Origin of the sequence: Actinoplanes utahensis, from assembly GCF_016862455.1 — a bacterium.
GTDB lineage: Bacteria > Actinomycetota > Actinomycetes > Mycobacteriales > Micromonosporaceae > Actinoplanes > Actinoplanes utahensis.
In genome coordinates, this window is the sequence record NZ_BOMZ01000086.1 from 55,779 (window position 1) to 111,506 (window position 55,728).

53 protein-coding genes and 1 pseudogene (2 of these 54 running past the window's edge) are annotated in these 55,728 nt (G+C 71.2%); 14 read left to right on the plus strand and 40 right to left on the minus strand.

Going from position 1 to position 55,728, the window contains the following annotated elements; translation table 11 throughout:
* A protein-coding gene (locus Aut01nite_RS30275) for a hypothetical protein (protein ID WP_043524655.1) crosses the window boundary here: on the minus strand, positions 1-182 show its 5' end (the start). Its footprint begins 193 nt before the window's first position; 182 of the gene's 375 nt are visible here — the first part of the coding sequence; the start codon lies at positions 180-182; the stop codon falls past the left edge of the window.
* Between the two features lie 52 nt (positions 183-234).
* On the opposite strand from Aut01nite_RS30275, the gene Aut01nite_RS30280 reads away from it, so the two are divergent.
* Positions 235-1,185 carry a diacylglycerol/lipid kinase family protein gene (locus tag Aut01nite_RS30280; protein WP_043524654.1) on the plus strand — a complete coding sequence of 317 codons (951 nt, stop codon included), beginning with the start codon at positions 235-237 and terminating at the stop codon, positions 1,183-1,185.
* A 411-nt stretch (positions 1,186-1,596) separates the two neighbouring features.
* Positions 1,597-1,851, plus strand: a complete 255-nt coding sequence (locus Aut01nite_RS30285) for a WhiB family transcriptional regulator (RefSeq protein WP_043524653.1) — start codon at positions 1,597-1,599, stop codon at positions 1,849-1,851.
* 419 nt (positions 1,852-2,270) lie between these two features.
* Here Aut01nite_RS30285 and Aut01nite_RS30290 read toward each other — a convergent pair whose 3' ends face one another.
* The 5 genes from Aut01nite_RS30290 to Aut01nite_RS30310 all read right to left on the minus strand — a co-directional run bounded on the left by Aut01nite_RS30290 (position 2,271) and on the right by Aut01nite_RS30310 (position 8,663).
* Positions 2,271-3,014 carry a sirohydrochlorin chelatase gene (locus Aut01nite_RS30290; protein WP_043524652.1) on the minus strand — a complete coding sequence of 248 codons (744 nt, stop codon included), beginning with the start codon at positions 3,012-3,014 and terminating at the stop codon, positions 2,271-2,273.
* On the minus strand, positions 2,996-3,754 hold the full coding sequence (locus tag Aut01nite_RS30295) for a phosphoadenylyl-sulfate reductase (protein WP_043524651.1): 759 nt from the start codon (positions 3,752-3,754) through the stop codon (positions 2,996-2,998). Before Aut01nite_RS30295 ends, Aut01nite_RS30290 begins: the two co-directional genes overlap by 19 nt.
* A gap of 151 nt (positions 3,755-3,905) precedes the next feature.
* Positions 3,906-5,600, minus strand: a complete 1,695-nt coding sequence (locus Aut01nite_RS30300; RefSeq protein WP_043524650.1) for a nitrite/sulfite reductase — start codon at positions 5,598-5,600, stop codon at positions 3,906-3,908.
* A gap of 465 nt (positions 5,601-6,065) precedes the next feature.
* Positions 6,066-7,616, minus strand: coding sequence for a sensor histidine kinase (locus Aut01nite_RS30305; protein ID WP_043524649.1), 1,551 nt, complete (start codon positions 7,614-7,616; stop codon positions 6,066-6,068).
* A 15-nt stretch (positions 7,617-7,631) separates the two neighbouring features.
* Positions 7,632-8,663: an SIS domain-containing protein gene (locus Aut01nite_RS30310; RefSeq protein ID WP_043524648.1), complete on the minus strand. Its 1,032-nt coding sequence runs from the start codon at positions 8,661-8,663 to the stop codon at positions 7,632-7,634.
* A 190-nt stretch (positions 8,664-8,853) separates the two neighbouring features.
* Here Aut01nite_RS30310 and Aut01nite_RS30315 point away from each other — a divergent pair, with 190 nt between their 5' ends.
* Positions 8,854-10,362 (plus strand): tetratricopeptide repeat protein, encoded by a 1,509-nt coding sequence (locus Aut01nite_RS30315; protein ID WP_236642670.1) that lies wholly within the window; start codon positions 8,854-8,856, stop codon positions 10,360-10,362.
* Between the two features lie 61 nt (positions 10,363-10,423).
* Here Aut01nite_RS30315 and Aut01nite_RS30320 read toward each other — a convergent pair whose 3' ends face one another.
* Positions 10,424-10,642, minus strand: a complete 219-nt coding sequence (locus tag Aut01nite_RS30320) for a biotin/lipoyl-binding carrier protein (protein ID WP_043524646.1) — start codon at positions 10,640-10,642, stop codon at positions 10,424-10,426.
* 135 nt (positions 10,643-10,777) lie between these two features.
* On the opposite strand from Aut01nite_RS30320, the gene Aut01nite_RS44930 reads away from it, so the two are divergent.
* Complete coding sequence (locus Aut01nite_RS44930) at positions 10,778-10,852, plus strand: 50S ribosomal protein bL37 (RefSeq protein WP_369700219.1); 75 nt, start codon at positions 10,778-10,780, stop codon at positions 10,850-10,852.
* A 42-nt stretch (positions 10,853-10,894) separates the two neighbouring features.
* Here the strand turns inward: Aut01nite_RS44930 and rsrA are convergent, their stop codons facing one another.
* The 5 genes from rsrA to Aut01nite_RS30350 all read right to left on the minus strand — a co-directional run bounded on the left by rsrA (position 10,895) and on the right by Aut01nite_RS30350 (position 14,012).
* Positions 10,895-11,164 (minus strand): mycothiol system anti-sigma-R factor, encoded by a 270-nt coding sequence (gene rsrA / locus Aut01nite_RS30330; RefSeq protein ID WP_043524645.1) that lies wholly within the window; start codon positions 11,162-11,164, stop codon positions 10,895-10,897.
* Between the two features lie 4 nt (positions 11,165-11,168).
* Complete coding sequence (locus Aut01nite_RS30335) at positions 11,169-11,972, minus strand: sigma-70 family RNA polymerase sigma factor (RefSeq protein ID WP_063958759.1); 804 nt, start codon at positions 11,970-11,972, stop codon at positions 11,169-11,171.
* 85 nt (positions 11,973-12,057) lie between these two features.
* Positions 12,058-12,666 carry an alpha/beta hydrolase family protein gene (locus tag Aut01nite_RS30340; protein ID WP_043524642.1) on the minus strand — a complete coding sequence of 203 codons (609 nt, stop codon included), beginning with the start codon at positions 12,664-12,666 and terminating at the stop codon, positions 12,058-12,060.
* Between the two features lie 81 nt (positions 12,667-12,747).
* Positions 12,748-13,143, minus strand: a complete 396-nt coding sequence (locus tag Aut01nite_RS30345; protein ID WP_043524640.1) for a WhiB family transcriptional regulator — start codon at positions 13,141-13,143, stop codon at positions 12,748-12,750.
* Positions 13,144-13,334: 191 nt separating this feature from the next.
* Positions 13,335-14,012, minus strand: a complete 678-nt coding sequence (locus tag Aut01nite_RS30350; RefSeq protein ID WP_043524638.1) for an SOS response-associated peptidase — start codon at positions 14,010-14,012, stop codon at positions 13,335-13,337.
* A 1,160-nt stretch (positions 14,013-15,172) separates the two neighbouring features.
* On the opposite strand from Aut01nite_RS30350, the gene aroA reads away from it, so the two are divergent.
* The 6 genes from aroA (at position 15,173) to Aut01nite_RS30380 (ending at position 20,765) form a co-directional block, all read left to right on the plus strand.
* A complete protein-coding gene (gene aroA / locus Aut01nite_RS30355; RefSeq protein ID WP_043524637.1) occupies positions 15,173-16,465 on the plus strand; it encodes a 3-phosphoshikimate 1-carboxyvinyltransferase in 1,293 nt (430 codons plus the stop codon).
* Between the two features lie 2 nt (positions 16,466-16,467).
* Complete coding sequence (gene rsgA, locus Aut01nite_RS30360) at positions 16,468-17,538, plus strand: ribosome small subunit-dependent GTPase A (RefSeq protein ID WP_173476672.1); 1,071 nt, start codon at positions 16,468-16,470, stop codon at positions 17,536-17,538.
* A 121-nt stretch (positions 17,539-17,659) separates the two neighbouring features.
* A complete protein-coding gene (hisN, locus tag Aut01nite_RS30365) occupies positions 17,660-18,460 on the plus strand; it encodes a histidinol-phosphatase (protein ID WP_043524633.1) in 801 nt (266 codons plus the stop codon).
* A 102-nt stretch (positions 18,461-18,562) separates the two neighbouring features.
* The gene (locus Aut01nite_RS30370) at positions 18,563-19,330 is read left to right on the plus strand and encodes an ATP-binding protein (RefSeq protein ID WP_052163644.1); all 768 of its coding nucleotides are present in this window, start codon (positions 18,563-18,565) and stop codon (positions 19,328-19,330) included.
* Between the two features lie 9 nt (positions 19,331-19,339).
* Complete coding sequence (locus Aut01nite_RS30375) at positions 19,340-19,894, plus strand: DUF5709 domain-containing protein (RefSeq protein ID WP_043524632.1); 555 nt, start codon at positions 19,340-19,342, stop codon at positions 19,892-19,894.
* Positions 19,895-20,012: 118 nt separating this feature from the next.
* Positions 20,013-20,765 carry a carbohydrate-binding protein gene (locus tag Aut01nite_RS30380; RefSeq protein WP_152628663.1) on the plus strand — a complete coding sequence of 251 codons (753 nt, stop codon included), beginning with the start codon at positions 20,013-20,015 and terminating at the stop codon, positions 20,763-20,765.
* A 13-nt stretch (positions 20,766-20,778) separates the two neighbouring features.
* Here the strand turns inward: Aut01nite_RS30380 and Aut01nite_RS30385 are convergent, their stop codons facing one another.
* Entirely contained in the window at positions 20,779-22,008 is a 1,230-nt protein-coding gene (locus tag Aut01nite_RS30385; protein WP_043524630.1) for a chitosanase, read from the minus strand.
* A 23-nt stretch (positions 22,009-22,031) separates the two neighbouring features.
* Positions 22,032-22,268: a hypothetical protein gene (locus Aut01nite_RS30390; RefSeq protein WP_173476667.1), complete on the minus strand. Its 237-nt coding sequence runs from the start codon at positions 22,266-22,268 to the stop codon at positions 22,032-22,034.
* Between the two features lie 64 nt (positions 22,269-22,332).
* Between Aut01nite_RS30390 and malQ the strand changes: the two genes are divergently transcribed.
* Positions 22,333-24,288 carry a 4-alpha-glucanotransferase gene (gene malQ / locus Aut01nite_RS30395; RefSeq protein ID WP_052163643.1) on the plus strand — a complete coding sequence of 652 codons (1,956 nt, stop codon included), beginning with the start codon at positions 22,333-22,335 and terminating at the stop codon, positions 24,286-24,288.
* On the opposite strand, the gene Aut01nite_RS30400 is transcribed toward malQ, so the two are convergent.
* Genes Aut01nite_RS30400 through Aut01nite_RS30410 form a run of 3 tightly spaced genes read right to left on the minus strand, consistent with a single transcriptional unit; the run spans position 24,243 to position 27,445 of the window.
* Positions 24,243-24,581, minus strand: a complete 339-nt coding sequence (locus tag Aut01nite_RS30400) for a hypothetical protein (RefSeq protein ID WP_043524629.1) — start codon at positions 24,579-24,581, stop codon at positions 24,243-24,245. The two genes, malQ and Aut01nite_RS30400, sit on opposite strands and share 46 nt — an antisense overlap.
* Positions 24,582-24,632: 51 nt before the next feature.
* Positions 24,633-25,889, minus strand: coding sequence for a DUF1501 domain-containing protein (locus Aut01nite_RS30405; RefSeq protein WP_043524628.1), 1,257 nt, complete (start codon positions 25,887-25,889; stop codon positions 24,633-24,635).
* Positions 25,890-25,891: 2 nt separating this feature from the next.
* The gene (locus Aut01nite_RS30410) at positions 25,892-27,445 is read right to left on the minus strand and encodes a DUF1800 domain-containing protein (protein WP_236642669.1); all 1,554 of its coding nucleotides are present in this window, start codon (positions 27,443-27,445) and stop codon (positions 25,892-25,894) included.
* An 83-nt stretch (positions 27,446-27,528) separates the two neighbouring features.
* Here Aut01nite_RS30410 and Aut01nite_RS30415 point away from each other — a divergent pair, with 83 nt between their 5' ends.
* On the plus strand, positions 27,529-28,380 hold the full coding sequence (locus Aut01nite_RS30415) for a spermidine synthase (protein WP_204037740.1): 852 nt from the start codon (positions 27,529-27,531) through the stop codon (positions 28,378-28,380).
* Between the two features lie 159 nt (positions 28,381-28,539).
* Positions 28,540-29,511 carry a translation initiation factor 2 gene (locus Aut01nite_RS30420; protein WP_043524627.1) on the plus strand — a complete coding sequence of 324 codons (972 nt, stop codon included), beginning with the start codon at positions 28,540-28,542 and terminating at the stop codon, positions 29,509-29,511.
* 251 nt (positions 29,512-29,762) lie between these two features.
* Here Aut01nite_RS30420 and Aut01nite_RS30425 read toward each other — a convergent pair.
* Both Aut01nite_RS30425 and Aut01nite_RS30430 read right to left on the minus strand, forming a co-directional pair.
* Positions 29,763-30,749: pseudogene (locus Aut01nite_RS30425) on the minus strand (TerC family protein); the annotation flags it as partial.
* A 9-nt stretch (positions 30,750-30,758) separates the two neighbouring features.
* Positions 30,759-31,508, minus strand: coding sequence for a pentapeptide repeat-containing protein (locus Aut01nite_RS30430; protein WP_043524625.1), 750 nt, complete (start codon positions 31,506-31,508; stop codon positions 30,759-30,761).
* Between the two features lie 321 nt (positions 31,509-31,829).
* Here Aut01nite_RS30430 and Aut01nite_RS30435 point away from each other — a divergent pair, with 321 nt between their 5' ends.
* On the plus strand, positions 31,830-33,113 hold the full coding sequence (locus Aut01nite_RS30435; RefSeq protein ID WP_173476666.1) for a lamin tail domain-containing protein: 1,284 nt from the start codon (positions 31,830-31,832) through the stop codon (positions 33,111-33,113).
* 55 nt (positions 33,114-33,168) lie between these two features.
* Here the strand turns inward: Aut01nite_RS30435 and Aut01nite_RS30440 are convergent, their stop codons facing one another.
* From Aut01nite_RS30440 to Aut01nite_RS30540, 21 genes are all read right to left on the minus strand, one after another.
* Positions 33,169-33,699 carry an NUDIX domain-containing protein gene (locus Aut01nite_RS30440; protein ID WP_043524623.1) on the minus strand — a complete coding sequence of 177 codons (531 nt, stop codon included), beginning with the start codon at positions 33,697-33,699 and terminating at the stop codon, positions 33,169-33,171.
* Positions 33,699-34,547, minus strand: coding sequence for an HAD family hydrolase (locus Aut01nite_RS30445; RefSeq protein ID WP_043524622.1), 849 nt, complete (start codon positions 34,545-34,547; stop codon positions 33,699-33,701). The genes Aut01nite_RS30440 and Aut01nite_RS30445 overlap by 1 nt, the downstream gene beginning before the upstream one ends.
* Positions 34,548-34,576: 29 nt before the next feature.
* Positions 34,577-35,803: an NAD(P)/FAD-dependent oxidoreductase gene (locus Aut01nite_RS30450; RefSeq protein WP_083998887.1), complete on the minus strand. Its 1,227-nt coding sequence runs from the start codon at positions 35,801-35,803 to the stop codon at positions 34,577-34,579.
* The gene (locus Aut01nite_RS30455) at positions 35,785-36,105 is read right to left on the minus strand and encodes a hypothetical protein (protein WP_043524620.1); all 321 of its coding nucleotides are present in this window, start codon (positions 36,103-36,105) and stop codon (positions 35,785-35,787) included. The genes Aut01nite_RS30450 and Aut01nite_RS30455 overlap by 19 nt, the downstream gene beginning before the upstream one ends.
* A gap of 26 nt (positions 36,106-36,131) precedes the next feature.
* Entirely contained in the window at positions 36,132-37,028 is an 897-nt protein-coding gene (locus Aut01nite_RS30460; RefSeq protein WP_083998885.1) for an aminotransferase class IV, read from the minus strand.
* Complete coding sequence (locus Aut01nite_RS30465; RefSeq protein ID WP_043524618.1) at positions 37,021-38,883, minus strand: condensation domain-containing protein; 1,863 nt, start codon at positions 38,881-38,883, stop codon at positions 37,021-37,023. Before Aut01nite_RS30465 ends, Aut01nite_RS30460 begins: the two co-directional genes overlap by 8 nt.
* A gap of 99 nt (positions 38,884-38,982) precedes the next feature.
* Positions 38,983-40,755, minus strand: coding sequence for an ABC transporter ATP-binding protein (locus Aut01nite_RS30470; protein ID WP_043524617.1), 1,773 nt, complete (start codon positions 40,753-40,755; stop codon positions 38,983-38,985).
* A complete protein-coding gene (locus Aut01nite_RS30475; protein ID WP_043524616.1) occupies positions 40,752-42,587 on the minus strand; it encodes an ABC transporter ATP-binding protein in 1,836 nt (611 codons plus the stop codon). Before Aut01nite_RS30475 ends, Aut01nite_RS30470 begins: the two co-directional genes overlap by 4 nt.
* Before the next feature lie 109 nt (positions 42,588-42,696).
* Positions 42,697-44,337 (minus strand): class I adenylate-forming enzyme family protein, encoded by a 1,641-nt coding sequence (locus Aut01nite_RS30480; RefSeq protein WP_161790626.1) that lies wholly within the window; start codon positions 44,335-44,337, stop codon positions 42,697-42,699.
* 10 nt (positions 44,338-44,347) lie between these two features.
* Positions 44,348-45,127, minus strand: coding sequence for a methyltransferase (locus tag Aut01nite_RS30485; RefSeq protein WP_083998878.1), 780 nt, complete (start codon positions 45,125-45,127; stop codon positions 44,348-44,350).
* Positions 45,127-45,657, minus strand: coding sequence for a hypothetical protein (locus Aut01nite_RS30490; RefSeq protein WP_052163640.1), 531 nt, complete (start codon positions 45,655-45,657; stop codon positions 45,127-45,129). Before Aut01nite_RS30490 ends, Aut01nite_RS30485 begins: the two co-directional genes overlap by 1 nt.
* A complete protein-coding gene (locus Aut01nite_RS30495; protein WP_043524615.1) occupies positions 45,654-46,775 on the minus strand; it encodes a beta-ketoacyl-[acyl-carrier-protein] synthase family protein in 1,122 nt (373 codons plus the stop codon). The genes Aut01nite_RS30490 and Aut01nite_RS30495 overlap by 4 nt, the downstream gene beginning before the upstream one ends.
* Positions 46,772-47,014, minus strand: coding sequence for a hypothetical protein (locus Aut01nite_RS30500; RefSeq protein ID WP_043524614.1), 243 nt, complete (start codon positions 47,012-47,014; stop codon positions 46,772-46,774). The genes Aut01nite_RS30495 and Aut01nite_RS30500 overlap by 4 nt, the downstream gene beginning before the upstream one ends.
* Complete coding sequence (locus Aut01nite_RS30505; RefSeq protein WP_083998876.1) at positions 47,001-48,434, minus strand: class I adenylate-forming enzyme family protein; 1,434 nt, start codon at positions 48,432-48,434, stop codon at positions 47,001-47,003. Before Aut01nite_RS30505 ends, Aut01nite_RS30500 begins: the two co-directional genes overlap by 14 nt.
* Entirely contained in the window at positions 48,434-49,960 is a 1,527-nt protein-coding gene (locus Aut01nite_RS30510; protein WP_043524613.1) for an amino acid adenylation domain-containing protein, read from the minus strand. The genes Aut01nite_RS30505 and Aut01nite_RS30510 overlap by 1 nt, the downstream gene beginning before the upstream one ends.
* Positions 49,961-50,014: 54 nt before the next feature.
* Positions 50,015-52,144 carry an aminodeoxychorismate synthase component I gene (pabB, locus tag Aut01nite_RS30515; protein ID WP_043524612.1) on the minus strand — a complete coding sequence of 710 codons (2,130 nt, stop codon included), beginning with the start codon at positions 52,142-52,144 and terminating at the stop codon, positions 50,015-50,017.
* Positions 52,141-53,148 (minus strand): LLM class flavin-dependent oxidoreductase, encoded by a 1,008-nt coding sequence (locus Aut01nite_RS30520; RefSeq protein WP_043524611.1) that lies wholly within the window; start codon positions 53,146-53,148, stop codon positions 52,141-52,143. The genes pabB and Aut01nite_RS30520 overlap by 4 nt, the downstream gene beginning before the upstream one ends.
* Complete coding sequence (locus Aut01nite_RS30525; protein WP_043524610.1) at positions 53,145-54,071, minus strand: hypothetical protein; 927 nt, start codon at positions 54,069-54,071, stop codon at positions 53,145-53,147. The genes Aut01nite_RS30520 and Aut01nite_RS30525 overlap by 4 nt, the downstream gene beginning before the upstream one ends.
* Entirely contained in the window at positions 54,061-54,381 is a 321-nt protein-coding gene (locus Aut01nite_RS30530) for a phosphopantetheine-binding protein (RefSeq protein ID WP_083998874.1), read from the minus strand. Before Aut01nite_RS30530 ends, Aut01nite_RS30525 begins: the two co-directional genes overlap by 11 nt.
* 40 nt (positions 54,382-54,421) lie before the next feature.
* Positions 54,422-54,679, minus strand: coding sequence for a hypothetical protein (locus tag Aut01nite_RS30535; protein ID WP_043524609.1), 258 nt, complete (start codon positions 54,677-54,679; stop codon positions 54,422-54,424).
* Between the two features lie 41 nt (positions 54,680-54,720).
* On the minus strand, positions 54,721-55,728 hold the 3' portion of the coding sequence (locus Aut01nite_RS30540; protein ID WP_161790625.1) for a glycosyltransferase family 2 protein. The gene runs 30 nt beyond the window's last position; the window shows 1,008 of its 1,038 coding nt (coding positions 31-1,038); its start codon lies beyond the right edge, outside the window; its stop codon occupies positions 54,721-54,723.

The window sequence follows — 55,728 nt, forward strand, 5'->3', positions numbered from 1 at the left end:
GCGACCGCGAAGACCGCGAGCGCGGCGAGGGCGGCCATCACGGTCAGCGAGGCGGCGATCGCGATGACGACGTCGTCGCGGGTCAGATCGAGGACGATGAGGTACGCCGTGAGCGCGGCGAGCCCGGCGCTCTGGAGGTAGAGCAGCCGGACCCCCCATTCGAGAGTCGGAGTGCGGGGCACTGGTGCACCATACCGACAGCTTTCCGGGCCGTTGCCGGGTACAGTGCCGCGCATGCGTGCGTTGCTGGTGGTCAACCCCCGGGCGACGACCACCAGTGAGCGCGGCCGCGACGTTCTGGTGCGGGCGTTGCGCACCGCCGCGGATCTGAGCGTGGCCTACACCGAGCGGCGCGGCCATGCCACCAGGCTGGCTCGCGACGCGGCGGAGAGCGGCGTCGACGTGGTGGTCACGCTCGGCGGCGACGGCACCGTGAACGAGGCGGTGAACGGACTGCTGACCGCGTCGGCCGCGCTCGGCGGGCTGCCCGGCGCCCTCGCCGACCGGTTGCCGGCGCTGGCGGTGGTCCCCGGCGGCTCCACCAACGTGTTCGCCCGCGCGCTCGGTCTGCCACGGGATTGGGCCGACGGGACGAGCGTGATCCTGGACGGCCTGCGCGACGGCCGGCACCGGGTGATCGGGCTGGGCCGGGCGGACGACCGCTGGTTCACCTTCACCGCCGGGCTCGGCTGGGACGCCGCGACGATCCGCCGGGTGGAGCAGGCCCGCCTGCGTGGGCGCACGTCGACGCCGGGTCTCTACGCGCGGGCGACGTTCGGCCAGTTCTTCACCGGCCTGGACCGGCGGGACCCGCCGCTGACCCTGGAACGACCGGGTGAGACCCCGGACACGGACCTGGGCACGGTGATCGTGCAGAACACCGCCCCGTGGACGTACGTGGGCGACCGTCCTGTCCATTTGAATTCGGACGCCTCGTTCGATCTCGGGCTGGATGTGCTGGCCCTGCGCCGCCTCACCGTCGCCCGCAGCGCGCGCACCGTGACACAACTCGCGTGGCGAGCCGGTGATCCGCAAGGTAAACAGGTGTTACGTCTGCATGACGTCGCGGAGTTCACCGTGGTCGCGTCCCGGCCGCAACCGTTCCAGCTGGACGGCGATTACCTAGGGGAGCGGCAGAAGGTGCACTTCGTGTCCGTCCCCTCGGCTCTGCGTGTGATCTGCTGACGTCGGGGTACGTGTTCGGACACGTGCTCACGATCCGTTACAGAAACACGGGCAAAAGGTCAGCGAAGTGGCCGGGACCGTACTACATTGATGGGAGCGTTCGTCAACCGGCACCGGCTACAGCGGCGGAACCGGACATATGGGTACGTGAGCCAGCTCACCCGCCGGGAGAAACTTCCAGCGCTACCCTTGACATCGCGTGAGTTCGTGAAAGCATTCACAAGCGATAAGAAGTAACCGGTTGCCGCTTGTACGCGTTCCTAATCCAGAAGCGCCTAAGAGCAACCAAACACAAAAGCTTGCTGACGCACCGGTGAGCGTACGGGCACAAGCCGTCGCGAACCACTGCGCTCGCATATAGGTAAACAGCACTGTTTTCATTACCCCATCCGAAACAAGGAGTTTGCCGCCATGGACTGGCGTCACGATGCGATCTGCCGCGACGAGGACCCTGAGCTGTTCTTCCCGATCGGGACGTCCGGCCCGGCGCTCCTGCAGGTCGAGCAGGCCAAGGCCGTGTGCCGGCGGTGCCCGGTGACCGAGTCGTGCCTTCAGTGGGCACTCGAGTCGGGTCAGGACGCCGGCGTATGGGGCGGGATGAGCGAAGACGAACGGCGTGCCGTCAAGCGCCGTGGCGGCCTTCGGGTCGGCGCCCCCACTGCCTGAACCAATCCCCCACACAGCATTCGCGCCCCGGGCCTTACGGCACCGGGGCGTCTTGCTGTTTCGGGACACTCACGCTGCGTTCCATTCCACAGTGCGCTAATGCGATCACGGTACGTTTAGCCGTACCGCCGAAATGATCTCGAAATTCTGATCAAGACGCTTTGCGTCGCGACTCCGGCACACTCCGCATAGGACGGTCCCGATTCCGATCCGCTTATGCCCCAACGGTTGCCTAGCGCAGAGTGATCGTCGCCCAGAGTGACGTCCCGCTGGTTGTCAGGGCTGTCTCGCGGGCCGCGAGACAGCCCTGACAACCAGCCGGGGTCTCCGGCCACCAGCGGGACCGACACAGCCACGGCACCCAGCGGAGGTTCAGGCTGCGAGCGGGACCGGCACAGTCCCGGCGCCCAGCCGGGATCTCAGGCCGCGACGGGGAGCGGGGCCCGCAGCACCGTCTCGGCCCGGGCGCAGACCAGCCGGACCAACTCCGGCGCCGCACCGAGGGGCTCGGCGATCGCCACCGCCCCGGCTGCCCGCGCCGCATCGGCGGAGGCGTCATACAGGAGTCCGGGGGCCAGGAAGTAGGCCGCCATCCCGACCCGCCGGGCGCCGGCCGCACGCAGCCCGGTGACGGCCTCTCCGGCCCGCTGTCCGGGTCCGGAGGCGTAGGAGACGGCCGCGGGCATCCCCAGGCGCCGTCCGAGGGCCGCAGCGGCGTCAGCGACCGTCTGGCGGGCTTGATCATTGCGGGTGCCGGCGGCGGCGAGCACGACGGCGTCGAGGTCGTCCACCGGCAGCCGGCGGCTCACCGCGGCGAGCAGCAGCGGCGAGGCGGGGCCGAGCACGTCGGTGGCGGTGACGGCGATCGGCAGCAGCGCGGAGGCTTCGCGGATCACCGCGGGCAGATCGACCCGACCGTGGTAGGCCGCGGTCAGCAGGAGCGGGACGAGCACGGCGCGGGGGCCGGGCAGGGCCCCCAGCACGTCCAGTGGCCGGGGCCCGTCATGGTCCAGGTACGACGCCCGGACCGTCCATTCCGGCCGGGCCAGCCCGACGGCCCGGGCCAGCGCCTCGGTGGACATCGCGGCCCGGGGGTCACGGCTGCCGTGGGCCACCAGGACCACGGCCGGCCGTGCCGGGGGTTTCAGACGTGCAGACCGCATTCGGTCTTCTCGAACATGGCCCAGCGCCCGGCGCGGGGGTCCTCACCGGCCTTGGTGCGGCGGGTGCACGGCCAGCAGCCGATCGAACCGTAGCCCTTCTTGAACAGCTCGTTGACCGGCACGTCCCACCGGCTGATGTACGCGTCGACGTCCTCCTGGGTCCACGCGGCGATCGGGTTGACCTTCACCTTGCCCTTCTTGGCGTCGAACGCGACGACCGGCGTGTTGGCGCGGGTCGGCGACTCGTCGCGGCGCAGGCCGGTGGCCCACGAGTCGTACTCGGCGAGGGCGCGCTCGAGCGGCTCCACCTTGCGCAGGAAGCAGCACTCGTCGGGGCTGCGGGCGAAGAGGCGGGGCCCGTACTCGCCGTCCTGCTGGCCGACGGTCAGGCGGGGACGGATCGAGCGGACGTTCACGTTCATCGTGCGGACGACCGTGTCACGGACCTTCAGGGTCTCCGGGAAGTGCAGGCCGGTGTCCAGGAAGACCACGTCCACGCCGGGCGACACCCGGGAGAAGAGGTGCGCCACGACGGCGTCGGCCATCGAGCTGGTGACGCAGAACCGTTCGCCGAAGGTGTCGGTCGCCCACTTGGCGATCTCCTCGGCGGGCGCGCCCTCCAGTTCCTCCGCCGCGGCGAGGGCGAGAGCCTGGAGTTCCGCCGGCTTACGCCGTTCCGGACCGGCGGGGGACGAGGCCAGATCGATCAGGCCCAGACCCGCGGCATTGAGAAGACTCATTTGGAACCCACTCCCTTGGACAGAAGGCCGATGAACTTGATCGAGAAAACGCGGGCGCAGGAGCGGCACTCCCACGCGCCGTGCGAAGCCTCGTTGGGACGCAGGTCCTCATCGCCGCAGTAAGGGCAGTAGAGCGGGGCCTGTCTGTCGCTCATTTCAGGAGCTCCTCGTCCGCCCGGAGGACCCAGCGGGCGAACGTCTCACCCTCGGCCCGGCCGTCGAGGTAGTGGGTGGCGACGCGTTCCACGTACTCCGGGAGCTCTTCGGCGGTGGCCTTGAGGCCACGCACCTTGCGCCCGAAGCCCGCCGTCTCGCCCTTGGCCATGCCGAGAGCCCCGCCGAGGTGGATCTGGAAGCCCTCGACCTGCTCGCCGTGCGAGTTCATGACGAGCTGGCCCTTGAGGCCGATGTCGGCGACCTGGGTGCGGGCGCAGGCGTTGGGGCAGCCGTTGATGTGGATCGACAGGTCGCTGTCGAAGCCCTTGAGCCGCTCCTCGAGCCGGGCCACCAGCTCCTCGCCGCGCGCCTTGGTCTCGACGATCGCCAGCTTGCAGTACTCGATGCCGGTGCAGGCCATGGTGCCGCGGCGGAAGGCCGACGGGCGGGCCTCCAGGCCGATCGCCCGCAGCCCTTCGACCAGCGGTTCCACCTGGTCGTCGGCGACGTCCAGGACCAGGAGCTTCTGGTACGCCGTGAGCCGCACCCGCTCCGACCCGTGCTTCTCCACCAGATCCGCGAGCGCGGTGAGCTGGGCGCCGGAGGACCGCCCGACGACCGGCGCCGCGCCGATGTAGTTGAGCCCGTCCTTCTGCTTGTGCACGCCGATGTGGTCGATCGGCTTCTCCGGCAGGTCCGGCGCCGGGCCGTCGATCAGCGCGCGGCCCAGGTACTCCTTCTCCAGGACCTCGCGGAACTTCTCCACACCCCAGTCGGCGAGCAGGAACTTGAGTCGGGCGCGGTGCCGGAGACGGCGGTAACCGTAGTCCCGGAAGATCCCGACGACGCCCTCCCAGACGTCCGGGATCTCGGCGAGCGGCACCCAGACGCCGAGGCGCTCGGCGAGCATCGGGTTGGTGGAGAGTCCGCCGCCGACCCACAGGTCGAAACCGGGGCCGTGGTCGGGGTGCACGGCGCCGACGAACGAGATGTCGTTGGCCGTGTACGGCCCGTCGGCGAGCCAGGAGATCTGCGACTTGAACTTGCGGGGCAGGTTCGAGTAGGCCGGGTTGCCGACGTACCGCTTGACGATCTCGTCGATGGCCGGCGTCCCGTCGAGCACCTCGTCGGAGGAGATGCCGGCGACCGGGCTGCCCAGCACGACACGCGGGCAGTCGCCGCACGCCTCGGTGGTCTGCAGGCCGACGGCCTCCAGCCGGCGCCAGATCTCCGGCACGTCCTCGACCCGGATCCAGTGCAGCTGGATGTTCTGCCGGTCGGTGATGTCGGCGCTGTCCCGGGCGAACTCGGTGGCGATCCCGGCGATGACGCGCAGCTGCGCCAGGCTGAGGGCGCCGCCGTCACACCGGACGCGAAGCATGAAGTACTCGTCCTCGAGCTCCTCGGGCTCGAGGACGGCGGTGCGGCCGCCGTCGATCCCGGCCTTGCGCTGGGTGTAGAGACCCCACCAGCGGAACCGGCCCCGCAGGTCGGCCGGGTCGATCGAGGAGAAACCGCCGTGCGCGTAGATGTTCTCGATCCGGGCCCGCACGTTGAGCGGGTTGTCGTCCTTCTTGCTGCGCTCGTTGGGGTTGAGCGGCTCGCGGTGTCCGAGCGCCCACTGGCCCTCACCGCGCGCCTTACGGGGGCGGGCGGCGGGCCTTGCAGCGGGAGTGTTGCTGGGCGCCATCTCGGCGTTCCTCCGGGTTTCGTGGGCGCGCTGTGCCGCTCACGGCCCGTGGGAGGCTCGTGACATCTGTGTCAGGAGTGGGCCCGGCGGTCGAGCGCCCGGAACAGGAAATCGGGCGTCGTCAGGAAGCCGGACACATCGCGCTGCGGACACGGCCGTAGTCGACGTGGCGGCGGGCCACGAAGCGGCGGTCAACTGCAGCGGTCATGTCGGCAAGCCTCTCACGCCCCGCGATTCTCGGCCAGCACGGTCCAGATTTCGGGAGTGTGCGGAGTAGCACAACGCCAACATCTTGTAACACTTGCCCCCTACGCTGTACCGCCGCCCTCACGGTCGTCCCAGCTCAACCGGCTGTCCGCGCTGTCCGCGCCGCGTCCCCGGCTGGTTGAGAGGGCTGTCTCGCGGCCACGAGACAGCCCGGCCGGCCGGCCGAGAGGTCCCGGCCGGCCGGCCGGGAAAATCGGATCAGCGCTTCTCCAGGGGCACGACGGCGACCGCCTCGGTGCCACCGCCGGCCCGGTTGCGCAGTTCGATGCTGCCGCGCAGCTCGCCGGTGGCCAGCGCGCGGACGATCTGAAGCCCGAGCCGGTTGCTGCCCTCGAACTTGAAGCCCTCCGGCAGGCCCTGCCCGTTGTCGGCGACCGTGACGTGCAACTGCTTGCGGAACCGGTGCGCGGAGACGACCACCTCACCCTCGCCGCCCGGAGCCGTGCCGGCGCCGTCGCCGTCCTCGTCGGGCGCGGGGAAACCATGCTCGACCGCGTTGATCAGCAGCTCGTTCAGCACCATCACCAGCGAGGTGGCGATCTCCGCGGGCAGCACGCCGAAGGTGCCCTCCCGCCGGATCTTGACCGGGAAGCCGGTGTTGGCCACCTCGGCCGCGGCGGTGGCCACCCGGTCCACGATCCCGTCGAACTCGACCGCCTCGTCGCTGGACATCGAGAGCGTCTCGTGGACCAGGGCGATCGACGCGACCCGGCGCACCGACTCCTCCAGCGCCATCCGGGCCTCCGGCGCGTCCACCCGGCGGGCCTGCAGGCGCAGCAGCGCGGCCACGGTCTGCAGGTTGTTCTTCACCCGGTGGTGGATCTCCCGGATGGTGGCGTCCTTGGTCATCAGGGCGCGCTCCCGGCGGCGGACCTCGGTGACGTCCCGGACCAGGACCAGCGCGCCGATCGGCACCCCGGCCGGCAGCAGCGGCAGCGCCCGGGTGAGCACGGTGGCGCCGCGGGCCTCCACCTCCATCCGGGCCGGGAACTCGCCGCGCAGCGAGGACAGGATCCGCTCGGCGGCGTCGTTGCCCTCCAGCGGGTCGCCGGACAGCCGGCTGGACAGTTTCGCCAGCTCCTCGCCGACCAGGTGGGCGTTGAAGCCGAGCCGGCGGTAGGCGGACTGCGCGTTGGGGCTGGCGTACGTCACCTTGCCGGAGGCGTCCAGCCGGATCAGCCCGTCACCGACCCGCGGCGCCGAGGTGATCTCCCCGGGCAGACGGGGCGGCGGGAACGTCCCGTCCGCCACCATCTGCGCCAGGTCGTCGGCCGTGGTCAGATAGTTGAGCTCGAGCTGGCTGGGGGTGCGGGCGGTGCTCAGGTTGGTGTCGCGGCCGATCACCGCGATCACCTCGCTGAGCGCCTCCTCCAGGTCGGTGGCGTCGCGCAGCCGGACCGGGATGGCCTCGTGCCGGGCGGGGGTGTCGCCGTACCAGACCGGGTCGCCCTCGCGCCAGATCCGCTCCTGGGTGATGGCCACGTCCAGGTGCGCCACCTCCGGCCCGCCGACGATCTTGCCGACCTGGTCGTCCTGGTACGCCGTGGGCGCGGTGGTCGGCCGCACCTGCGCGACGCAGAGGAACTCCCGGGGCCGCCGCGGCTCCCCCTTGATCGGCACCCAGAGCAACAGGTCCGCGAAGGAGAGATCGGACAGCAGTTGCCAGTCACCGGCGATCCGGTGCAGGTGATCGATGTCGGCGGGGCTGAGGTCGGTGTGTTCTTCGACGAGGTCACGCAGGGTGGACACGAGCCCAGCTTATTTCTAAAGGGTGGTCGTGACCTTCTTCAGCCCGCGAGGCGCGTCGGGATCTTCGCCACGTGCCAGCGAGAGGGCGAGCGCCAGCTTCTGCAGTGGCAGGATGTCGAGCAGCGGGGAATACCGCTCGTCGACGGCCGGGACCGCGAGCCGGGCCGAGGCGCCGGGGATGTCCGCCGCGCCGATCGTGACCACGTCGGCGCGGCGCTCGCCGAGCCGGGTCACCACGTCGCGCATCGACCGGCCACCGGGTCCCTCGCCGACGACCGCGAGCACCGGCACGTCCGGGTCGGCCATGGCGAGCGGGCCGTGCAGCAGGTCGGCGCCGGAGAAGGCGAGCGCGGGCAGGTAGGAGGTCTCCATCAGCTTCAGGGCGGCCTCGCGGGCGGTCGGGTATGCGTACCCCCGGCCGGTGGTGACCAGGCTGGAGGCGAACCGGTAGCGCTGGGCCAGCTCCTCGGCCGACCGGTCGGCGAGCACCCCGGCGGCCAGCTCCGGCAGCTTCTCCAGGGCGGCCCGCTCGTCGGCGGGGAGGGCGCCGCCGGCCCGGATGCCCTCGACCAGCATCAGCAGCGCCAGCAGCTCGGCGGTGTAGGTCTTGGTGGCGGCGACGGCACGCTCGTGCCCGGCGGCCACGTCGATGGACAGCTCGGCGGCCTGCGCGAGCGGCGACGCGGGGTTGTTGGTGATCGCCAGGGTGAGCGCGCCGGTCTCTCGCGCCACGTTGAGCACCCCGGCCAGGTCGGGCGAGCCGCCGCTCTGGCTGACGCCGACGACGAGCGTGCCGGTGAGGTCGGGGCGGGCGCCGTAGAGGGTGATCGCGCTCGGTGAGGCGCTGGCGACCGGCAGGCCCAGCCGGATCTCGGCCAGATAGGCCCCGTAGAGCGCGGCGTGGTCGGACGTGCCGCGGCCGACGAAGAGGACGCTGCGCGGCGCCTTGCCGGCGACCTTCGCGGCGACCTCGGCGATCGCGGCGGACGGGCCGTCCTCCAGCAGCCGCGCGAAACCGGCGGGTTGTTCCGCGATGTCCGCCGACATCCCCAGGCCTCGCTGTGTCACGTGATTCTCCCCTTCGTACGTACCATGCTCATTCTGTGCGCAGTCTTGCAAGAAGGCGCTTACTAAGTCAATGTTTCGTGCATGAACGAGCAAACGTGAGGACTGACAAGACGCGGCGCTTCCCCTAGGGTCTTCAGTCGTGGATTCCCCCTCGGCCCGCCGTGATCTCGTGCGCGCACGCGAAGCCCTCGACAACGGCGCATTCGTGCCGGCCGCCGGACATCTCGCCACCGCCCTGACCCACGCACCCACCCTGCCCGAGATCCACGAGCTGCTCAGCCGATTGGCGGCCCGGGCCGGTGGCGCTCTGGAGCTCTTCCCCGCCGAACCGCACGCGCCCGCCGGCCGCCTCGCCGCCCGCGCCCACCTGCTCGCCGCCGCCGGCCGTCCCGAGGAGGCCCTGCCGCTGCTCGCCACGGCCAGCGGGCACGCGCCCGAGCTGGACTGGGCCGGGGTGCCCTGGGTCGGCGACCCGGCGCTCGGCGCCCGGATCGAGCCGGGGCTGCTCGCGCGTACCGTCATGCGGCTCTGCACCGCGGTCGGCGACCCGGCCCCCGCGGCCACCGTGACACCGCTGCGGCCCTATCTCACCGTCGTCCGGCACGCCCTCGCGGCGCACGGCGAGCACGGGATGCTGCTCGGTGCCGGCTCGGCGCTGGCGCGCCGGCTCGGCGAGGTCCGGCTGGCGGTGGAATGGGCCGGCCGGGGCGCCAAGGCGCAGCCGTCCAAGCTGGGCGAGATCTGGCTGGGGTACGCGTTCCGCAGCGCCGGCCGGATGCCCGAGGCCCTCGCCGCGCTCCGCCGGGCCGTCGCCTACGACCCCGAGGACCTCTCGGTCTACGCCGACGTCGCGGCCACGCTCGCCGACCTGGGCCGGCTCGACGAGGCGCTGCGCTGGACCGAGCTGGCCCTGGAACGCGACCCGGCCTTCGACTGCGTGGTGCACACCGCGCACCGCCTGCGGTACCGCGCCGACGGCGACGTCCGCCACCTGGTCGGCCTCGCCGACTTCCTCCGCGACCACCCGGACGACGCGCACGAGCACACCGACCTCGAGGAGTGCTGCCGCAACACGCCCTGGCTCGGCGGACTGCCGCCCGGAACGCCGCTGCCGGCCGGCCGCGCCCCGGTCAACGCGGAACCCTCCGCGGACGCCCTGCACCGGTTGCAGCGCGTCGCCGGCCCGGTCTGGCCGCACCCGCCCGGCGCCTACGACCGGGCGCTCGGCCTGGTCCTGGTCGAACCGTGGGAGCTACTGGCCCTGCTGGCGCACCCGGAGACGGCACGGGCCGACCAGCAGAATGGTCTGGAGGTGTGGGCCTGCCTCGGGCTGCTGCACCACGGCGCCGAGGAGCCCTGGCCGGAATCCAGCCGCCGCCGGCTGCTGCTCGGGCTGCTCGACGGCGAGGTCGACCGGGTGACCCAGGCCGCGTTGTTCGCGCTCGTCACGTACGCCTGGGTGGATCCGGCGGCCCGCGACGACATCGCCGCCGTGGTCACCGCGCGGCTCACCGAGACCGCCTCCGGCCCGAACGCCCGCGCGGTCGCCGAACTCGCCCTGGCCGCGCCCGGCCTGGACCGCCCCACCCGGGAACTGGCCGCGGCCACGATCCGGGTGCCGGCGACGCCACGTCAGCGCGGCCGGGGACGCTCCCTGCTGCGCTGGCGCCGCGACTGACCCGACCGTGTGTGACGTCCGGCCGCGATACGCGCCCGGACGTCACGCTCTCGGGTTTCGCCTAGCCGTCGATGACCGCGATGAGGTCGCCCTCCTGGACCACGTCGCCCTCGCTGACCGCGAGCCGGGAGACGGTGCCGTCGTGTTCGGCGATCACCGGGATCTCCATCTTCATCGACTCGAGGATCACCAGCGTGTCCCCCTCGGCGACGGTGGCGCCGGGCGCCGTCACGACTTTCCACACGTTGGCCACCATCTCGGCCCGGATCTCGTCCGCCATGGCTTCAGCCACCTCCCTGGTCACGGTGCACGGTGACGTCATCAAACCACGGATCGCCTCCGGGTGAGTCCCAGGCCACAGGACGCGACCATTACGATCGGCAGCGAGTTCACGCACCACGAACAGGAGTCCGGCATGGCGAAGAAGGCCCGTAAGAAGAAGGCCCGTAAGAAGAGCGGCGCGAACCACGGCAAGCGCCCCAACAGCTGAGAGACGCGAAAGGCCCGGCATCCGCCGGGCCTTTCCCATCAGTCAGGAGAATTCCCTGCTCTCCGCATGTGCGTCGAGCTGGCCGAGCTTGAGACGCAGCCGATCACGCAACTCCGACGGGGCGCGCTCGTCCCCGCAGCAGCGGCCGACCAGCGCCTTCACGTCTTTCGCGATGCCGAATTCCTGCAGGCAGTCCGAGCACTCGTCGAGGTGCTTCTGGATCAGGATCCGGCGCTCCTCGGAGCACTCCAGGTCCAGATAGAGGAAGACCTCGCTGAGGACGGCGGAGCAATCGGTGTCTTCGTGGTGCATCCCGTCACGCCCCCTGCGGCTCGGACGTGGCGGTGCGGGTGATGCCGCGGTCCGCCGCGTACCCCTCGAGCAGGTTCCGCAGGTTGCGCCGGCCACGGTGCAGCCGGGACATGACCGTGCCGATGGGCGTACCCATGATGTCGGCGATCTCCTTGTACGAGAAACCCTCGACATCGGCGAGGTAGACGGCGAGCCGGAAGTCCTCCGGCAGGGACTGCAGCGCTTCCTTGATGTCGCTGTCCGGCAGACGGTCCAGCGCCTCGGTCTCGGCCGACCGCAGGCCCTGCGACGTGTGCGACTCGCTCGACGCGAGCTGCCAGTCGGTGATCTCCTCGGTCGGCGCCTGCACCGGCTGCCGTTGCTTGCGCCGGTACGAGTTGATGTACGTGTTCGTGAGGATCCGGTACAGCCAAGCCTTGAGGTTCGTCCCCTGCTCGAACTGGTGGAACGCGGAGAACGCCTTGAGGAACGTCTCCTGCACCAGGTCCTCGGCATCCGCCGGGTTACGGGTCATCCGCAGGCCGGCCGCATACAGCTGGTCGACGAACGGCAACGCCTCACGCTCGAAGCGCTCCCGGCGCTCCTCGGTCCGTTCCTTCTGGGCCACCCTGGACTCTCCCCTCGACCGCCCCGCCGAGGATACGGGTAGTGCCCCTGTTACGCCTTTGAAAACCACGGGTGTGCTCACGCTCACCGTCGGCTGTACGGGCGCGGCCGTGGCCGTGGGCCATTCCGGGGAGCTCAGGAGACTCCGAACCCGGTTCGCCGCCCGGCCGTCACGCTTGGCGCATTCGGTACCGGCACGCACTAGAGAACCCCTTCCGCCGACAAGCTTGCAGCCGGGACAACGCCGGCGGCGAGATCGGAATTCCCCGGGTGACCTTCAGCCCCTTTCAGCGCGCCCAGGAATGGCGGCGCAGCCACGCCAACGCGATCTCCACGGTGCCCGGCAGGTCCTTTCGCAGGTCGTGCACCGCACCGGGCCGGACCGCCACCTCGACCGCGCCACCGGCCGCCGGGACCCCGAACGGATCACGGTCCCCGTTGATCACCAGCGTCGGAACACCGGGCGGCAGTTCGGCGGCCCGGCTCTTCTCCGGCTTGCCCGGCGGATGCAGCGGGAAGGCGAGCGCGAGGATCCCCGCGGCGCCCAGCGTGGTCGCGGTCCGGCACGCGACGCGCGCCCCGCTGGAGCGACCACCGACGATCAACGGCAGTCCGGGTACGCGTAACGCGCCCACCGCCGCGATCCAGGCCTCGTCGAGGTGCCCGGCCGGAGCGGGCGCGCGTCGGCCCGCCACCCGGTACGGCTGGGTCACCCGGGCGACGCGCACCCCGGCGGCCACCGCGGCGTCGTGCACCGCCACCAGGTCGGGAGCGTCCACCCCACCCCCGGCGCCGTGCCCCAGGACGAGCAGGCCGGTGACCGGCCCGGACGGTTCGGTGACGATCGCCGTGGCCACGCCACGCGGCGTTTCGAAGGTGCGGTCGGAACGGGACACCCGTCCGTTTCTACCAGCGCGCTCTCCCGCGGCGGGCGTGACTGCCCGGGGACACCCGGACGGCCACGCCCGCGCGGTGCGTCAGCGGCTCACGGGCGTCAGTGTGAGCAGACGGCGATCCTCGTCGTCCGGCGAGTCGTCGACCTCGTCGCCGTTGGCCTGGATGCGCTCGCGCCAGGCGACCAGCATGGCCCGTCTCTCGCGCGGCGTGGTGCCGCCCCAGACGCCGTGGCAGTCACCGACCTGGAGCGCCCAGGCCAGGCATGGCCCTTGCACGTCACAGGTGCCGCAGAGCGCGACCGCCCCGCCGGATGGCTCGTTCGGCGCAGGGAAGAACGTCTCCGGATCAACCGTCCGGCAGGCGCCCCGCGTGCGCCAGGCCTCGTCAGTGCTGCGTTGCGCGATCGCCTCGAGCAGTCGCGGGTCGCGTCGCGCGATAGCCACCTCGTGCGGACGCGGCATGCGTGCTCGTGTCATCAGCCCACCTCCCCCGTGGGACCGGAACTGCTGTGGCGGCCGGGCCGCACCTTACGGTCCGGCACCACTCCGGCGCTGGTTTCTACCGCACGCTACAAGATCAGAACAAGGGGGTTGTCGATCTGTAAGCAAACTTTTCAGTTCAGAATGCCCACATATCCCGACAAAGACTTTTGTTGATCTTAGAGAGTTCAAAAAAGCGTAATGTTGCGAGCGGGAGCAATCAGCTCCGGACCGTTGTTTCGCACATTGCCGACCTCCGGCCCGACCGGACGCACTTCGATGGCTTCCAGATCGTGCTCGGACAGGGGGCGCAGCAGCCGCTCCGAGTCGCCGCCACCGGCCAGCCAGTCGTCCCACCGGTCCGCCGGCAGGATCAGCGGCATCCGCTCGTGCACCTTCTTCAGGCCGCCCAGCGCCGCCGTGGTGATCACACTGCACGTCAGCACCGACTCCGGCCCCCACGCCGACCAGACCCCGGCGAACGCCAGCGGCGCCGCATCCGCCGGCGTCATGTAGTACGCCTGCTTCTGCTTGCCGTCCTTCACCCACTCGAACCAGCCGTCCGCCGGCACCAGACACCGCCGCTTCGCGAACGACGACGCGAACGACCGCAGCTCCGCCACCGTCTCCGCCCGCGCGTTGAACATCCGCGAACCGGCCTTCAGATCCTTCGCCCAGTGCGGCACCAGCCCCCACCGCGCGGTGTCCAGCACCCGACCCTCGTGCTCCTTCGACATCCGCACCAACGGCACCGGAGCGGTGGGCGCCACATTCCAGCTGGCCCGCAGCGGCTCAGCGACATCCACGGCCTCGAACAGCCTGCTGAGATCCGCATTGCTCCTGGTGGTCGCATATCGCCCGCACATGAGCAGCAGGCTACGCCGCATTCGAACACCCGTCCGCCCCACGACACGCCCCGAAACGCCGCGGCGAACCCGACACCACCGCGGGCTCCCGGCTTCCGGCCCGCTTATCACTTCCGGTCCGCGGCCCGCCTCTCACACCCTTCCGTGGTACGGGCCACGCAACGTCCCGTGACTCCCCGCAGCCACGGCAGGCGTCCCCTCACGACCGTCCCCCGGTGCCACTCATGCATGCCCCTTCCGCTCACCCCACCCCGGTCACCGGCCAACGGTCACCCCCTGCACCCGAATCGCACCGCACATCACCACCCACCACCACGACCGGCCACATGTGGACACCAGCGGTCCGCATCGAACCGCACGTCACCACGGCCAGCCGCCAAGCCGCCGGCAGTCGGCGGCCGGCCCGGTCTGCCGCGGTTCTCGATCAGCCAGCCCGGTCTGCAGCGGTTCTCGGACAGTCGGCCCGGTCTGCAGCGGTTCCCGGACAGCCGGCTAAGCAAGATCCACCGGTGACCGGGCCACCTTCGGGCTCGGAGCGAGGATCGTCTGCCAGCCGGTGGACAACCCGGCACCGGGTTGCTTCCGGCTGGCTCTCAGTGCTGACCAGGCCGGCCAATTCGCCGCCGCCTTGTCGATCGCGGAGATTGCGCTGTCCGCGCCACCACGCGCTCACCGGATCCAACCCAGCGGACGAGAACCCGCCCGCCCGCGACAGGTTCCACCTTCCACCCCGTACGCGCGAGATCTCGTGAGTTTCGGGCGAACCGATTCACCACAACCCCACAAGATCGACAACCGGCGGCCAGCAATCGGCCAGCAGGGTCACCGCTGTCTCCCGGGCTGAGAGCCAGCCGGGCAAGATCTGCCGCTGCGCGAATAGTCCCGGTGTGGGAGGCGGCGAGTCTGGGAGACGAGGCGGGAAGGCCCGGCCAGGGCAGGAACGACGAAGGACGGACGCGCGAGGGGCGGTAGACGCGAAGGACCGACCCGCGAGGACCCGAAGACGCGAAGGACCGACCCGCAAGGACCCGAAGACGCGAAGGGGGTGGGGGGTCATTCCGGTGGGCGGAGGGGGTGGGGTCATTCGGGTGGGGGAAGGGGGGTGGGAAAGTCTCGCGGGGCGGGAATGGGGGGTGGGGATGTCGGCGGGCGGCGGCAGAATGGCGGGTGTGACTGCTGAACTCCGCCCCTGGCTCGCCCCGTCCGCCACCGGTCCGGTCACGGCGACCGTGCGGTTGCCGGGCTCGAAGTCGATGACCGCCCGTGCTCTGATCCTCGCCGCCCTCGGTGACGGCCCCTCGGTGATCGAGGCGCCGTTGAAGGCGCGGGACACCACGCTGATGTCCTCCGGCCTGCGGGCGCTCGGTGTCGAGGTGGACACCTCCGGCGAGGACCGCTGGGTGGTGACGCCGGGGCCGCTGCGCGGTCCGGCGCGGGTCGACGTCGGGCTGGCCGGCACGATCATGCGTTTCCTGCCGCCGGCGGCCGCGCTCGCCGACGGGGTCGTCGAGTTCGACGGTGACCCGCACGCGCGTAACCGGCCGATGGGCCCGATCGTCGCCGCGCTGCGGGCGCTCGGGGTGGAGATCGAGGCCTCCCCCACCGGCGGGCTGCCGCTCACCGTGCGCGGGTCCGGCCTGGTCGAGGGCGGCGAGGTGGTGATCGACGCGTCCGGGTCGAGCCAGTTCGTCTCGGGGCTGCTGTTGTCGGCGGCCCGGTTCGCCAAGGGGCTGACGCTGCGCCACGAGGGCCCGCCGGTGCCGTCGGCGCCGCACTTGCGGATGACCACGCACATGCTGCGGGCCGCGGGCGCCGAGGTGGACGAGAGCGTGCCGGACGTGTGGCGGGTGGAGCCGGGGACGCTGCGCGGGCGCACCTGGACGATCGAGCCGGATCTGTCGGGGGCGGCGCCGTTCTTCGCGGCGGCCGCGGTCACCGGGGGGTCGGTGACGCTGGCGGGCTGGCCGGCCGACAGCTGGCAGCCGGTCGATCAGGTCAGCCGGATTTTCACCGACCTGGGTGCGGAGGTGACCCGTTCGGCGGAGGGCCTGACCGTGCGCGGCACCGGCACGCTGCGCGGCATCACCGCCGATCTGTCGGAGGTGAGCGAGCTGACGCCGGTGGTGTCGGCGCTGGCGGTGCTCGCCGACGGCCCGTCGGAGTTGCGCGGGGTGGAGCACATCCGGGGTCATGAGACGGATCGGATCGCGGCGCTCGCCACCGAGCTGGCCAAGGTGGGGGCGGGTGTCACCGAGTTCCGGGACGGGTTGCGGATCGAGCCGGGGGCGCTACGCGGGGCTTCTTTCGAGACGTACGCGGATCATCGGATGGCGCACGCCGCGGCGGTTGTCGGCCTCGCTGTGCCGGGCGTCGAGCTCACCGACGTAGGTTGTACGTCGAAGACGTTGCCCGAGTTCCCCGAACTCTGGGCGGAACTCGTGGCGAGGAGCTAGATCTGCCAGCGCATAAGCGGGAGTACGACGAGGACGATGTCCGGATCCGGCCGGGCCGGTCGTCCCGGCCGCGTACCCGGACCCGCCCGAAACACGACGATGCCGTCGACGCCTTGGTCATCACCGTGGACCGGGGGCGGTACGGCTGTGTCCGTGAGGACGGCTCCGGCGATGACGTGATCACCGCGATGCGGGCCCGTGAGCTGGGCCGCAAGTCGGTGGTGGTGGGCGACCGGGTGGCGCTGGTCGGCGATTCGTCAGGCGATCCGGGCACGCTGGCCCGGATCGTCCGGATCAGTGAGCGCACGTCGGTGCTGCGCCGGACCGCGGACGACGACGACACCACGCCGGAGGGCCGGCTGGAGCGGGTGGTGGTGGCCAACGCCGACCAGCTGGTGATCGTGAGCGCGCTGTCCGATCCGCCGCCGCGCACCGGATTCATCGACCGGTGCCTGGTGGCGGCGTACGACGCGGACATCGAGCCGCTGCTCTGCCTGACGAAGGCGGATCTGGCCGGCCCGGAGCAGGTTCTGGGCTACTACGCCGAGCTGGATCTGCCGCATGTGCTGGTCCGGCCGGGCAGTGATCTGGACGAGTTGCGCGACCGTCTCGCGGGCCGCATCTCGGTGCTGGTCGGCCATTCCGGGGTGGGTAAGTCGACGCTGGTGAACCGGCTGGTGCCGGACGCGCTGCGGGCGGTCGGCGTGGTCAGCGCGATCGGCAAGGGCCGGCACACGTCGACGAGTGCGGTGGCGTTGCGGCTGCCGCCGGTCGGCCGGTCGCGCAAGGACCCGGGCTGGATCATCGACACGCCGGGTATCCGTAGTTTCGGGTTGGCGCACGTGAGCGCGGAGAGCCTGCTGCACGGGTTTCCCGACCTGGTCGAGGGCACTCTCGACGATCAGCCGAACTGCGGGCACACCGCGGCGGACGCGGGTTGTGCTCTGGACGTGTGGGTGGCGGAGGGGAAGGCCGACGAGCGCCGTCTGGCCTCGTACCGCCGCCTCCTGGCTTCTCGTGCGGGGGAGGGTGACGTGCGGGACCAACCGGTGGAGGACGCGCCCGGCGCCTGACCGGCGTAGCCGGAGGCGGGTCTCGAGAAAGAAGCCGGAAGCGGGTCTCAAAAAGATCAACTTGCGGGACAGGCGGAAACTCGGCGCGACCGGAGACGGGTTGATGGGCTAGCTTTCCGGCATGGCCGGATATGCCGACGATCTTGCGCTTGCCCACATCCTCGCCGACTCGGCCGACGCCATCTCGATGGCGCGGTTCCGGGCGCTGGACCTGAAGGTCGAGGAGAAGCCGGATCTGACGCCGGTGTCCGACGCGGACACGGCGGTGGAGAAGGCGATTCGTGCGACGCTGGCCCGGGCCCGGCCGCGGGACGGTGTGCTCGGTGAGGAGTTCGGCCGGACCACCGCGACCGCCGGTCCCGGCAACCGGTACTGGGTGATCGATCCGATCGACGGCACCAAGAACTTCGTCCGCGGCGTGCCGATCTGGGCCACCCTGATCGCGCTGATGGAGGGCGACACCCCGGTGGCCGGCCTGGTCTCCGCTCCGGCGCTGGGCCGCCGCTGGTGGGCCGGGCGCGGGCTGGGCGCCTTCGCCGGGCGGAACCAGCATTCCGCGACCCGGATCAACGTGTCGGCGGTGCGCAAGCTGACCGACGCGAGTTTCTGTTACGCGAGCCTGAACGGCTGGGCCGAGAACGGCCGCCTGGAGCAGATGATGGACATCCTGCTCGGCGTGTGGCGCAGCCGGGCGTACGGCGACTTCTACGGCTACATGCTGCTCGCCGAGGGCGCCCTGGACGCGATGGCCGAGCCGGAGCTGTCGCTGTGGGACATGGCGGCGCTGATCCCGATCGTGACCGAGGCCGGCGGGAAGATCACCGACCTGGACGGACGGCCGACCGCCGACAAGAGTTCGGTGGTCGGCACCAACGGCCTGTTGCACGAGAGTGTACTGACCGCGCTGGCTCGCCGCGCCTGAGTTCATCCGGCCGGGCATGGGTGCCCTCGTGCGGGGTATCCCGCTTGTCACCTGGGCTCTCGAAATGCGCGCGGGACACGCGTTAGGCACAATGGAGCGATCATGCCGAGCGAGCTTCGTCACTGGGTCGACCGCGGCCAGAGCTACCCGCTGGTCCGGTTGGCCGGAGTGCTCGACGAGCACACCACAGCGCCGGTGCGCTCGACTCTGCTGGCCGAGCTGGCGGATCAGCCGGAGGCCGTCCTCGTCGACGTCACCGAGTTGCGGGTGAGCCACCCGGGCTCGGTCGCGGTGCTGCGTGACGTGCTCGACGAGACGCGGGACTGGCCGGGCAGCCATCTCGCGCTGTGCGGCGCGGCCGACGTGTCGGTGTGGCGGCCGAGCGGCTGGCCGGTCTGGCCCGATCCGGCGGGCGCGGTGGCCGCTCTCGGGCCTCCGGACCCGGAGCGGCGGCTGAGCCTGGATCTGGAGCCGGCGGTGGGCGCGGCGCGGCGATCCCGGGAGATGATCACCGAGGCGTGCGCGCGGTGGGAGCAGCCCGGTCTGGCCGGAAACGCGTGCATCGTGGCGACCGAGATGGTCAACAACGTGGTGGCGCACGTCGGCACCCCGATGCGGGTGCTGCTCGCCCTGCACGGCGAGACGATGAGCATCGGGGTGCGCGACCGGTCGGCGGTCGTGCCGACGTTCGGCGGCCCGGTCGCTCCCACCTCGTACGGCGGCCGGGGTCTGCTCCTGATCGACTCGGTGTCGGCCCGCTGGGGTCACCTGAGGCTCGACGACGGCAAGGTGGTCTGGGCGTGCCTGGAAGCCGACCATGATCTGTCCCGGAGCCTTGCCACAGGCATGACCGACCCGGTGCCGGGGTAGTCAACGACCATGCGAGACAACGACTACCCGGCCGAGGTCACCGATCCGGAGGCGTCCGGGCTCCCGGACACCGCCGACGACGACTCCTCGGCGTACGACGAGGTGAACAGCCCCCGGTGGAGCGACGGGCCGGACCCGGCCGCCCTCGCCGGAGCGGGCCCGGGCGGGTCGAACCGGTTCGGTGACACCGCCGAGGAGCAGCGGCAGGGCGAGGGCCTGGACCGCCGGCTGCGGCAGGAGGAGCCGGACTTCGGCGCCGAGTCCCGGGAGGAGCAGCGGGAGCCGTTCGACGACACCGTCGACAGCTCCGAGCAGCGGGAGTTCGACCGGGACGTGTGGGAGCCGGGTCCCAGTTCGGATCCGCACTCGCAGATCTCGCTCTACGACGACGGCCAGCTCGACGAGGACTCGCCGCGCCCGGTGGGCCGGCTGGTCGCGCCGGACGAGGGTTCGGGCTGGGACGAGGAAGCGGACAGTGTCGCCTACGACGCGGGCGCGGCCGGTGGCGGTGCCAGCGCGGAGGAGCTGGCGATGCACGAGACCCGAGCGCCGGATTACCGCTGATCGTCCGTTTTCGGGCGGTCCCCGGTGAAGCGATCGGGAATTCTGCGGCGTTGCTCTTGCCGGTAGCGCTCCCAGTTCAGCAGAGTGCACCCTGGATCTTCGACGTGGGGGACATTCGATGAACAGGGGGCGCCTGCCGCGGGCGCTGATGGCGGCTGTGGTGATCCTGTCCGCTACGACGGTGGCGACCTGGCTCCCCGGCCGGGCGGACCCCGCTTCGGCGGCGGCCACCACGGTGAACCGGGTCGTGCTCGACGACGGCTTCTCCGGGGAGCGGGGCGACGACCCCGATCCGGGCGTCTGGGTCTTCGACGGCGGCCGGCGCGACCTGGCCCGGCTGGACGGCGACGGGCGGCTGCTGCTGACCGCGGCGCTGCGCACCGCCAGGACCATCGAGGCGGGGTACGGCCACGCCGAGGCCCGGATCCGCGGGATACGCGCGGAGGGGGCGTGGCGGGCGCTCGGTGTGCTCGACGCCGACGGGCGGGTGCCGTACGGCCGGATCGATGTCCTCGGCTCGGACCGGGTCGGCTGGGACGACTTCCACACGTACGCGATCGACTGGACCCCCACCACGCTGACCTGGTCGCTGGACGGCCGCAAGGTGCTCCGTCTCACCCCGGCCGAGAAGGGCCGGCCGCTCGCCTTCGTGCTGAACCTGTCCAGCGGCGGCTTCGGCACGAATCTCATGCTGGTGGACTCGGTGAAGATCTCGGTCCGGATGTCCGCGCCGGACTGGAAGACCTACACCACCTACCGCGCCGGGCAACTCGTCGCGTACCGGAACGTGATCTACCGGGTCCGCGAGCCGCACACCGCGCTGCCCGGCTGGCAGCCGAACCTGGTGCCCGCGCTGTTCGCGAAGGTCTGAACCCCGGCTGGTTCTAACCGATGGTGTACCGGTCCCCGTAGACCTGCCAGGTCAGCGGCGTGGCCAGGTCCAGGTTGCCGGTCTTGAGGAAGAAGCGCTGCGCGGTCTCCACCCGGCTGGTGTCGTCGTGTGCCGCCTCGGTACGCATCTCCGCCGCCCGCGCGTTCAGGAACGCCGTGAGATAGCCGATCTCGTCGCCGCCCTGCACCGGCGTCCGCTGCCCGGCCACCACCCGTTCCCGGATCTTCCGCAGCCCGGCGAACCCGTGCATCACGGCGGCGTCGTAGTACGCGAACTGCCCCAGCGCCCGTAGCCCGTCCGCTTCGGCCAGCCGTACCGCCGGGGTGAAGTAGAGCCGGTCCCGGGCCTCCTCCTGCACCTGCCGGAAGACCGGGTCGGCGGCCGCGGCCCGCCACGCCTGCGGGAACCCCGGGTCGAGGCCGTCGTGCGAGTCGGTGCCGTCCACGGCGCGCAGCGCGGGCAGATAGCCGGCCAGCGCGTTGCCTGGCCGGCGGCGGGTGTACTCGGTGACCACGGCGAGCATGTCGGAGGTGCCGGAGCAGAAGCCGACGATGCCCCCGGTGTACCCCCGGCCGTCCCGGATGTCCTCGATGTAGCCGAACTCCGACCGCCAATCCAGGGTGGAGTTCTCCGCGCTGGAGACGAGCCTGAAAGCGGTCTCCCTCTTGCCGGCCTCGGTCAGGGCGGCGGCGACCGGCGGCACGTCGGCGGTGGCGGCCGACTCGGTCACCGGGGCGGCCCGGCCCGGACCGTACACCCGCACGTCCCAGAGCGAGTAGCCCTCCGGCGTTCCCCGGCGGGTCGCGAGGACCCGCAGGTACCGTCCGGTGCCGGAGAGCCCTCGGACGTCGTCGGTCCCGCCGTCGCCGGAGTCGGTGCGGTACAGGTCCCGCCACACCGAACCGTCGCCGGAGACCTGGACCCGGTACGCCCGCGCGTACGCCCGGGCCCAGCGCAGCCGCACCCGGTGGATGTCCTGCGCCGTACCGAGATCGATGCGGATCCACTGGGTGCCTGGCCCGGCCGCCCCGCTGGACCACCGGGTGTCCTCGGCCGTGTCGGTCAAACCGGAGGCGGACCAGGCCACGCTCTCGGTGGCCGAGGCGAGCGCCGGCCGCCCACGGCTCAGGAGCACGTCGCCGGAGGCGCTGGCGGCCACCGAGATCGCGAGGGGCACACAGAGGATCGCCGCGATTCCGCCACCCAGGACCACAGACCGCATGCTCCCAAACTAGGCGGACGGCGTCAGCGACGCTTGCGCCTGCGGGAAATCAACACGATCGCGACCACGATCGCGCCGACCGCCACGAGACAGCAGACGAGTCCGAAGAGCCCGAACCCGCCGCTGCGCCGGGCCTTCCGGACGGCTTCCACCACGTCGTTCTCGGCCGCCCAGGCTTGAACCGGCATCAGGAAGGTAATCATCACGCCGGCGAAGGCGGCGGCGAACCAGAGTTGCAGTCTTCGAGCCATGTCACCCATGTGCCCCATGCTGACCGATGTAAGCAATGGGTGAGGGATCGTGTACCAACGAAAAGGGGTTGGAATGGACACCGATCTGGTGGCCCTGGCCGAGGCACACGGGGTGGCCACCCGTTATGAGAACTGGCAGCGCCAGGAGACCGAGGTCGCCGCCGAGTCGGTGATCGGCGTGCTCGGCATGCTGGGCGTCGACGCGGGCACCCCGGCCGCGGTCCGGGAGTCGCTGGCCGCGGCCCGCCGGCGCGACGCCGGTGACCGGCTGCCCGGCACCATCGTGCTGCGTACCGGCGACGTCCGGGAGCTTCCGGCGCCGGCCGAGCTGACGCTGGAGGACGGCCGGGTGCGCCGGGTGGACCGGCTGCCGGCCGATCTGCCGCTCGGCTGGCACCGGCTGCGCTGCCGCGACCAGGAGGTCACCCTGGTGGTGGTCCCGGTCGAGCTGCCCGAGCCGCCGGACACCTGGGGCTGGATGGTGCAGCTCTACACCCTGCACTCGGCCGGCTCGTGGGGGCTCGGCGACCTCGGTGACCTGCGGGATTTCGTGGCCGGGTCGGCGGGCGCCGGGATGGTGGTGCTGAACCCGCTGCACGCGATCACGCCGGTGCGGCCGGTGCCCGCGTCGCCGTACTCGCCGTCCAGCCGCCGGTTCGCCAACCTGCTCTACCTGCGGGTGGCCGACACCGCCGAGTACCGCCGGGCGTCGCCCGACGTCCGGGACCGGGTGGACGCGCTGCGGCCGGAACCGCCGGCCGACGGCCTGATCGACTACCAGGCGGTGTTCGCCGCCAAACTGGCCGCGCTGGAGCTGCTCTGGCCACTCGCCGACGCCGTCGACCTGGACCGCGATCCGGGGCTGACGGACTTCGCCCGCTACTGCGTGCTCGCCGAGGAGCACGGCCCGGACTGGCGGACCTGGCCCGCCGGGGTGCGCCGCCCGGACGCGCCGGCGTCCCGGGAGCTGCGCGGCGACCGGGTGGCGTTCCACGTCTGGATCCAGGACCTGCTCGAGGCGCAGTTCGACGCGGCCGGGGAGGCGGCCCGGGACATGCCGGTCGGGATCGTGCACGACCTGGCGGTGGCGGTCGAGCCGGGCGGCGCCGACGGGTGGCTGCTGCAGGACGTGCTGGCGATGGAGGCTCGTACCGGGGCGCCGCCGGACGCGTTCAACCAGCTGGGACAGGAGTGGGGCGGGGTGGCGTGGCGGCCGGACCGGCTGGTCGAGACCGGGTACGCCGCCTACCGTGACATGCTGCGCCGGATCTTCCGGCACGCCCGCGGCCTGCGGGTGGACCACGTCGCCGGGCTGTGGCGACTGTGGTGGGTGCCGGCCGGGCTCGGTCCGGCGAACGGCACGTACGTGCACTACGACCCGGAGGCGATGCTCGGGATCCTGGCGCTGGAGGCGTACCGGGCCGGGGCCGTGGTGATCGGCGAGGACCTCGGGACGGTCATGCCGGTGGTGACCGAGGGCCTGCAGCGGACCAACATGCTGGGTTCGGCGGTGCTCTGGTTCACCCGAGACGACGAGGGTGGCTACCGCCCGTCGGCCGGCTATCCGCGCAACGCGCTGGCCAGCGTCTCCACCCATGATCTGCCGACCGCGGCCGGGTTCCTGGTCGGCGAGCAGGTGGAGGTGCGGGCGGAGCTCGGCCAGCTGGCCGGGCCGGTGGAGCAGGAGCGGGCGAGCTGGGCGAAGGACCGGGATCTGCTGCTGGACCGGCTGCGCACGGAGGGCCTGCTGGCCGCCGACGACGACGATCCGGTGGTGGCGATGCACGAGTTCCTGGCCCGGACGCCGTGCCGGCTGGTCGCCGCCTCGCTGCACGACGTCCTGCTGGAACGCCGTCAGCCGAACCTGCCGGGCACGTTCGACGAATACCCGAACTGGCGGATCCCGCTCGGCCCGGATCTCACCGAGGTGCTCGCCGACCCGCTGTTCCGCAGGGTCGCCGGCATCCTGAACAACCGCCGGGTTCAGATCGCCAGCGGCTCCGGCGGCGGGTCGTCGTCGACCGCGTAGAGCATCGGGTGCAGCGGCAGGAAGGTGTGCGGCTCCCGGCAGCGCACCGGGGGCAGCAGTGAGGAGCGGTGGTCCGGGTGCTCGTGGCAGTGCCGCAGCGCCCGGGTCACCGCGTCCTCGTGGTGCCGCCCGCCGCCGTACTCACCGCAGCCGTCGCAGTCCCACCGCCAGAACGGGGCGCCCTCGTCGGAGGTGTGCCGCCGGATCCGCAGCGGCGGCCCGGCCGGTTCGCGGACCGGAGCGGGCGGCCGCCGCTGAGCGCCGATGAGCTCGGCAAGCAGGTTGCTCGACATGTTTTAAGTTGTATCGCCCGCACTCTTCCCTGATGTGCGTTTCGGCCGATTTCAGCGCGGGGTGACGATCCCCAGGCCCGCCACACCGACTCCGGGGAAGACACCGCCCAGATCGGCGACCCCGCACCGGGCGCGCAGGATCTCCCCGATCACGGACCGGTAGTCGGTGGTCACCGCCAGGTCGCCGTCGCGCAGCTGCGCCGTGGTCAGGCCGGGCCATCGGCCGTACACCTTGCCGCCCTTGACGTTGCCACCCAGGACGAACATGGCGTTGCCGTAACCGTGGTCCAGCCCGCCCGACCCGTTCTGCGCCACCCGGCGGCCGAACTCGCTGACGGTCACCAGGGTGACCCGCCGCAGGCCGTCCGGGCCCAGGTCGGCGGCGAACGCGGCGAGCGCCGTGGCGAGCGCCTTGAGCTGGTCGTACATCCGCCGGCCGGAGGTCGCCGGGCCGACGTTCTCGTGCATGTCCCAGTCGCCGCAGTCGACCGTCGCGCTCATCAGCCCGGACCCCGACTTGATCAGCCGGGCCAGGTCACGCAGCGCCGCGCCCAGATCGGTGCCCGGGTAGACCGCCCCGTTGGCCGGCTGGTACCCGGCCGTCCGCAGCCGCTCGGCCTGCGCGAGCGTGCCGAGCATCCGGTTCGCCGTGCTCCGCAGCCCGGTCGGCGCCCCGTCGTAGAGCTTCGCCATCGTCGCCGCGATCGGCCGCCCGGTCTGGTCGCCGGTGAGCGTCATCTTGTCGATCGCGCGCACGCCGAGGTGCGGCGCCGGCCCGGCGAGCACCCGCGCCGGCATCGAGGTGCCCATCGCGACCGCCTGGAACGGATCCGACGCGCCGAGGGTGCCGAGCATCCGGTTCAGCCAGCCGGTCCGGATCGACGTGCCGGGAGCGGCCCGTTCCAGATCCTCCATGGCCGAGAAGTGCGACCGGTTCGGCGCCGGCTGGCCCACCGCGTGCACCGCGGCGAGCTGCCCGCCGGTCCAGTACGGCAGCAGCGGCGCCAGCGCCGGGTGCAGACCGAAGAACGACCCACCCCCGATCAACTGCGTCTTCGGTACGGCGATCGAGGGCCGCGCCGTGTAGTAGGCCGGATCGCCCGCCGGCACCACGGCGGACAGCCCGTCGAAGCCGCCGCGCAGCGACAGCAGCACCAGCACGTCACCGGAATATCCGGGATCGGCCGCGTACGCCACGCTGGTGTCCAGGCCCACCGTGGCGAGGCCGGCGAACGCGCCCGCCGCCAGCAGACCCCGCCGGGACAGTCCGGCCTGGCGGTTCTCCGCACATCCACAAACGTCGTCCATGATCACCTCACCGCGAAGGACGGGGAGTTGAGCAACATCCCCATCAGGTACGGATACATCCAGCCGGTGGCCGGATCGTTCGACTTCAGCGCCGACGCCGGGGTCCTGCCGAAGAATTCGGCAAGGGCGGCCGTCTGCTTCGCGGTAGGCGCGACTCCGAGCAACCGTGTGGCGGTTCTCTCGATGAGCAGGCCGTACGTCGCCGGCAGCGCACCGACCATCCCGGTCAGCAGGTTCGCCGGTCGGACCAGCGTGTCCGGCCACCACCCGGCCGCGATCGACAGGTGCATGTTCCATCGGACCAGGAGCCCGGACGGCGAGTCCCAGGCCTCGGCCACGTCCGGATACCCGTTCGGCGGTCCCCAGTTCAGCGGCGCGTGCCCGGCGTCCCGCGCCATCCAGTAGAGGCTCTCCAGGAACTTGACGCCGGTGGCCGCCGGCCCGTACCCGAGAGTCCGCACGGTCGCTGCCAGGTCCTCCATCGGCGTCCGCGCCTTGGCCCCGATCGAGGCCGCGAACTCGGCCGACGTGAACAGCGCCCGCAGCACCGGCGCGATCGCCGACCCGTTGTCCAGGTACACCTTGACCAGCGTGCTGATCAGCGTGGCCGGCGGGTCGTCGGCGACGAACCGCACGCACAGCTTGGTGACGATCCGGCGGGCGGTCGTCTGGTGCAGCGCCAGGTAGTCGAGCAGCGCGAGCGCCGCCGCCTCCCCGCCGGCCGCGGTGGCGTTGGCGTGCTGGAACGCCAGCACCCGGACCGCGCCGACGGCGTGCGCCGCCGCGTCGAACCGGTACTTCCCGGTGGCGTTGTCCACGGTCAGCCCGGTCAGCAGCCGGGCCGCGTTCTTGACGTCCGCCTCGGTGTACGCCAGCCCGACCGTGTGCAGCTCCAGCAGCTCACGCCCGTAGTTCTCGTTCGGTGCCGCCTTCGTCGAGTACCGGTTGTCCAGGTAGGTCAGCATCGCCGGGTGCCGGGCCGCGTCCCGGAGCATGTCGGAGAACCTGCCGAGGGCGTGCCGGCGGATCACCGTGGTGTCGTAGTCGATCCGACTGTCCCAGACGTCCCCGTGCGGGCACGTCACGTTCAGGTGGTTGCTCCAGAAGTCGACCATCATCTCGAGCAGCTGCCGCTCGCTCCAGATCGACCGGGCGACGGCCGCCCAGGACAGCTGCCACATCGGGTCCCAGCTGTACTGCTTCAGGGTGCCGGCGGCCACCCGGCCGCGGATGTCGGCGATCGACAGCCGGCTCAGCGGCAGCCGGGCGAGCAGGCCGTCGGCGACCGGGTCGGCGATCGAGGAGGGGTTGAGCTGCCGGTTCAGCCACGCCGTGGCGCCCAGCTCGCGGATCTCCGCGATCGAGGCGGGGCTGGGCCCGAAGGTGGCCCGGCGCAGCAGGTGCAACAGCGGGTCGGACGGCAGGAGACCGGCGCCGGCCGGGCCGGCGGCGGCAGCGGCGGCCGGCGTGCCGGTGGTCAGGGCGGCAGCGGCGCCGGTCGCGGCGATCCCGCCCACGACGCTGCGCCGCGTCATCGTCTGCTCGAGTGCGCTCACGGGGGCAAACGTCGGAAGTTTCCACCGTCACTTGCGAGTTCCCCGCGCCGCGCTACCGATTCGCAACCGGCGATACTGGCGCGATGGCACAGCGGAGAGCGTCCCGGAAGCGGGTGGAGACGGTCGCCTCCGGCGTGGCCGAGCTGGTCCCGGACCCGGATCGGGACACCGCCTGGACCCTGCTGCTGGACGGCGCCCCGCAGTCACACGTGGACCTGGCCGACCCCACCCACCTGGAGTTCGAGTACGTGCGGCGGATGGCTGCCGCGATCGACCTGGCGGCGCCGCCCGGTCGCGCGCTGCGCGTGCTGCACCTCGGTGGCGGCGCGCTCACGCTGCCGCGATACGTCGCGGTCACCCGGCCAGGCTCGGCGCAGCGGGTGGTCGAGATCGACGGACCGCTGGTGGAGCTGGTCCGCCGGGAGCTTCCGTTGCCCACCGGAGCCAACATCCGGGTACGGGTCGCCGACGCCCGCGCCGCCGTCGAGGGCATGCGCGACGCGGGGTACGACGTCGTGGTCCTGGACGTGTTCGCCGGCGCCCGGACCCCCGCCCACCTGGCCTCCGCCGAGTTCGCCGACCAGTTGGCCCGAGTCCTCGACCCGGCCGGCCGGCTGATCGCCAACGTCGCCGACGGCCCGCCGCTGCGCTACGCCCGCGCCCAGGTCGCCACGATTCGGGCCGCGCTGCCGGAGGCCTGCCTGGTCGCCGATGCCGGGGTGCTGCGGGGGCGGCGGTTCGGCAATCTCGTGGTGGTGGCCGGGCGGACCCCGCCACCGGTCGCCGAACTCACCCGGCGGGCTGCCGGCGACTGGTTCCCGGGGCGGGTGGAGACGGACCTGGACCGTTTCACCGGTGGCGCGGCTCCCGTTCCGGACGCCGCAGCGGTACCCTCTCCTCTGCCACCCGAAAGCCTGTTCGGTAACCGAAAGTAGTCGTCGAATAGGCCGAAGGTGCATCACTGATCACCGTCCTGTGTCGATTTCCCAGGTTCGGGTGTGATCCGCGCCCGGTGACTGGCAACGCTGCCGGTGACCGGTTGTAATCGGTGCGGCCGCACTCTTCCGGACGCGGCGAGCACGGGGAAGGCAACCATGTTCCACCAGCACTTCCTGTCCCCCGCGGGCACGGACCTCGGACCGCTGGACAGCGGTGAGCGCGTGCTGTGGCGCGGCCGCTGCGCCGTCGCCGAGTACGCGTTCGACGAGGCGTCCTCGCTGCCCCGATGGACCCTGCCGGAGGAGACCGACGTTCTGGTCACCGACCGCCGGGTCCGCTACGTCCACCACACCGAGGAGACGCAGAGTAGCGGCGAGTTGTTCTGGCTGTGGCCGCAGCACCTGCGGGTCCAGCCCGGCAACCGGGAGACCGGCCGCAACGCCACGGTCACCCAGATCCAGCTGGTGTGCACCGGCCCGAACGGCACCTTCCCCGCCCTGGTCTTCGCCGGCGGCGCCCTGTCCAGGATCGGCGACGCGGACCGCCTCGCGAACACGCTGCGGCAGGCGATCGCCCGGTTCCGGGTGGAGAACGCGGACCTGATCGGGGTGCCCGCCCCGCAGGCGCGGATGCTGTCCCGGCTGGTGATCGGCCCGGAGTTCAGCAACTACCAGGGCGGCGAGGGGCAGACCGTGACGCTGCTCGGCGCGGTGCCGGTGCCCGCCCCGTTCGACGAGGACCCGGCTCCGGCCGCGGTCTACCAGGACCCGGCTCCCGCCCCGGTCTACCAGGAGCCGACTCCGGCCCCGGTACACCAGCAGCCGGCTCCGGCCCCGGTTCACCAGCAGTCGGCTCCCGCCTATGAGAACCCGGTTCCGGCTCACGAGGGGTTCGCCTACGCCGAGGTTCCGGTGTCCGGATCGCGTGCCTACGCTGAGCGCCCCGGCGTCGAGGCCGACGCGCAGCGCGCCGAGGAGGCCCTGCGCGCCGAGCTCGACTCCCGGCAGGCCGAGCCGGACCTCGCGTCCCGGGCAGCCAGCCTGGCGGCCCGGGTGGCGAGCCTCGTCTCGGAGACCCCGGACGGCCAGGGCTCGAACCTCTCCGCGTACCTCAACCGGGACCGCTGACGGTCCCGGTCACCCATGACCTGCCGGGGGACTCACGTGCGGGCGGCGAAGCAGCTTCCGGCGGCGACCCGCTCCTCGTGCACCCGGTGCGCGCGCTCCAGCAACGCCATCAGCTCGGACTCGCCCCGGACCCGGGCGCGGTACTTCTCCGGCAGCCGCTTGAGGTTCTCCTCCTCCACCAGCAGCTTGTGGTAGATCTCGTCGCAGTAGGCCGGATCGGTCTCGACGTCGAGGAACTCGGTGGCGTGCCGCCGGGCCGCGGCCTGCGCGGTCCGGGCCCGGCCCTTCGGGCTGAGCAGTGAGGCGATCACGGTGATCACCAGCACGCCGATGATGATGCCGAGGGAGAGCACGGTCGGGATCTCGGCCACGTCGACCGGGTCGCCGCCGTTGATGAACGGCACGCTGTTCTCGTGCAGGGCGTGCAGGACCAGTTTCACGCCGATCAGGGCGAGGATCGCGGCCAGCCCGTAGGACAGGAACACCAGCCGGTCCAGCAGGCCGTCGATCAGGAAGTACAGCTGCCGCAGCCCGAGCAGGGAGAACGCGGTGGCGGTGAAGACCAGGTAGACGTTCTGTGTGAGACCGAAGATCGCCGGGATCGAGTCCAGCGCGAACAGGATGTCGGTGCCGCCGATCGCCACCATGACCAGCAGCATCGGCGTGAGCACCCGCTTGCCGTCCTGGTAGGTGACGAGCTTGTCGCCGTCGTAGTGGTCCGAGGTGCGCAGGAAACGGCGGGCCAGCCGGATCACGAAGTTGTCCGGCTCCTCCCCGTCGTCGTGCTTCTTCCTCAACAGGTTCCCGGCGGTGATCAGCAGGATCAGCCCGAACACGTAGAAGATCCAGGCGAACGAGTTGATCAGCGCCGAGCCCAGCAGGATGAACCCGGTCCGGGCGAGCAGGGCGACCACGATCCCGAAGAGCAGCACCTTCTGCTGATCCGCGCGGGGCACCTTGAAACTGGCCATCAGTAGCAGGAAGACGAACAGGTTGTCGACCGAGAGCGCCTCCTCGGTGACGTAACCCGCGAAGTACTCCGCGCCCATCGTGGAGCCGCCGAAGATCCACACCCCGACCCCGAACAGGATCGCGATCGACACGTAGATCGACGTCCACAGTGCCGCCTCGCGCAGGCGGGGGATGTGCGCCTTGCGCACATGGAAGAAGAAGTCGAAGAGCAGAAGGCCGACGATTCCGAGGACGGTCAGGACCCACACCACACCGGACACCTGCATGCGCCCATCCTAGGGCCTATCGGAGTCCGTCACTGCGGCACGCAACTGTGACGAGGTCAGGAAGAGCGCCCCGTTCAGGTTCGCGCCGCGGAGATCCGTACCCCGCATGTCGGCTCCGGTGAAGTCGGCCCGCCGCAGGTCCGCCTCCCGCAGGTCCGCGCCGATCAGCAGCGCGCCGCGGAAACTGGCGCCGCGCAGGTCGGCGCCGCGCAGGCGGCGGCCGATCAGGTGGGCGCCGCTGTGGTCCGGCCCGCGTCCGCGGGCCATCTCGCTGGCCCGGCGCAGAAGCGGGACGACCTTCATCCGGTACGCCTCCACGTCCAGTCCCCGCAACTCCTCCGGCGTGCGGCCGGCGAGGGCGTCGGTCTCGTCCAGCGCGGCACGCAGCTTCGGGTGCAGCCGCCGGGTCTCGGCCAGCTTCAGCGCCTCCGTCAGGTACCACATCAGCTCGTGCAGCAGCCGCACCACCGGGAGGACCGCGAACATGTCCCCGGCCAGCCGCGGCTCCGATCGCCAGTCCCGCCCGCCGAACGTCTCCTGGGTGATCCGCTGGCCGGCGCCGAAGCAGTCGAACACCACGCACCCCGGATAGCCACGCTGTTCCAGGTGCTCGTGGATGGTGCAGCGGAAGTCGTCGCCGAGGTTGCGGCAGGGCCGGCCGGCGGGTTTGTCGTGGGCGAAGTCGGACGACTTCGCGAAGGCCGGCGCGACACAACAGAGCGCAGCGCAGCGAGCACAGTCAGCAGCGAGAGTGGTCATTTATCCGTTTCCGTCGAACCGCGGGCCACGTACACCGGATAAGTATCGCTGAGACAGGGTGCCTGACCGGAAACGCCCATTAGAACTGTCGGCGGTAATCTCCGCCACTTAACCGGCACCGGTTCACCGGAGCATTGTTCTGCAATTTTGATCACGCGATCTCGAGAGCGCCCGTAGCCACCTGTACCAGCAGGTAGGGTCCGCAGGCGGGATGAACGATGACGTTGGAGCTCAATTCTCGATAGCGTCGGAGATTAATGCCGGGCGCTCTGAGTTCACATCTCACAGTGCTGCCCTCACGACGGAGGATCTCAAACTAAAATGCACATACGACCGAAAGTGACCTTCGGCGTGGGCACCGCTCTGGGCGTGCTCGTCGCCGGCACCGGAGTCTTCGGCAGCACGCCGGCGTGGGCCGCCGCGCCGACCATCGACAACGCGCCGGCACAGACCGGTTACGGAGCCGTGGTGCTGACCGGCACCGCCACTCCCGGCGCGACCGTGTACCTGCGTGAGGCCGCCTACATCTGGGGCCGGAACGCCGACAGCGCCTCCGAACTGTCACGGGCCACCCCCTACCAGTACCCGACGACCGCCACCGCGGGCACCAACGGCCGATGGTCGATCACCCGCGTCATGGACTCGGGCTTCGTCTGGGCGGTCGAGGCCGACGGCGAGTACTCGCGGATCATCCAGGCCCCACTCCGGATCGGCGGCGAGTTCGCGGTCACGCCGGGCGCCACCGGCAGCGTGGCCTACCGCTTCCGCGCCAACCCGGACCAGCCGTGGTTCCCCGTACTGGTCGAACGGCAGTCCGGCAGCTCGTGGGTCGAGGTGGCGAACGGCTACACCGACGGTCCCGCCGGCGAGGGCGGCACCCGTGGCCCGAACGACGACGGTGACGACGAGGCCGAGTTCCAGGGCACGCTCACCGGCCAGCCCACCGGCCAGCAGACGTACCGGGTGCGGGTCGTCGACCCGAAGAACTCCGCGTACGCCTCCGCGGACAACCTGATCACCACCAACACCTTCACGGCGACCACCGGGGGCGGCGGGACGCCGGTCACCACCCCGCCGACGACGCCACCGACCACCCCGCCCACCACCCCGCCGACGACGCCCCCGACCACGACGCCGACGACTCCGGGCACACCGAAGCCCACGACGCCGAGCACGCCGAAGCCGACCACCCCGAAGCCCACGACGCCGGCCTACAACCCGGCGGACCCGGCGGTGGGTGCGGTCCAGTTCGCCCGGATCCAGTACAACGCCCCGGGCACGGACAGCAGGTCCAACAAGAGCATCAACGGCGAGTACGTCCAGATCACCAACCGCAGCAAGAAGACCGTCTACCTGTACGGCTGGACCATCCGGGACGCGGCCGGCAACACCTACCGGATCCTGGCGAAGTACTACCTGTACCCCGGGCGCAGCCTGATCGTCCGTACCGGCAAGGGCGCGAACGCCGGCATCACCCGGTACTGGGGCAAGACGTACCACGTCTGGGGCAACACCGCCGACACCGCGTACGTGCGCACCGCCGGCAACCGGACGATCGACTCCTGCAAGTGGACGAAGGCCGGCAAGGGCTACACCACCTGCTGACGACGATCACCACGTACGACGGCCCTCCGGTATCCCTCCGGGGGGCCGTTCGGGTTCAGGTGGATCGGTGTAACCGATAGAGGGTCAGCGCGGCGAGCGACGGCGCGTCCACGATCAGACCGGACCGGATCATCTCGGCGATCTCCGGGTCGCTGAAGGCGCGATGGATCATGTCCTGCTCGCTCTCCTCCCGGTCCGGCGTGCCCTCGTCGAGGTCCGTCGCGAGGTAGACGTCGAAACCCTGTGTCGCGTAGCCGTACGCCTCGTACAGGAACCCGAGGTGTGTCATCGACCGGGCGCGCAGGCCGGTCTCCTCGGCCAGCTCCGCCCGCGCCAGCGCCAGCTGATCGCCGCCCGCTTCCCGGCCCCAGCTGCCCTGCGGGAACTCCCACGCCCGCCGTCCCACCGGGTAGCGGAACTGCTCCACCAACCAGAAACCGTCCCGGCAGCGCGGCAGGATCAGCGCGAAGTCCGGCTTCTCGACGACGCCGTACAGACCGGGGCTGCCGTCCGGCCGCCTCACCTCGTCCTCCCGCACGGTCATCCACGGATTGCGGTACACGACCCGGCTGTTCAACTGTTCCATCAGCCGATCAGCTCCGAGGACACCGGCCGGCCGGCGCGGCCGAGGATCCGGTCGAGGACCACCGCGACACCGTCGTCGTCGTGGTCCGGCGCCACCTCGTCGGCCACCGCCTTGAGCTCCGGGTGCGCGTTGCCCATCGCCACCGCGTATCCGGCCCAGGCCAGCATCGGGATGTCGTTGGGCATGTCGCCGAACGCGATGCTCTCCGCGCCATGGAGACCGAGCAGGCCGGCGGCGTGTGCCAGGCCGGTGGCCTTCGACAGGCCGGACGGCAGGATCTCGATCTCGCCCGGCCCGGCCTTCGTGGTGGCCACCAGGTGCCCGGTGAGCCGCGACGCGACCTCGAGCAGCCGGTCCTCGTCCAGCTCGGGATGCTGCACATAGACCTTGCGGATCGGGGTCGTCCACAGCCGGTCACCGTCGACCGCGACGACCGGAAGCCCGTCGAGCGGGTCGGGGCGGTAACCGGGGCCGGCCAGGACGGCGCCGTCCAGGCCGCCCTCGTCGGTGGCCAGCGCCAGTGGGCCGGTCACCACCTCGATCGCGGCGAGCGCCCGCCGGGCCAGGTCCCGGTCGAGCAGGTGGCAGGTGAGTTCGGTGTGCGTACCGGCGTCGTAGACCTGGCCGCCCTGACCGCAGACGGCCAGGCCGGTGTAGCCCAGTTCGTCCAGCACCGGCCGGGTCCACGCGATGGAACGGCCGGTCACGACGAGGTGCCGGCAACCGCGCCGGACCGCCGCCGCCAATGCCTCCCGGGTACGGATTCCGACCGTACCGTCAGAACGCAGTAAGGTGCCGTCCAGATCAGTGGCGATCAGCGCCGGCCAGAAGCGGTCCCGATCCGGCATGGCCGTTCCCCTTTCGTGTCTCTCGGCGGTCACCGTCGGTAGAGCTCGCTGAGCGTCTGGATGTCGGGGAACACACCCGGCAGCTCGGGACGTTCCAGCACGGTCATCGAGGTCTCCCAGGCCTCACGCGCCGGCGCGCGGTCCCGTGGCACCGGGACGATCGGATCCCAGCCGAAGTCGTCGTCGGGCCGCAGGCCCAGCCGGGCCGTGACGGTGCGCACCGCATGCCGGGCCGCCAGTGGTGACAGCGTCAGCTTGGACGGGCTGGCGACGACCACGCGGCCGTCGAGCAGGTCGATCCCGAACTCGTGTGCCACGGTTCCGCTGCTGGGCAGCAGTCCGGACTTGGTGGCCGAGTAGCCCGAGACCGCGTCGACGCGGGCGAGCGTCGCCGCGTCGATCAAGCGGGCCAACGTCTGCAGCACCCGGCGGGCCCACCAGCCCGCGAGCTGGCCGGAGTCGCGGCCGCCGCTGTCGAAGGATTGGAAGTCGGAGACCAGCCAGGTGGCCTGCTCGTCGCCGACGCGGCTGGCCAAGAACAGGCCGTGCTGCTGGTATTCCGGGAACAGCGCGCTGACCGCCGGCAGGTGTCCCCGCAGGACCAGCATGAAAGCCTTGCGGAGCTGGACCGCGGCCGGTAACCCGGAACGGGCCAGCAACCCGGGCGTGCCGGCGCCCGCCGCCAGGACCGCGGTCCTGGCCCGGACGATCGCGGTGCCGCCGTCCGGCTCGGTGACGCGGGCGACTATGCCGTCGCCGCACTCGTCGATGCGTTCCACCGCGCCCCGCCGCGCCTCGACACCGGCGGAGCCGGCCTGCGCGCCCAGCCCGCGCAGGATGTCACCGACGTTGTACGTGGGCTCGGCGCTGCCGAAGCAGGCGACGGACGTGCCGGTCAGCCACCGGGGAGTGGCACGCGGGCGCACCGCCAGCCCCGAAGCCCGCCAGAACCTTTCGGCCCGGCGTACGGCGTCCGGGTCGGAGAACGCGATGGTGGAGTCCGCGGTCACCGGCGCGATCCGCGCGAGCAGCCCTTGCCAGTATCGGGCCGCGCTGCCCAGCAGGGCCGGCAGGCGCGGCTCATCCGGGCCGTAGGCGTAGCCCTGGTGCAGGTAGCCGTGCGACTGACCGGACTGGCCGGCGCCGACCTGCGCCGGCTCGATCAGCAGCACGTTGACGCCGCGACGGGTGAGGGCCACGGCGGTCAGCAGGCCGGCCATGCCGGCACCGGCCACGATCACATCACTGTCACGCATCGGTCGCTTCTCCGTGGTGCGGGCGGAGGGCTGGTGGCCGGCTCGACGGCGGCGACCAGGCCGGACACCGGTGACATCCGTACCAGCCAACGCTCGCCGGACAGGGTCTCGAGCAGTACTTCGCCCTCGCCGGAGCGCGTCGCCGAGCGCAGCGGGCCCAACCCGGCCAGCAGCAGCCGGTCGCGGCTGTTCGGGGCCTTGGCCAGCACGTCGCCGGTACGCAGGCTGACCCGGATCTCGGTGCCGAGACCGGTCTCCGTGGCGGGGCCGGCGATGACCGCCACCACGTCGACATCCTGCATCCACGGTCTGACGCGCAACGACGTGTTCACGTCAGCGGGGTCAGGTAGGCCGACGCGAGCGAGCTCTCACCGCGGCACAACCGGCCGTATTCGGCGGCCAGCGTGGCAGCCGTGTCCTCCGCGCCGGCGTCCACGGTGGCGTGTCCGTCCACGGTGTCCACGTTGCGCAGCCCGAGCAGCGTACCGGCCAGCACCACCTTGGCCTGGTACAGCTCGTCCCGCCGGACCGGCCGCTCCTCGACCCGGTAACCGAGTCCGCGTGCGATGTCCAGCACGATGCGCTTGGTGATCGAGTCGAGGACGCCGGAGGCCACCGACGGCGTGATCACCTGCTTGTCCCGGATCAGCAGGATCGCGGCGCCGTCCGCCTCGGCGACGTGACCGTGGTCGTTGAGGAAGAAGACGTGATCGACACCGTGCTGCAGGCGTTCCCGCTCGAACACGCGGAAGTCGAGGTATGAGCCGCCCGACTTGGCGTGCGCCCCGATCGGGCCGCCGAAGCGCCGGTGGCTGCTCACGATCGCCCGGACGGCCGGCGGTGCACTGGGCCGGTAGGGGAAGCCGCCGATGTACATGGCGCCCTCGCTGTCCAGCGCCAGGGTGGAGCGTCCCCGCTTGGCATAGAACGTCGGGCGCAGGTAGATGTCCATGCCGCCCATGTGCGCGGCGACCTCGGCGAGCGCGGCGAACACCCCGGCCCTCTCCATCGGCGCCGGGATGTCGGCGGCCAGGGCGGACTGGTAGAGCCGGTCGAGGTGCGCGTCGCCGGCCAGCACCTCGTGCCGGCGCTCGGCGGCGTTCCAGAACGCCGTGATGCCCTCGAACACGTTGGCACCGCGCAGGGCGAGCTCGTCCCAGACATGGACCCGGGCGTCCTCCCAGGGAACGCACGCCCCGTTGAACCACATCACACGATCAGACATTGTTCCGTTCCCTCTCGATCGATACTTGCCCGGCCGGTGGCCGGTTCGGCCGCTGCCGACGTGGCCGCAGGCGGCCGGCGAGCGCGGTGAGGCTCGTGGGGCGACGCAACTCGGCGACCGTGAGTCCCTCGAACCCGCGTTCCCGGAGCAGGGACAGCACGCGGGGAGCAAGGTGGAGACGGCCGCCCGCCGTCAGATAGGTGGCGGCCATCGACAGCTCGTCCAGGTCGTTGGCCTCGGCGACCGCGTACCGGAGCGCACGCTGCGCCGCGCTCGACGGCGACAGCATGGGCCGGTCGACGCCCGAACCCTCGACCGTTTCCCCGTCCGTACGGGTCACGACGAAGTGGTGCGGGCTGAGCACGGCGGTACGGCCGTTGTCGGTCGAGAGCAGGAAATCGCGCAACTCCCACGGCTGCAGATCCGCGCTGACGTGTGCGGTCACTCGTCCCTGCTCGTCATGGACACCGGCCTCGCGCACCGCGGGGTGCTCGCGGAGGCGGCCCGCGAGAAAGTCGAGATCCACCCAGGCGCCGCCGGCTCTCGCCCAGCGTCCGTCCGGGCGCCACGGTTCGGCCGCCAGCGATCGGGCGTCCGCGAACGTCAGGTCACCGGAGGTCGCGGCCTCCACCAGGATCGCCTCGATCAACCGGACCAGCCGGAGGCTGTCCCGCTCGTCCATGACCGAGGCGTCGAAGCGCGCCTCGATGTGCAACCGGCCCTCGATCGTCTCGGCGCCGAGGTACAGGTTGCAGACGTCCCATGACTCGTTCGTCCGGTACGCCGACACGCGCGAGTCGGCCAGCAGGTCACGAGGATCGCTGCCCGCCCTGGCCGCCGGCCAGTCGACGCCGTCGAGGATGAGGCTGATCGACTCGGGACCGGGCAGGAAGCCTCCCCGTTCCGCCTCGGTCCGTCCCGCGCTCTCGTGGAACTCCAGGACGTCGAAGCTCATGTGGCGGCCGGCGACCAGGACGGCCTTCTGCAGCCGCCGCAGGACGTCGGAGAACGACGGCTCCCCCCGCAGATCGACAAGCAGCGGCATGTCTCGCATGACCGCGGCGACCAGCTCGCGGGTGGCCGGGAACTCCCGGTACGCCCAGGTCAGGCAGAGGCTCAGCCGGTCATGACCGAACTGGAGCGCCAGCGCGAGATAGGCGGCGGCAGTGAAGATCGACGCCGGGGTCGCGTTCAGGCTCTCGTTCAGGCGCGCCAGCGCCCGGATCGCGGCGGGCGATTCGAGCGCCGCGCGCACCACGTCGGCTCCCGGTTCGCCGCGGCTCACCGGCAGCACCGTCACCGGGAAGTCCGTCAGCGCGCTGTTCCAGTACCGGACGGCCGACTCGGCCCGCGCCCGGCCGCGGTCGCGCTCGTGCAGCGCCCAGTCGATGGGCTGCGGCACCTTCGCGCTCAGCCGCTCGGGGCGCTGTTGCGCCCGTGCGGCCAGCAGCTCGGTGAGATCGGAGAAGAGGATCCAGGACCCCAGACCGTCCGCGGCGAGGTGCGCGACGACGAGGACCAGGTCGCCTGCCGGCGTACGGGCGAATCGGATCGGAGGTTCGGAGGCGATGTCGAACGGCGCCTCGGTGAAGACGCGTTGCGCATCCTCGTCCTCGAGCAGCGGAATCACCGCGACGACGTCCTCGTAGACGTTCTGGCGCGGCCGCCCGTCGTCGTCCGCGTCGAAGGACGTACGCAGGATCTCGTGCCGGAGCAGCAGCGCGCTCACCGCGCCGCCCACCGCTTCATCCGTCAGGCCGTCCGGGACGGCGATGACCCAGCTGATGTTGGGCAGCAGCGCGGGTGCGCCCGACCGGTGCGCCAGCCAGTCCAGTTGCGCGAGCCCGGACGGCAACGGACCGGTGCGTTGCCGTCCTCCGGAAAACCTCGTCTGTTCTTGCCGCACGCCAGCTCTCCCCGTCTCGGCTACGTTGATCAGTTCCGGTTTCCTCGATCAGACGAAGTACCGGGCCTGCAGGTGGAACAGTTCGGCGTACAACCCGTCGGCCCGGCTCAGCGCGTCGTGGGTGCCGACCTCGGCGACCCGGCCGCCGTCCAGGACGACGATCAGATCGGCCGCCCGTGCGCTGGTGATGCGATGCGTGACCAGGACCGTCACGCCACCGTCCAGCCGGCTCAGCTCGGTGTACTGCTGGAACAACCACTCCTCGGCATGCGCGTCGAGGCTGGCCGAGGGCTCGTCCAGGACCCGGAGCAGCGGCGCGTGCCGCATCGCGGCGCGGGCGTTGGCGACCGTCTGCCACTGGCCGCCCGACAGGCCCTTGCCGTCCCACGACTCCCGGCCGAGCCGTGTTCGCAATCCGTCGGGCAGCGAGGCGAGAAGCCGATCACCGCCGGCCGTCCGCAGCGCCTCGCGGATCCGGTCCGCGTCGTCGCGATGCCCGAGCGAGCCGAGCCCGATCGTGTCCTGCAGGGACATCTCGATGTGCACCGGGTCCTGGAAGGCCGCCGTGATCCGCGCGCGCCACTCGTCCGGCGCGAACCGCGTGAGGTCGGTGCCGTCCACCAGGATGCGCCCGGCGCTCGGCCGGTAGAGACCGCAGAGCATCTTGACGAGCGTCGACTTCCCCGCGCCGTTCTCGCCGACCAGGGCCACGACGGCGCCGGCCGGCAGTTCGAGGTCGATGTCGCTGAGCGACCGCTGCTCGCGGTTCCAGTATTGGAAGCTCAGGCCCTCCAGCTTGATGCCGCCGCTCAGCTTGGGCGGCACCGGCGCCGGCGTGGCCGGAACGACCGCCGCCGTCTCCGCGGCACCGTCCGCCACGACGTCGAGGAAGGCCCTGGTGGCCCGCAACGACTCCATCGTCCAGAAGGTCAGGCTCAGCAGACCCTGCACCTGTCCGGTGATCTGGCTGCTGACCGCGACGGCCGCGACGACCAGTCCGAGCGAGGCGTCGCCGGAGAGTCCGGCGCGCACCATGAGCACGATGGCGGCCGCGTACGCCAGCACGAAGAACAGCCAGGCCAGCACGACCGGCAGACGGGCGCGCCCGTCGCTGCGCGCGATGTCACGTCCCGCCTCGTCCCACGTGGTGCGATGCCGGGACCGCAGCTCACCGGCGAGTCCGAAGAGGCGGGTCTCCCGCGCGGGTGCGGCGGTGGTGGCGAGCTGGAACAGGTGACCGGCCAGCCGGGTGCTGGGCGTGGCACGCTCGACGGCCTTGCCGCGCTTCTTGTCCGCCGCCTGGGTGGCCAGCACCGTGGGGACGGCGAACAGCGGCAGCAGGGCCAGGACCGGCACGACCGAGGCCATCAGGACGGCCGAGCCGATCAGCGCCAGCGCGGCGCCGGCCAGCCACATCAGCCTGTCGAACCCCGGACCGATCTCGTTGCGCGCACCGCGGACCACCGCGGCTCGCTCGGAACGGCCGGAGTTCTCGTGGATCTCCAGGGTCGGCGTCGTGCCGACCACGTCGATGATCCGGCGTTCGACCTCGTTCTGGATCTCCTCCTGGAGGCGCAGCCGGGTGAAGTAGCCGGCGATGAACGTGCCCTGGGTGACCATCACGAAGACCGCGACGCAGAGCGCGAGGACCACGAGGCCGTCGGTCGAGTGCCGCCGCGCCACTTCACTGAACAAGCCGAGCAGCAGGGCCAGCCCGAACCCGGTGGCCTGTTCGAGAATCGCCACCGCCACCACGATCGCGGACCGGAACCGGTCGGTGCGGGGTGCGATGGACAGGGTGAAACGCAAGGCACTGATCACGCTGACACCTCCTCGAAACGCTTCGCCTGCAGCCGGAACAGCTCGGCGTACCGGCCGTCGGCGGTGATCAGCTCGTCGTGCGTCCCGTCCTCGATGATCCGGCCCTGATCGAGCACCACCACCCGCTCCGCCTTGCGCACCGTCGCGAAACGGTGCGAGATCGCGATGGTGGTGACACCCGCGGTCAGCTCGTGGAACGTGTCGTACAGCCGAGCCTCGGCGCGGGCGTCGAGGCTCGCGGCCGGCTCGTCCATGATCAGCAGTTGGGCGCCGTGCCGCAGACCGAAGAGGGCCCGCGCTATCGCGATGCGCTGCCACTCGCCGCCGGACGCGTCGACACCACCCGCGACCCCGCTGGACATCACGGTGTCCCAGCCGTTCGGCAGCTTCTCGATGAAGGTCAGGATCCCGGCCTGACGCGCCGCCGCGCGCAGTCCGTCCTCGTCGTCGGCGTGTTCGAGGCAACCGAACGCGATGTTGTCGCGCACGGTGAACTCGTAACGCGCGAAGTCCTGGAAGACGGCGACCACCTGACGCTGCCAGCCGCGGCGGCCGGCGTCGTCCACGGTGGTTCCACCGACGCGTACGGAACCGTCGCTCGCGGCGTCCAAGCCGGCGACGAGCCGGGCGAGCGTCGTCTTGCCCGCGCCGTTGAGCCCGACGATGGCAAGCGACTGACCGGCGGGGATGGTGAGGTCGATGCCGTGCAGCACCTCGGTCGTCGCGCCGCCGTAACGGAAGCGCAGATTCGTGCAGGAGATCGCCCCGGCCGGTGCCGGCCACGACTTCCTGGCGGACGCGGGCCGCGACTCGACGACGGGGAAGGCGAGCGCCTCGCCTGCCGCCTTCGATCCGAAGCCCATCCGGAGGTCGTCCTCGTCAGCCCGGAGGATCTGTAGCAGCGCGCGGACCGCCAGGCCGCCGATCGCCAGGTCACCGACCGTCATACCGCCGGTGGCGGCGCGGTGGCCCAAGTAGTGGAAGACGGCGGCGACCGTGACGCCCGTGACCACGACCACCGTGACGACGAACAGACGGTGTTCGCGCCGCCGCTGCCAGACCTCGACCATGTTCGGCAGCCACTGTTCCTGGTAGGCGTCCCGGAAGAAGGTGGCGAGGCCGAAGAGCCGGACCTCCCGGGCCGCGCCCGGTGTGGTCGGCACGTCGCGCAGGTAGGACGTGCGGCGCAGCTTGCCGGTCTGGTTCACGGTTTCGATGACGGCGATCCGGTAGTTCCGGACCAGCCGGGAATGAATCAGGATGAAGATCGCGAAGACGAGCAGGCCCAGCCCCCAGGTGACCTGGGTGAGCAGTGCCGCGGAGCCGATGGCGGTCACCCAGAGCGAGGATCGCGTGAAGAAGCCGAACACCGCCTCGCCGGGTGGCATGTCGATGGTGCCCTCGCCCTGTGCCCGGCCGAGCCGGCGCAGGTAGGCGGAGTCCTCGAGGTGGCCGATCGTGGCCGGCTCGGAGGCGGCCATCATCACCCGCTCGCTGAGCCGGCCGGTGACCCGGCGGCCGAGCGCCCGGCCCAGGACCGTCCGCGCCGACTCGGCGAGGTAGGTGAGGAAGAACAGCACCGCGATGACGGCGACCCAGCGGTAGCACGCCCGCGCCGCGGGGGTGTCCACGCCGTGGCCGATCGCCGAGGTGAGCCCGTCGACCAACTCGCCGATCGCGATGGTGATGCCGACCGGGGCGGCGCCGGCGACGACGGCGGTGACGGCGGTCGCGGCGGCCGCGGCCGGCGCCTGCGCGAACGCGTACCTGACGAGGACCGCTAGCGGCCATCGCGTGCTCGGGGCCGGGTGCTGCCCGGCAGCCGTGGTCATGGCGTCTCCTCGTTCTCGGAGAAGCCCGCACGGATGCCCCGGATCTGGGCGCTTGACATCAGTCCTCCTGGTCGACTCTCGGGGCTGCGTTGCTGGCCGCGCTCGGTGCTTACTTCGCCGTTTCCTGGGCGGCCGTGGCGGCGTACTCACGGCGGAGTTTGCGTTTGAGCACCTTTCCGGTGACACCGACCGGCACCGTTCTCGCGTCCGCGGCACGGACGTCGGCGAGCCGCGCGCGGCCCAAGCCGTCCAGGACCTCGTTGACCCGGGTCAGCATGCCGTCGGTGCTGAAGCCGTCACGCAGGTGAACCAGCGCGATGGCACACACCTCACCGGACTCTCCGGCCGCCACCACCACGCAGTCTTCGATCTCGGGCAGGTGAGCGAGCAGGATCTCCTCGGTCAGGATCGAGTAGACGGTGCCGCCCGCGGTCTGGATCGCGTCGACCGCCCGGTCCACGTGGTAGAAGCGGTCCGCTTTGTCGCGGTAGACCAGGTCGCCGGTGGTCCAGTAGCCGTTCAGCAGGCTGCGGTAGGTCTTGTCCGAGTCGTTCCAGTAGCCGGGCGTCACGGTCAGGCCTTTCACGCCGAGCAGGCCGACCTCGTTCGTCTCGGCGAGCGTGCCGTCCGGCCGCAGCACGACGACCTCGGCGAACGACTGCGGAACGCCGAGGCAGCGGTGGGGCGTCGCGACTCCGGGAATCGTGATCGCGCCCAGCACGCCACCCCACCCCAGCTCCGAGGTGCCGAAGCCGTCCACGAAGATCGAGCCGCGTACCGCCTTGGCGCCGACCCAGTGCCGCCCCTGCCCGACCAGCCGGGCGATGTGCGCCTGATGGGAGGCGTCACCCACACTCACCCAGCGCTCGACCTGGTCGAGGCCGCCGGCGCCGTCCTCCTGCAACGCCAGTTCGGCCAGTGTGACGGCGAAACCGACGACGATGGTCGCCCGGTAACGGGCCGCCGCGGCGGCGACGGCCCGGCCGCTGCGATCGGACATGAGCGCCAGCGGAACGCCGGACAGCATGGCGAGCAACGCGTAGCCGATCGCCGACCCGTGCGACTGCGGCAATGCGGAGAGGATCAGCGATTCCCGGTGGTCCCGGAACCTGGTCAGATGCGCCCGGATGCCCTCCATCATCTGGGCGTGCGCCCAGATGACCGGCTTCGGTGTGCCGGTGGTCCCCGAGGTGTGACAGATCAGGACGGGATCGCTCGCCGCATGCCGGAACACCGGCGGCACCGGACCGTCCTGCGGGGGGACCGTGCTGTCGATCGAGGACACCCAGAAGCTGTCGACCTCCGGCTGGAGTACGCCGGCGAGCCGTTCCAGCCGCACGTCGTCCGTCTGGAGACCGGCCGGCGTGGTCTGGCGCAGATAGGCGGCGACGATCGCGGGGTCCAGCTCGCCGTTGATCAGCACCGCGATCGCACCGAGCCGGCTGAGCGCCAGGTAGTGGATCAGGTTGTTGGCACCGTCGCGGAAGTGGACGCCCACCCGGTCGCGGGGTCCGACGCCGCGTCCGGCGTACCAGGAGCTCCACGCACCGACGAGGTCGGTCAGCTCGGTCAGGCTGAGCTGGTCGCGCGGAACCCCGCGGGCGTCGAGGACGAAGCGTTCGGCGAAGAGGTACGGCGCGTGCACGTCCGGGCTGACCCGCATGGCGGTCTCGAGCGCGTTGCCGCCGCCCACCGTCGGGTCGTCGGCGATGTCCTGGCGTACGGCGGCCGGAATGAAGGTGGATCCCACGGCGGCGCTCCTATTCGTCATCGGGCACTTCCTCATCGGGCCCGGCCTCACCGGGCACTTCGTCGTCGGGTACGAGCTCGAGGAGTTGGTATTCGACGCCGCGTACGAGGTCGCCGGAGGTGCGTAGCACCGAGATCCGGTAGCCCGCGTCGGTCGCGAGCCGCCGCAGCAGGGCGTGGTCGCCGAGACCGCTGAAGCCGAGCAGCAGGCGGCCGTCCTCGGTGAGCCGGCCGCGCGCTTCGCTGAAGTACCGCTGATGCGCCCGGTAACCGGGGTCGAAGACCGCTTGCCGCAGCTGCTCGCGCAACTCGTCGCGGGCCGGTCGAACCGTCGCGCCGGCGTCGGCGCCAGGATCGACGAACGGCGAGTTCCAGAAGATCAGGTCGAACCTGTCGTCCGGCTTCAGGCCGTCGAAGATGTCGCTCTCGTACACCTCGACCACGTCGGACAGGCCGTGCCGGACCGCGTTGCGCCCGGTGTTCTCGACGGCTGCCGCGCTGATGTCGGTGGCGGCGACGCGAGCGCAACCCCGCGCCGCGGCCGTCACCGCGGTCACGCCGGCACCGCTGCCCACCTCGAGAAAGGATCCGCCGACCGGGAACGGGACGGACTCGGTGAAGAAGCTCGTCGACACGCAGTGTGTCGGCGCGAAGACACCCGGCAGCAGATCCCACTCCTGGCCGTCCAGCTGGAAGGTGGTCGGCTCGACCACCGCCTCGGCCGTGCTGCTCACCAACCACGAGCCGCGCACCACGGCGCCCTTGTTCGGGCCGGACCCGGACGAGGCCATCACGCCTCGTTCCGATCCGCCGGCTCCGATGCCAGCCGTACGAGGTCGGCGCTCGCGAAGTTCTTCGCGGGGTCCGCGTCCATCTCGACGGTGAGGGCGAGAACCCACCGCGCGCTGTCGTCGGCCAGCAGCACCCGGGCCAGTTCGTGGGCCTCGGCGCGGGCGTCACCGGTCACGGCCACGCAGCTCACCGGGCCGGTCAGGCGATAGTCGCGGGCGATCTGGCCGAGGACGGCGGTCGGCACCACCTGGTAGAAGAGGATCGGGCTGACCCGGCCACGGTTCACGTGCTCGACGGACAGCTCCAGCGTGACCGTGTCGAAGCGCCGTGAGCAGAGGACCATGGCGACCTTGCCGCCGGCACCGTCGAGCAGATGCGGCGAGCGCGGGTCACCGAGGCATTCACGGACGGCGGCGTACACGAGAGGAGCGAAGTCGGAAACCATGAAACCGGCCAGCTTCGGCACGTCCGGGCCGCTGCGGACCTCGGCGCCGGCGATCAGGTCGACGGAGGTCAGCGACGTCGTCATGACGCCGCCAGCAGGATCGCGGTGTTGACGCCGCCCACCGACGAGTTGAGGCTCAGGGCGTAGGGCACCTCGGCCCGCTCCGGTGTGCTGACGTGGCGCAGCGGATTCCGGGTGTCCGGCCGGTGCAGGGCCGCCGTCGGCGGTAGCACCGAGGAGCGCATCGCCAGCAGCGTGATGACCGACTCCAGGGCGCCGCTGGCCTCCAGCGCGTGGCCCGTCGTGCTCTTCGTACCGCTGACGAACACGCGCTCCGCGTGCGGCCCGAGTGCGGCGTGCAGCCCGGCGGCCTCGGCGGAATCGTTGAGCGGGGTGCCGGTGCCGTGGGCGTTGACGTAGGTGAGCTGGTCGGGACCGACACCCCCGCGGTCGAGTGCCTCCGTGATCGCGGCGGCCACGCCGGCTCCCCGCGGGTGCGGTTGCGCTACGTGGAAAGCGTCGTCGGTCATCGCCCAGCCGGCCACCCGGGCCAACGGCTGGGCGCCGCGCGCACGGATGCTGTCACCCGACTCCAGCAGCAACATCCCGCCGCCGTCGCCGAGCAGAACACCCTTGCGGTCCTGATCGAACGGACGCAGCCGCCCGTCGACGGCGAGCGCCTGCGCGGCGTCGAAGAGGCTGAACGCCTGCCTGTCGACCACGAACACCCCGCCCGCCAGCACCGCCGCGGCGGTGCCGGTCCGGACCAGTTGCGCCCCGTGGATGATCGCGTTCGCGGCGGCGCAGCAGGCGTTGACGAAGGTACGCCGGGGCCGGCCCACGCCGAGCCGGTCCGCGACCTTCTCGGTGATCTCGGCCGGCGACTCCGCCTCCCCGGAAGGCGCACGCACCTTGGTCGCCAGCACGAGCGGAAGCTCTTCCGGGTTCCGCCAGCCGGCCATGTCGAGCGCCTGCCGGCCGCATGCGCTCGCCACCTCGGCGGTCAGCTCACCCGGCCCGGCGGTCCCGGCGCTGACCTGCTCGTTCGTGGCCGCCACTCCCGTGCGGCAGTGCGCGACGTCGAAGCGGGTGACCGGGCGGAACGCCGGTGTTCCCGAGAAGGCGCCGTCGAAGAGCGCTTCCGGTCCGAAGCCGAACGCACTGAACACGCCGTAACCGCTGACGAAAACCTCGGCGGTCATTCGTGCCCCACATCCAGTTTTCGGTTGATGAGCGCGTGCAGGCCGCTCACCGAGTCGATGTCGGTGGTCTCACCGCTGAGCTTCACCACGATGCCGTGCCGCTCCTCCAGCAGGTGCTGGATCCAGATCGCGGTGTAGGAGTCGATGACGAGCAGTGTGTCGTCGTCGATCGTTTCCGGCAGGCCGGCACTGTCACAACCGGACAGGATGTCGATGATCTCGTCTTTACCGATCCCCACGGTCTGCGTGGACGACTGCTGCGTTTCGCTCTCGAAAAGCGGAGAGGAGCTGTGCTCGGTCACGGATAACCTTTCCGGTCGGTGTCTCGATGAGTTTTTCCTGCAGGTAGTACCGTTTCGGGGCCTTCAGGCTGTTCAGCCGCTCCCGGCTCCATGCCGAGAGCGCCCGGTCCGTGAGCCCGTTGCGTGCCGCCACGTGCGCCTCGATCACGCTGTCGAAGGTCACGACCGCGTTGGTGACGTCGGGGTGCGCCCGGAGAACGTGCTCGATCTCCATCAGATCGATCTTGATGCCGCCGATCGCGATCACGGAGTCCGCGCGGCCGAGGATGCCGACCGCGCCGCTCGCCGCGTCGATCGCCGCGCGGTCGAACGTGCGCAGCCAGCCGCCGGAGAACCGGGCCACGCCGTCATCGACGAGGTACGGGGTCTCGTCCAGCCGGACGTACAGCTCACCGCCGGTAGCCCGGACCGTGATGCCGGGAGCCGGCCGCCCGACGGACGGCGCGGGGAACCGGCCGGTGAGATCGGCCGTCACCACGCCGGCCTCGGTCATGCCGTACACCTGGCCGAGCCGGCACCCGGTCGCCTGCTGGAACCGCTCGGCGACCTCCGGACTGGTGATCATCCCCGCGCTGGTCGCGACGCGCAGCCGCGGCAACCGGGGCAGCTCGGCGGTCTTGCCGAGCAGCTCGAAGTGCGTCGCCACGCCGAAGATGGCGGTGGGCTCGAGCGTCACGGCGGCACGGGCGATCGCGCCACCGTGCTGCGCGGACGGGAAGAGCAGGGGCAGGTTCGCCGCGAGCCCGTACAGGATTCCGCCGATCAGGCCCCAGGTGTGTATCGGCGAGCACAGGAGCAGGAGCCGGTCCGCCGGGCCGGGCATGTCCTCGATGGCGGCGTACCTGTCGATCTCCGCGTTCAGCGACGCCGCGGACCGTCCGACCACTTTGGCCCGGCCGGTCGAGCCGGAGGTGAACTGGACGAGACACACCTGCTCCGGGAAGGCGAACCCGCCGGGCAGCCGCTCGATCACCAGCTCCGCCCGTTCCGTGAAACGGGTGGTGCCGGCCGCCGCCCGCACGTGGAACTCCGGTGGGCACAGCCGGGTGAGCGAGCCGGTCTCGGCCTCGGTCAGCCGGTGGTCCAGGAGCATGGCTCGGGCATCGGCCCGCCAGACCGCCAGCAGCAGCGCGAACAGGGTGACACCGGGTACGAGCTGCACCGCGACGCAGTCGCCCGGCCGGACGCCGGCGGCCGTGAGCCGGTCGAGGCAGGTGGTGACCTCCTGGTGCAGGGCCTGCCGGCTGACGGTCTCCTCTTCGTCCACCCACACCGGCTCGTCCGCCGCCGTCGCGCACAGGCGATCGCTCAGCTCGCGTGCCGACATCACGGTCCGCGACTCCGCTGCCGGGCTCATCACGCGGCCACCAGACGTTGGGTGGCGCCACGGACGAGGTCGGTGACGGCCCGGCGGTCGACCTTGCCGTTGCTGTTGGCGGGCAACTGGCCGACCGTCAGGACGCGCCGCGGCACCATGTAGCCCGGCAGGTCGCGCACCAGTTCGGCGCGCAGCTCGGCGGGTTCACGGTCCGGGGCGACGCAGACGGCGTACAGCACCAGGGTGTCGCCCGCCTCGGGCACGGCCACGACGACGGCGTCGGTGACGCCGGTGCTGGAGCGCAGCGCCGCCTCGATCTCGCCGAGCTCGATCCGGTAGCCGTTGATCTTCACCTGGTGGTCGGTCCGCCCGAGGAAGTGCAGGACGCCCTCGCGGGTGGTCACCCGGTCGCCGGTGCGATACCAGTGGTCGCGCGGCACCGGGTCGCCCGCCGGGCCGGAGACAGGGTGGAACCGGCCCTCGTTCGCCGCCGGATCCAGGTACCCGTCGAAGCGCTGCACACCCCGGACGCACAACTCACCGTCCGCGGCCGGCTGCCCCGTCTCGTCGAGTACGGCGTATTCGAGGCCCGGATAGGGCAGTCCGATCGGCAGCACACCGTTGGGCGTGGCCGGCCAGTCGTCGGGATTCACCGGCAGGCTGAAGTCGCTGCAGCTGATCGTCAGCTCGGTCGGCCCGTAGAGATTGCTCAGCGCGCTGCCGGGGGCAGCCGCCTTCCAGGCCCGCGCCTGCTGCCAGGTGAGCGGTTCGCCGCAGAAGAGGCTCTGCCGCAGCGACGGCATGCTGTCCGCCCGCAGCCGGCCGCCGGCCTGCGCCCTGCTGATCGCGGACGGCACCGAGAACCAATGGGTGAGTGCGTTCGCGGCAACGAATCGCACCGGTCGCAGCAGGTCGTTCCGGCTCGGCACGACCAGGGCGGCACCCGCGCCCCAGACGGCGAAGAGGTCGAACACCGAGAGGTCGAACGTCAGGTCGAAGCACTGCGAGCAGCGGGCGCTGGGGTCCAGCAGGTACCTGTCCCGGACCGTCTCCAAGAACGCCGAGACGTTGCGCTGACGGACCGGTACGCCCTTGGGCGTACCCGTCGAGCCGGACGTGAACAGCAGGTAGGCCTCGGCCTCGGGCACGTCGAGCAGGTCCGGCAGCGCGGTCGCCGGCGCGGGCGGGCCCAGCGCCGGATCCACGGTCAGCACCCGGATCCCGTCGATCCGCGGAACGTCCAGTCGCGGGTCGGCGAGCACCAGGCCCATTCCGGAGGCCGTCATCATGTAGCTCGTCCGGCCCTGCGGGAAAGCCGGATTGAGCGGGACGACGGACTTGCCGAGGCGCTGGATGGCGAGGTAGCCCGCGTAGGCGAGCACGCTGCGCTCGGCCAGCAGGCCGATCCGTTCCGGAACGACGGGCGACTCCTCGCGGATACGCGCCGCCAGCGACTCGGCCAGGCCGGCGAGTTCGCGATAGGTGTGACGTGCGCCGTCGATCTCGAGCGCCGTCCGGGTACCGTGCCGGGCGACCGAGGCCTCGAACCAGTGGTAAAGCATCATGGCGTCTCCCAGGACGAGCCGAACGTGACAGGAGAGGGACCGGAGGCGGCGGGCTCAGCCATCGCTCATCGCATCCGCCATGTCGTACGCCGGGAAGCGCACGCCGAGCAGGGAGAGCACGGGCGTGGCCTTGACCGCTGTCTCGTTGAACTCGTCGACCGGGTCGGACATGGCCACGATGGCGCCGCCGACGCCGTAGGTGACACGGCCCGGCCGCACCACCAGCGTGCGGATGGCGATGTTCAGGTCGACGCTTCCGGAGAGCGAGAAGTAACCGATCGCGCCGGAGTAGACGCCCCGGGGCCCCTCTTCCAGCTGATCGATGATCTCCATGGTGCGCAGCTTGGGCGCCCCGGTCATCGAGCCGCCGGGGAACGCGGCCCGGACGCAGTCGACAGGGCTGCGATCGGGTCGCAACGTGGCCGTCACGGTGCTGATCAGCTGGTGGACGGTGGCATAGGTCTCGACGGCGAACAGCTCCGGCACGGCCACCGAACCGATCATCGCGACCTGGGCGAGGTCGTTGCGGAGCAGATCGACGATCATGAGGTTCTCGGACTGGTCCTTCTCGGAGGTGGCCAGATCCACCTGGAGTTCGCGATCCTCCGCGGCGTCACGGCCGCGGGGGCGGGTGCCCTTGATCGGCCGGGCCTCCACCCGCCGTTCGCCGTCGATGCGCAGGAAGCGCTCGGGCGACGTGCTCAGCACCGACAGGTCGCCCAGGCGCAGCAGCGCCGCGAACGGAGCCGGATTGTCCCGGCGCAGCGCGGTGTAGGCGGACCACACGTCCAGCGTGCTGTCGAGCGTGAGCATGTTGGTCAGGCAGACCTCGTAGCTCTCCCCCGCGGTGATGGCGCGCTGGCAGGACTCGATGAGCTCCAGATAGGTGCCGCGGTCGTGGCGCAGCGCCACAGACGTCGCGATCTGCTCCGGCCCGTCCGGACTCGGATGCGAGGTGCCGGCCAGCGCCTCAATCCGGGCGCGGGTGGCCGCGAGCCAGGTCCGCGCCGGCGCCTCGTCCTGCAGGTGCAGCGCGAGCAGATAGGTCGTGGAGGTGCTGTGGTCGAAGACCACGCACCGGTCCGCGAACAGCAGCGACGCGTCCGGCTGCTCGGAGCGGTGGCGCAGCTCGCCGCCGCACTGCGCCTTGAGCTCGTAGCCCAGATAGCCGACCCAGCCGCCACGGAAGTCGAACGGCAACTCGCGGTCGCCGGCGACCTCGGCACCACGCAGACGGTCGTCCAGCCAGTCCAGCAGGGGCCGGGTTTCGCGGTGGATGCGCTGTTTCGCACGTACGGTCACCGTGCCCTCGGCGACGTCGGCCGTGACCACCTCGGCGAGCGGGCCGTCGGCGGCGCCCATCATCGAGAAGCGGCCCAGCCGCGGATCGGGATGGCTGCTGTCCAGCCAGAACGCGAAGGGCTGGTCACGGAAGAGCGTTTCGTAGATCTGCTCGGCGTCCACCGTGGTGGGGAACTCCTCGACCAGCAGGCGGTACTTCAAACGCTTATGGGTGTCCGGCCGCCCGCCGAAGAGCGTGTCCGGCCGCCCGCTGAGCAGCGTCGGCGACGTGCGCCGGCGGCGGGCCCTCCGGCCGTTGCGCCCGTTCCACTCCTCGCTCAGCTCGGCGAAGTTGGCGAGCAGGCGCTGGCCGTACTCGGTCGAGATCGACTCGGGGTGGAACTGCACCCCCCACTGCGGCCGGTTGCGGTGCCGCAGGGCCATCAGGACGCCGTCGGGCGTCCACGCGGTCGCCTCGAGATCGTCCGAAAGGCGGTCGACCGTCCAGGAGTGGTAGCGCACGACCTCCTGCGGTGACGGAATGCCGGCGAACAGGCCGGTGCCGTCGTGCAGGACGGGGGACTTGCGGCCGTGCCGGGGCTCCGGGGCGAGCGCGATCGATCCGCCGCCGAGCATCGCGATGCCTTGGTGCCCGAGGCAGACACCGAGTAGCGGCAGCCGGCCCGTCGAGATGACGTCGCGGCAGATGCCGAAGTCGGCCGGGACACCGGGCGTGCCGGGTCCGGGCGAGATGACCACGTTGTCGAACCCGTCGAGTCGCTCAGCACTCCACCCGGATTCGTCGTTGCGGATGACCGTCGGCTCGCTTCCGTTGACCTCGCCGAGGTAGTGCGCGAGGTTGTAGGTGAACGAGTCGTAATTGTCGATGAGCAGAGTTTTCACACGCGCTCCTTGCGAAGATTCCGCGCGATCTCGAGAACGACCTCAAGGTGTTTCAGGTCCTGCTCCTTCGCCGGAGTGTCCAAGATGAACGTGGCGTACCCGAGTTCGACGTAGCGCCCGAGTTCACGCCCGACCGTGGCGTAGTCGCCGACGAAGTACGGGCAGAAGGTCTTGAAGGTCTTGAAGGGATGCATCCAGTACGTGCCGTCCCGCTCGACCGCCCGTGAGAGCCGCTCGTGCCATCGCGAATCGGAGCGGGACATGGCGAGCCGGTGATTCATCCGCCCCGCGCGATCTTCCGGGAAGCGCGTGAGCGCCACCTCCCACGCCTCGGCCGCGCTCGGCCGGGCGATCACTCCGATACGCATGCCCTGCGCGATCGTGGGATCCGCGGGAGCCTGCAGGTCGGGTCGCTCCGGATAGACGATGCCGGTCGCGTCCAGCGCTCGGGCAGCGGCCATCCCGGCCGGCGACGAACCGGACACCAGGAACCGGGGAGCGAGGTCCGCGCCGGGCACGTCGTGCAGGCGCAGTCCGGACGCGGAGTAGTACTCGCCGTCGAAGGTGACCGGGGTGCGGGACTCGAGCAGCTGTTTCATGATCGATGCGTACTCGACCGCCCGGTCGTAACGCGCGTCGTGCGGCAGCCCTTCGCCCATCGCCTCCAGATCCGCGGTGAAGCCGCCGGCGACGATGTTCAGGTCGACCCGGCGCTGATACAGGTGGGCCAGGCCGGACACGAACTTCGCGGCGGTGAACGGATGCATGTACGCCGCCTGAACGGCGACCAGCGGAGTCAACTGGCCCGTCACCTGGATGATGTTCTGCGCGATCAACCACGGGTCCACCGACCTGTTGTCCGTGTAGACCAGCACACCCTCGTAGCCGGCCCGGTCACTCCACCGCGCCACCTCCCGTACCCGCTCGAGATAGTCACGGCCGTTCTCCCGGCCGGACGGCGGACATGTTCCATAGATCGTGAGGGCGGCCGGGGTCGCGGTCATGAGACTGCCCCGGCGACGCTCGCGGCGCCGCCCGTCAACGGCCGGCGCCGGGTCAGCAACGAGACCGGCGCGGGATGTCCGGCGTCCTCGAGGAGGTCGACCCAGTCCCCGTCGACCCGGAAGACGGCCGAGTCGAGAGCCTGGCCGATCGGGACCTCGCCCGGTGTCAGCACGCCCCACCGCTCGAGGCTGAGGATCAGGTAGGGGTCGAAGGCGGCCCAGACGCCGTCCACCCGGAACTCGGGCCAGAAATGATGCAGCGAGTAAGGGCTGGACAACAGCAGTCCGTAGCTGAGCCGAGCCTCCCAGCCCTCCTCGGTCGCCCGCTGAACCAGGTAACGGCTGCCCAGTTCGCAGTTCGCGAGCGACGTCTCGGTGAGGAACCCGAGGTCGCCGAAGAGGCTCACCGGCAGGATGTGGAACCGGAACCGGGACACCTCGGCGAAGAGCCCTCGGAACCGCGCGGGAGCCTGCCCCGTGCGGCCGTTGCCGACCTCGCGGCGCAGCGTGAACCGATGGGCCGCGGTGGCGGTCGCCCCGAGCGCGAGCAACCGCGGTGACGGGCGGAAGTCGCATTCGTGGCCGGACGCCGGGAGGCCGCATTCCGCGGCGACCTCGACTTCGTAGCGGACCGGGTTGTCGTCCGCCATCGCACGGAAGATCTGCGGCCACCGGCGCATGGCGAGGTAGCGGGGCGACGGCGTACGCAGCGCGAGCGACGTGTTGGCCAGGTCGAGCTCGTCGAAGTACCGCTCGCCGCCCGACAACCGGTGCGGAAAACCGAGATCGAGCAGATCGGACAGGACCTGCGCGTCGATCCGATAGATCTTCGAAACGGTCGAGGTGTCGTGGTCGAAGACCCGGTGGCGGTCGGGAACCAGCCGCACCCTCTCCACGATGTCCGGCAGCGGCTCAGTCTTCACCCTGCTCCCCCGCGAGACCGGAGACGACGTCCCAGAGGGTGCCGGCCGAGGAGAAGATCTCGAAGGAGATGACCTCGTCGGGGACGATCACTCCGAAGGCGTCCTCGATGGTGACCAGGAGCCGGACGATGGCGAGCGAGTCGATACCGAACTGCCTCAGATCGGTGTCCCTGTGCAGCAGCGTGTCCGGGCCGATCGAGCCGTCCAGGCACTGCCGGAGCACGGCCTCGAACTCGGCGTTCAGCGCGGCCGGGCCGGACATGAGGACGCCTCGGCTGCCGCCGTCCGTGACGGCACCTTCGTACGGCACGTGATTCTCCTTTGGCAGAGTGGGGGCTGTCGATTTACCTTCAGACCGCCGCGGCGACGCTATCGGGGCTGATCTCAGCGAGATACCGATGCACGGAGCGTGCCGAGTTCAGCGTTTCCATCACCTCGCGTCCGGGCGGCTCCAATTCAAATTCGAAACGCTCTTCGAGTACGTGCTGGAGCCAGACGAAACTAAAGGAGTCGATGGAGATCTCGGTGTCGTAATCGATGACGCCCTCACCTTCCTGAAGCGCCATGCACTCAGCGATGATCGCCGTTATCTTGTCGCGGGTAATCACGGTCCATGCACTCCAGTCGTGGAGATCGGTAGCCGCCGGGCTCAGCTGGCGTCGGCGGGCTTGAGGCCGGTGAACAACATGCTCGGGCGGCGCATGGCGAGCGCCGCCGTGAAGCCGCCGAGGTCGAACATCAGCTCGACCGACGCGCACGCGAAGCGCTCCGCGATCGCGCGGGCCGACCGGTCGGCACCTCGTAGCCGGCGGCTACGCAGGCCCACCAGCAGACCGACGGACACGGGCGCGGCGAGCAGGCTCAGGCCGCCGGTGAAGGGCGCCAGCGCCGCGCCGGCCACGATGGCCACCGCTCCGACGGTGAACGCGTTCACCACCGGTCGGCGGTGGTGGGGATGGACGCTGCACACCCACTGCTCGGAGCGGCCGTAGCCGTAGAGCCGGCGGGCTGCGGTGCCGATGGAGTCGGTGATGGCGTGGTCGTGGACGACCACCGCGCCCGGGTCGCAGACGATCCGGTATCCGCCGTCGGAAATCTTGAGGCCGAGATCGCAGTCCTCGCCGCCGACGATGTCGAGGCTCTCCGAGGGAAAGCCACCCACCTCGATGAAGACCGACCGGCGTACCACGACGTTGGTGGTCGTCGCCCAGGTGACAGCGGCACTGCGCGCGGGACGCTCCAGGTCGTCGTTGATCAGATTGGACCAGCGCATGATCCGGTTCGCCCGAGCCTCGCCGTCCTCCACGAAGGTGGGGCCCGCCACGCCGCCGACGGACTCCCCGGCGTCGCGCATGGTCTTCACGTGACGCTCGAGCAGGTCCGGTGACACCCGGCAGTCGGAGTCGGTGAACAGGACCAGGTCGTACCGGGCCTCCTCGACGCCGAGATTGCGCTTGGCGCCGACGTGGGCCGGGCCGGCGACGTAGCGCGCGCCGAACTCGAGGCAGTTGGCCCGGTGTTCGGCGGCCACGGCCGGCGCCGAATCGTCGACCACGATGACCTCGGCCGGCTCCGGACTGCGGTCCATGGCCTCTCGGAGCGAGGCCAGCTGGGCGCGCATCAGCGCCACCCGGTCCTTGACCGGAACGACGACAGA

What these genes read in the sequence shown, in the direction of transcription:
- Aut01nite_RS30280 (WP_043524654.1), top strand. Translation starts at nt 235, where the DNA reads ATGCGTGCGTTGCTGGTGGTCAACCCCCGGGCGACGACCACCAGTGAG.
- Aut01nite_RS30285 (WP_043524653.1), top strand. Translation starts at nt 1,597, where the DNA reads ATGGACTGGCGTCACGATGCGATCTGCCGCGACGAGGACCCTGAGCTG.
- Aut01nite_RS30290 (WP_043524652.1), bottom strand. Translation starts at nt 3,014, where the DNA reads ATGCGGTCTGCACGTCTGAAACCCCCGGCACGGCCGGCCGTGGTCCTG.
- Aut01nite_RS30295 (WP_043524651.1), bottom strand. Translation starts at nt 3,754, where the DNA reads ATGAGTCTTCTCAATGCCGCGGGTCTGGGCCTGATCGATCTGGCCTCG.
- Aut01nite_RS30300 (WP_043524650.1), bottom strand. Translation starts at nt 5,600, where the DNA reads ATGGCGCCCAGCAACACTCCCGCTGCAAGGCCCGCCGCCCGCCCCCGT.
- Aut01nite_RS30310 (WP_043524648.1), bottom strand. Translation starts at nt 8,663, where the DNA reads ATGTCGGCGGACATCGCGGAACAACCCGCCGGTTTCGCGCGGCTGCTG.
- Aut01nite_RS30320 (WP_043524646.1), bottom strand. Translation starts at nt 10,642, where the DNA reads ATGGCGGACGAGATCCGGGCCGAGATGGTGGCCAACGTGTGGAAAGTC.
- rsrA (WP_043524645.1), bottom strand. Translation starts at nt 11,164, where the DNA reads ATGCACCACGAAGACACCGATTGCTCCGCCGTCCTCAGCGAGGTCTTC.
- Aut01nite_RS30345 (WP_043524640.1), bottom strand. Translation starts at nt 13,143, where the DNA reads ATGACACGAGCACGCATGCCGCGTCCGCACGAGGTGGCTATCGCGCGA.
- Aut01nite_RS30350 (WP_043524638.1), bottom strand. Translation starts at nt 14,012, where the DNA reads ATGTGCGGGCGATATGCGACCACCAGGAGCAATGCGGATCTCAGCAGG.
- aroA (WP_043524637.1), top strand. Translation starts at nt 15,173, where the DNA reads ATGGCGGGTGTGACTGCTGAACTCCGCCCCTGGCTCGCCCCGTCCGCC.
- hisN (WP_043524633.1), top strand. Translation starts at nt 17,660, where the DNA reads ATGGCCGGATATGCCGACGATCTTGCGCTTGCCCACATCCTCGCCGAC.
- Aut01nite_RS30370 (WP_052163644.1), top strand. Translation starts at nt 18,563, where the DNA reads ATGCCGAGCGAGCTTCGTCACTGGGTCGACCGCGGCCAGAGCTACCCG.
- Aut01nite_RS30375 (WP_043524632.1), top strand. Translation starts at nt 19,340, where the DNA reads ATGCGAGACAACGACTACCCGGCCGAGGTCACCGATCCGGAGGCGTCC.
- Aut01nite_RS30380 (WP_152628663.1), top strand. Translation starts at nt 20,013, where the DNA reads ATGAACAGGGGGCGCCTGCCGCGGGCGCTGATGGCGGCTGTGGTGATC.
- Aut01nite_RS30385 (WP_043524630.1), bottom strand. Translation starts at nt 22,008, where the DNA reads ATGCGGTCTGTGGTCCTGGGTGGCGGAATCGCGGCGATCCTCTGTGTG.
- Aut01nite_RS30390 (WP_173476667.1), bottom strand. Translation starts at nt 22,268, where the DNA reads ATGGGTGACATGGCTCGAAGACTGCAACTCTGGTTCGCCGCCGCCTTC.
- malQ (WP_052163643.1), top strand. Translation starts at nt 22,333, where the DNA reads ATGGACACCGATCTGGTGGCCCTGGCCGAGGCACACGGGGTGGCCACC.
- Aut01nite_RS30400 (WP_043524629.1), bottom strand. Translation starts at nt 24,581, where the DNA reads ATGTCGAGCAACCTGCTTGCCGAGCTCATCGGCGCTCAGCGGCGGCCG.
- Aut01nite_RS30405 (WP_043524628.1), bottom strand. Translation starts at nt 25,889, where the DNA reads ATGGACGACGTTTGTGGATGTGCGGAGAACCGCCAGGCCGGACTGTCC.
- Aut01nite_RS30415 (WP_204037740.1), top strand. Translation starts at nt 27,529, where the DNA reads ATGGCACAGCGGAGAGCGTCCCGGAAGCGGGTGGAGACGGTCGCCTCC.
- Aut01nite_RS30420 (WP_043524627.1), top strand. Translation starts at nt 28,540, where the DNA reads ATGTTCCACCAGCACTTCCTGTCCCCCGCGGGCACGGACCTCGGACCG.
- Aut01nite_RS30430 (WP_043524625.1), bottom strand. Translation starts at nt 31,508, where the DNA reads ATGACCACTCTCGCTGCTGACTGTGCTCGCTGCGCTGCGCTCTGTTGT.
- Aut01nite_RS30435 (WP_173476666.1), top strand. Translation starts at nt 31,830, where the DNA reads ATGCACATACGACCGAAAGTGACCTTCGGCGTGGGCACCGCTCTGGGC.
- Aut01nite_RS30440 (WP_043524623.1), bottom strand. Translation starts at nt 33,699, where the DNA reads ATGGAACAGTTGAACAGCCGGGTCGTGTACCGCAATCCGTGGATGACC.
- Aut01nite_RS30445 (WP_043524622.1), bottom strand. Translation starts at nt 34,547, where the DNA reads ATGCCGGATCGGGACCGCTTCTGGCCGGCGCTGATCGCCACTGATCTG.
- Aut01nite_RS30450 (WP_083998887.1), bottom strand. Translation starts at nt 35,803, where the DNA reads ATGCGTGACAGTGATGTGATCGTGGCCGGTGCCGGCATGGCCGGCCTG.
- Aut01nite_RS30455 (WP_043524620.1), bottom strand. Translation starts at nt 36,105, where the DNA reads ATGCAGGATGTCGACGTGGTGGCGGTCATCGCCGGCCCCGCCACGGAG.
- Aut01nite_RS30460 (WP_083998885.1), bottom strand. Translation starts at nt 37,028, where the DNA reads ATGTCTGATCGTGTGATGTGGTTCAACGGGGCGTGCGTTCCCTGGGAG.
- Aut01nite_RS30475 (WP_043524616.1), bottom strand. Translation starts at nt 42,587, where the DNA reads ATGACCACGGCTGCCGGGCAGCACCCGGCCCCGAGCACGCGATGGCCG.
- Aut01nite_RS30485 (WP_083998878.1), bottom strand. Translation starts at nt 45,127, where the DNA reads ATGGCCTCGTCCGGGTCCGGCCCGAACAAGGGCGCCGTGGTGCGCGGC.
- Aut01nite_RS30490 (WP_052163640.1), bottom strand. Translation starts at nt 45,657, where the DNA reads ATGACGACGTCGCTGACCTCCGTCGACCTGATCGCCGGCGCCGAGGTC.
- Aut01nite_RS30495 (WP_043524615.1), bottom strand. Translation starts at nt 46,775, where the DNA reads ATGACCGCCGAGGTTTTCGTCAGCGGTTACGGCGTGTTCAGTGCGTTC.
- Aut01nite_RS30505 (WP_083998876.1), bottom strand. Translation starts at nt 48,434, where the DNA reads ATGAGCCCGGCAGCGGAGTCGCGGACCGTGATGTCGGCACGCGAGCTG.
- Aut01nite_RS30510 (WP_043524613.1), bottom strand. Translation starts at nt 49,960, where the DNA reads ATGATGCTTTACCACTGGTTCGAGGCCTCGGTCGCCCGGCACGGTACC.
- Aut01nite_RS30520 (WP_043524611.1), bottom strand. Translation starts at nt 53,148, where the DNA reads ATGACCGCGACCCCGGCCGCCCTCACGATCTATGGAACATGTCCGCCG.